Raw genomic sequence first — 57,671 nt, forward strand, 5'->3', positions numbered from 1 at the left:
GAGCTGCACCCGCAGCGACCGCAGACCGCGGATGACGAAGTACGGCTGGTACTGCGGCTCCTCGACCCAGTGCAGATCGGGGCCGGCCGCCGCCAGCTGGGTGAGCGCGATGTCGAGTTCCAGCCGGGCCAGTGGCGCCCCGATGCAGAAATGGGTGCCGCCGCCGAAACCGATGTGCCCGGCGTCGCCGCGGCCGATGTCGAAGCGGTCCGGGTCGGGGAAGCGCTCCGGGTCCCGGTTCGCGACCCCGAACATCATCCCGATGCGTTCACCGGCCCGGAACGTCCGGCCGGCCAGCTCCACGCCGTCCTCCAGCACCCATCGCTCGAACAGCTGCAGTGGCGCGTCCCAGCGGATGAGCTCCTCCACGGCGGTCGCCGGGCTGACCTCGCCGCCGACCACGCGGCGCCATTCGTCGGGAAACAGGCAGGCGGCCCGCAGGCCGTTGCCCAGGGTGTTGACCGTCGCCTCGTGGCCCGCGTTGAGCAGCACGATGACGGTGCTGACGATCTCGTCCTCGGACAGCCGGTCACCCTCGTCGGCCACCTGGACGAGCTCGGTGATGAGGTCGTCCCGCGGGTCCGTCCGGCGGTCGCCGATCAGCGCGCGGACGTAGGCGATGAAGTCCGCGGCGGCGCGCTCCGCCCCGTCCCGCTCGGCGTCGGTGGTCTGGAACTCGTACATCTTCACGATCGCGTGCGACCACGCGAGCAGCGTCGGGCCGGCCTCCGCGGGAACGCCCAGCAGTGCGCAGATCACCGCGATCGAGTAGGGCTGCGCGAAATCGGCGAGCACGTCGAACGACTCCCGCGTCGCCAACGGGCCGAGCTGCTCCCGGCAGATCCGCTCGATGGTCGGACGCATCGCGGCCACCGAGCGGGCGGTGAAGACCTTGGTCACCAGCCGACGCAGCCGGGTGTGGTCGGGCGGCTCCAGGTTGAGCAGCGACCACTGCTCGCTGGCCTGCCACCGGGGATAGGCGGCTTCGGGCTCGGGCAGGCCGAGGTCGGCGGCGGAGTGCCGGTGGGTGTAGATCCGGCCCAGCCCGCGGTGGCGCAGCGCGGCGTGCACGTCGGTGAAGCGTGTCAGCAGCCAGAGGTCGCGCTCGGGGTAGTACAACGCGGGCCCGGCGTCGGCGAGGGCGCGGAACACCGGGTACGGGTCGGCGAGGAACGCCGGATCACCGGGCCGGAAGCCCAGTTCGGTGGGAGACGGCGACGCCGACGGGGCGGCGCCGCCGCCCGGGTCAGCGGCCGGCACGGTCGGCCGTCCGGTGGACGAGGGCGGGAGCCGGGGCGGGGCGGCGGTCGGTGCGACGTGCGGAAGCCATGCCGACCATCGTCGCCGATGACCACCGTCGCCTCCGCATCGGCTCCCGTGGACGGCCGGGCCGGCGTCAGAGCAGCGACAGCGGGTCCATCCTGGCGCGCGCCGGGTCCGGGTCCTTGCGGGCACTGCGGGCGGCCCGGGCGGCGTGCAGGGCGGCCGCGAGCTCGCGGCCGCGGCCCAGCTCGAGGCGCACCAGCGCCCGCTCGGCCTCCTTGTCGGTGTGCGCCGGGCCGCTGTGCTCGACCGGGACCGGGCCGAGCACCTCGGCGCCCGCCGGCAGGTGCAGATCCTCCAGGAAGGACGCCACCCCGTCGGCGCCGCCGTCCACCGCGGCCATCGCCACCGCGGGCGGGAACCCGAACTCGCGGCGGGCGGCGAGCTCGGCGGCGGCGTGCCCCGCCGGGTCCCAGCGGATGAGCGCCTGTACGGTCGCCAGCGAGCTGTCGGCCCCGACCACCACCCGGCCGCCGGACGCGGCGGGCCGGACGAGGGTCGCCGCGGCCATCCACCGGCGCAGCGTCTCCTCGGCGGCCCGCAGGTCCGGGCGGGCCAGCAGCGCCGACCCGTCCAGCAGCAGTGCGGCGCCGTACCCGTCAGGGGTCGACGGCTCCATCCCGGGGGTGGCCACGACCAGGACGGGCTCGGCCGGGACCGACGACACCGCGGCGTCGCCGGCACTGGTGAGGATGCGCACGCCGGCGAAGGCCCGGCCGAGCTCCTCCGACGTCCGGCCGGCCCCGACCACGGTGGCGCGGAAGGCGGTCGCCGCACAGACCGAACAGGTCCACCCGGTGGCCAGGGCACCGCACCACCGGCAGGACGCGACCTGCTGAGCGCGGCTCAGTTGCAGGGGGCCGGAGCAGACCCGGCAGTGTGCGGGCCGTCGGCAGGACACACAGGCGAGCGCGGGCTGGTAACCCCGGCGCGGGACCTGCACCAGGACCGGCAGTCCCGCGGACAGCGCGGCCCGGGCGGCCTGGAACGCCGCCGGGCTGAGCCGGGCGAACGCCGCCGCCGACTCGGCCCCGGTGGCGCGGTCGTCGCCCGCCGCCTCGATGCGCGGCGCCGCCGCCCGCACGGTGCCGCGATCGGCGGTGATCGGCTTGGCCCACCCCGACTCGATCAGCAGCTGGGCCTCCGCCGTCCGCGCGAAACCGCCGATGAGCAACGGGATCTGAGCCGCGGCCGAGCGCAGCATCAGCACCTCGCGGGAGTGCGGATACGGAGCGCGGGGTTCGGCCAGCGAGTCGTCACCGTCGTCGAACAGGGCGACCAGCCCGAGGTCGTGGACCGGCGCGAACGCCGCCGCCCGGGTGCCGATGGCGATGCGGACGTGCCCCCGGCGGACCGCCAGGAACCGCTTGTACCGCTCGGCCGGACCGAGATCGGCCGACAGGGCGACATGGCGGTCGGGCCCGAGCACCGACCGGAGCGCGGCGTCGAGCCGGCTGACGTCGGACGCGTCGGGGACGACCAGGACGGCGCCGCGGCCGGCGGCCAGCGCGGTGTGCGCCAGCTCGGCCAGGCGGGCGGCCCAGTCCTCCCCCGGCAGCGCCTGCCAGACGGCGCGCGCCGGCCGACGGTCGGTGATGGCCTGCCGGAAGGCCGGACCGGCCTGGTACCGGTCCCAGCCCGGGCCGGCCGCATCCGGCAACGGGCTGTCCACCGGCGCCGCCGGCTTGGCCTCGGTGGCGGCGTGCCGCGGCGGGACCGCCAGTCGCAGCACGTCCTCGAGCGATCCGGCGTAGCGGTCGGCCACCGCCCGGCACAGTTCGGCGATCTCGGGAGCCAGCACGGGCTCGACGGAGACCACGCGGTCCAGAAAGCTGAGTTTCTTGCCGCTCTCGGACTCGGCGACCCGCTCCAGCAGGTAGCCGTCCACCAGCCGGCCGGCGAACCGCACCCGCACCCGCACGCCCGGTACGGCCTGTCCGTCGAACTGCTCGGGGACGAGGTAGTCGAAGGGCCGGTCCAGGTGCGCCAGGCCGGTGTCGACGGCGACCCGGGCGACCGGGACGGTGGCGGCCGGGACCGGCACGCCGGCGGGAGCCCGCCGCCGCCGCGCTGTCGTCCCCCCCGCCGTGGCCACGCTCAAGACTTACCAGGTCGCACCGACGAGCCCGCTCCGCTGTGCACAGCGGCCCGCACCCCGGCGCCCCGCCCCCGACCCGCCCGCCACCGGACCGGTCGCCGGCCGGCAGCGTGCCCGGCACGGCCGGTGCGCCGGGAACGGGCTGCCGACCGCAGCGGATCGGGGGTCGGACGCGCGGTCCGCCCGTCGGATCCGGACCTGCCGAGCCTGCAGCGTGGGCCATGTCGCACCCGTGCGGCAGACCCGGCCGGCGGCAGGGCGCGCCGGGGCGCGGCCCGGTGTCGCTACAGGCCGAGCGCCGACTTGAGGTCCTGCGCCCGGTCGGTGTGCTCCCAGGGCAGATCGACGTCGGTGCGGCCGAAGTGGCCGTAGGCGGCGGTCGGTGCGTAGATCGGCCGCAGCAGGTCGAGGTCACGGATGATCGCGCCGGGCCGCAGGTCGAAGACCTGCAGGATGGCGTCGCCGATCTTGGTCGGGTCGACCTGCTCGGTGCCGAAGGTCTCGACGAACAGGCCGACCGGGTCGACCTTGCCGATGGCGTAGGCGACCTGCACCTCGATGCGCTCGGCCAGGCCCGCGGCGACCGCGTTCTTGGCCACCCAGCGCATCGCGTAGGCCGCCGAGCGGTCCACCTTGGACGGGTCCTTGCCGGAGAACGCGCCGCCGCCGTGCCGGGCCATCCCGCCGTAGGTGTCGACGATGATCTTGCGGCCGGTCAGTCCGGCGTCGCCCATCGGACCGCCGATGACGAAGCGCCCCGTCGGGTTGACGAACAGCCGGTAGCCCTCGGTGTCGATGCCCAGCGCCGCCAGCTCGGGCTCGACGACCTGCTCGCGGATGTCGGTGGCCAGCATGGTGTCCAGGTCGATGTCGGCGGCGTGCTGGGTGGACAGCACCACCGTGTCCACCCGCACGGCCTTGTCACCGACATACTCGATGGTGACCTGGGTCTTGCCGTCGGGACGCAGGTACGGCACCGCACCGGACTTGCGGACCGAGGTCAGCCGCCGGGACAGCCGGTGCGCCAGCGCGATCGGCAGCGGCATCAACTCGGGGGTGTCGGTGCAGGCGTAGCCGAACATCAGGCCCTGGTCGCCGGCGCCCTGCCGGGAGACGGCGTCGTCCGCGCCGCCGCCGACCCGGGCCTCGTACCCCTCGTCGACGCCCTGGGCGATGTCGGGCGACTGGGATCCGATGGCCACGTTGACGCCACAGGACAACCCGTCGAAACCCTTGGCCGACGAGTCGTAGCCGATGGCCAGCACGGTGTCGCGGACGATGGTCGGGATGTCGACGTAGGCGTCGGTGGTGACCTCACCGGCGACGTGCACCTGACCGGTGGTCACCATCGTCTCCACCGCCACCCGGCTGGTCGGGTCGAGGGCGAGCAGACCGTCGAGGATCGAATCGCTGATCGCGTCGCAGATCTTGTCCGGGTGCCCCTCGGTGACGGACTCCGAGGTGAACAGGCGGGAGGTCATGGCGTTACTCCTGGTGGATCGGACGCCCGGGAGGGCTCGAGTGGAAGCACGGATGCGGCACGACGGAAATGATCGGAGCAGCGGACGACCGGACCGGAGGGTCCACGATACGGCCCGCGGCCTATCGGGCGGTGGATCACCCGGCCCCGCTCCGGGCGGCGATCCGCTGCGCCACCACGTCCCACACCGCCGACGCGACCACCGTCTTGGGCCCGAACGGCACCTCGGTCACAGCGTCCCCGGACCCCTCGCCGGCGCCGGTGGTGCCGCGGCCGGCGCTGAGCACCGTCACCGCGTTGTCGGTGGTGTCGAAACCCCGGCCACCGTCGACCCGGTTGACCACCAGCAGGTCACAACCCTTGCGCGCCAACTTCTCCCGGGCGTAGGTGAGGACATCGGCGCCGGCGTCACCGGTCTCGGCGGCGAAACCGACGATCAGCTGGTCCGGACGGCGGGCCGCCACCAGGTCGACGAGGACGTCGGGGTTGCGTACGAGCTCCAGCGTCGGCGCGCCGTCGTCGCCGGTCTTCTTGATCTTGGCCGCGGCCCGGGTGGCGGGGCGGAAGTCGGCCACCGCGGCGGCCATCACGACCACGTCGGCGGCGCCGGTGCGGTCGAGCATCGCCGTGTGCAGCTCGCGGGCGTCGGTGACCGGCACCACGTGGACGCCGGGCGGGGTGAGCAGTGCGGTGTTGGCAGCGACCAGCGTGACGTCGGCACCGCGGGACGCGGCCACCTGCGCGAGCGCGAAGCCCTGCCGGCCCGAGCTGCGGTTGGTCAGGTAGCGCACCGGGTCGAGGTCCTCGCGGGTGCCGCCGGCGGAGATCAGCACCCGGACGCCCTCGAGGTCGCGGGGCAGGGCGTCGCGGCGGTGCAGCAGCAGTTCGGCCACGGCGGCGATCTGTTCGGGCTCGGGCATCCGCCCGGGGCCGGAGTCCGGTCCGGTCAACCGGCCGACGGCGGGATCGAGGACCACGACGCCGCGGGCACGCAGGGTGGCCACGTTGGCGACCGTGGCCGGGTGGGCCCACATCTCGGTGTGCATGGCCGGCACCATCAGCACCGGCGCGCGGGTCACCAGCAGCGTGGCGGTGAGCATGTCGTCGGCGAAGCCGTGGGCGGCGCGGGCCATCAGGTCGGCGGTGGCCGGGGCCACGACGATCAGGTCGGCGTCCTGACCCGTGTGCACATGGGCCACGGACGGGACGTCGGTGAAGACATCGGTGAGGACCGGTCGCCCGGACAACGCCTCGAACGTGGCGGCGCCGACGAACCGCAGGGCGGCCGCGGTCGGTGTCACGGTGACCTGTGCACCGAGGGCCGCCAACCGGCGGACCACCTCGGCCGACTTGTAGGCGGCGATCCCGCCACCGACCCCGAGGACGACCCGGGGTGCGGCGGCGGACGCGCCGGACGTCACTCGCCTTCGGTGTGCTCGAGCAGGCCGCCGTTGATCTCGCGCAGCGCGATGGACAGCGGCTTCTCGCGGGGCATCGGCTCGACCAGCGGACCGACGTAGTCCATCAGGCCCTCGCCGAGCTGGGAGTAGTAGTCGTTGATCTGCCGGGCGCGCTTGGCCGCGTAGATCGACAGCGCGTACTTGGAGCTGGCGTGCGTCAGCAGCTCGTCGATCGGCGGGAAGGTGATGCCCGCCGCCGCGATCTGGGCGGCCGACGGCGCGGTGGCGGGCGTGCTGGACGGTGATGTCACGTGAACTCCGGTTCGTCTGTGGTGCAGTGCTGCACGATGCCGAGGTCCCTCGGTACCGCTCGGTGCGACTCAGGTGCGAGCATGCGGCAGTGCTCGTCCGGACGAGGACGAGCGCGTACCAGGCTCAAGTCATCAAGCGTACCAAGGCCGCGGCCGCGGCATCGACGTCGGTGTTGACGACGGTGTGGTCGAACTCCGACTCGGCGGCCAGCTCGGCGCGGGCCGCGTCGAGCCGGGCGGCCCGGACCTCGGCGCTCTCGGTGCCCCGGCCGACCAGCCGGCGGGCCAGTTCGTCGAACGACGGTGGCGCCAGGAAGAGCAGCACCGCCTCCGGGCCGACCGACCCGGCGGCGCGGACCTGGCGTGCCCCCTGGACCTCGATCTCCAGCAGCACGTCCTGACCGGCGGCGAGCCGGCGCTCCACGTCGGCCGCCGGGGTCCCGTAGTGGTTACCGGCGAAGTAGGCGTGCTCCAGCAGCGCGCCGTCGGCGATCATCCGTTCGAACTCGTCGTGGTCGACGAAGAAGTAGTGCCGGCCGTGTTCCTCGCCGGCCCGCGGCTTCCGGGTGGTCGCCGAGATGGAGTAGTGCAGGTCCGGCAGGTCCCGGCGGAGCCGCTGGACCAGGGTGCTCTTGCCCACGCCGGACGGGCCGGAGAGGACGAACAGCCGGCCCCGGCGGGGCCGGGCGGTGGGGCCCGGGTCCGGTGCCGGGCCGGCTGTCGGGGCGTTCGCGGACGCCCGGTCCGTCGGGACCGCACCCTCGGGGGTCGCGGTCACCGGGGATCCCGCGACGCTGCCGTCGCCGTGCTGCCCCACGGGCGGGCGGTCAGCGGGGCGATCAGTCGCCGAATTCGGTCAGCAGCGCCTGGCGCTGCCGTTCGCCGAGCCCGCGCACCCGTCGGCTCGGGGCGATCTCGAACTGCTCCATGAGCTGCTGGGCGCGGACCTTGCCGACCCCCGGCATGGATTCGAGCAGCGCCGAGACCCGGAGCTTGGCCAGCGCCTCGTTGGACTCGGCGTCGTCGAGGACCTGCTTCAGCGAGGTCCCACCACGCTTGAGGCGCTCCTTGAGCTCCGCCCGAGCCTTGCGGGCGACCGCGGCCTTCTCCAGGGCGGCAGCGCGCTGCTCATCGGTCAACTGGGGCAATGCCACTTCGGCCTCACTTCTCGTCTGTCGAATGGTCGTGCACGCGCGTCCCTCGGCCGATCTCGGCCCCGACGGGGCGGGAGGACGGCCGCCGCAGCAGGCGGCCCGGGAGCGAACATCACGAACGTACCCAGGCCATACCCCGGCGGCAAACCAGTGCACCATCGTGTCGGGACGGACCCCCTGGTCGGGCACGGTGTCCGTCGAACGGCCCAGTCGCGGCGCTCACCACGAGCGACGGACGGGGCCGGGGTCGCTCAGGACGACCCCGCGCCGGCGGCGACCACCGGACCGACCGCGACCGACGACGTCGCGAACCGAGGCGTGAGCACGTTGCGCACCAGGGTCAGGGCGGAGCCGATCGCCATGTGCATGTCCAGGTACTGGTAGGTCCCGAGCCGGCCGCCGAAGAAGACGTCGTCCTCCCCCGCCGCCAGTGCGCGGTACGACCGCAGCAGTTCCCGGTCGGCCGGGCTGTTCACCGGGTAGTACGGCTCGTCGCCGACCCCGGCGAAACGGGAGAACTCGCGCACGATGACGGTGCGGTCGGTCGGGTAGTCGCGCTCGGGGTGCAGGTGGCGGAACTCGAGGATGCGGGTGAAGGGCACGTCCTCGTCGGCGTAGTTCATCACCGAGGTCCCCTGGAAGTCCCCGACCGGCAGCACCTCCTGGTCGAAGTCCAGCGTGCGCCAGGTGAGCGCACCGGCGCAGTGGCCGAACCAGCGGTCCAACGGCCCGGTGTAGACGATCGGGACGTTGCCCAGCGCCGCCTGCCGGCCGTACGGGCCGCCGGCGAGGAAGTCGGTCGCCAGCCGCACCTCGATCCGCGGGTGGTCGGCCATCCGGCTCCACCAGGCGGTGTAGCCGTCGACCGGCAGACCCTCCCAGGTGTCGTTGAAGTACCGGTTGTCGTAGGTGTAGCGCACCGGCAGCCGGCTGATGATGTCGCCGTCGAGCTGGGTCGGGTCGGTCTGCCACTGCTTGGCCGTGTAGCCCCGGACGAACGCCTCGTACAGCGGCCGCCCGACCAGCGAGATGGCCTTCGCCTCCAGGTCACGCGCCTCCCGCCCGGCCAGCTCGGCGGCCTGCTCCCGGACCAGCGCCCGCGCCTCGTCCGGTCCCAGGGCACTGCGGAAGAACTGGTTGATGGTCCCCAGGTTGATGGGCATCGGGAACACCTCGCCGCGGTGCCGGGTGTACACCCGGTGCTGGTAGGCGGTGAAGGCGGTGAAGCGGTTGACGTAGTCCCAGACGGCCTGGTTGGAGGTGTGGAACAGGTGCGCACCGTAGCGGTGCACCTCGATCCCCGTCCCGGGCTCGGCCTCGCTGTAGGCGTTCCCACCGACGTGGTCGCGCACGTCGAGGACCAGCACGTTCAACCCCAGCTCGGACGCGCAGCGCTCGGCGACCGTGAGCCCGAAGGCGCCGGCTCCGACCACGATCAGATCGGTGTTCATCGTGACCCCCTCACACCACTGCCAGCAGGGTCGCACACGGCGAGACCTCGGCACACGACGGGCAGACACCCGACGCCGGCTGCGGCGGGTGCAGTGCGATCACCCGGCCGATGCGGCTCAGCAGCGGAGCGCGCAGGAACGGGGTCGCCGAGCTGACCGCGGCCTCGGCGAGCAGCCCGACGCCGCTGCCGGTGAGCCGGACGGGGCCCAGAGCCGCGTCCTGCAGTCCCGCCCGCGCCGCCCCCACCCCCCGCCGGTGCGCGGTCTCCAGCTCCTCGGCGATCGCGGTGTCCACGGCGGTCGTCGGCGCGGTCACGCCGTCGCCGCCGTTCCGGACGCCGACAGCGCGGACCCGAGGCCGGGCCGCTCCCGCCAGACCGTCGACCACATCGCCTCCGCGATCGCGTCCCACTCGTGCCGGGCCAGCACCCCGCCCACGTCGGCGACCGGCTCGTCCAGCGCCTGCCGGCAGGCGGCGGCGAGTTCGGCCGGCCCGTCGACCAGCCGTACACAGTCGGCGAAGTCGGCGACCACGTCCGGGACCCGGGTGGACACCACCGGCAGCCCGGCGGCCAGGTACTCCAGGGTCTTGGTGGGGCTGATGGACCGGGTGGCCTCGTTGAGGGCGAACGGCATCAGCGCGACGTCGAAGCCGGCCATCACGGCGGGCAGCTCCGGGTAGGCCACCATCCCGGGGTAGGTGAGGTTCGGCGACTGCGGCAGTGCGGCCGCGTCGATCTTGGCGATCGGGCCCACGACCCGGATCTCCCAGTCGGGCAGCAGCGCCGCCGCACCCGCGATCAGGTCGAGGTCGAGCCGCTCGTCGATGACGCCGACGTACCCGGCGACCGGCCGGTCGTGCCGGGTGCGCAGGGCCCGTGACCGCGCGTAGTGGGCGGTCTCGACGCCGCTGGGGTGCAGGTGCACCCGCTGCCGGCGCTGGGTCAGCACCCCGCGGTGCAGCGACCGGCCGCCGGTGAAGACGATGTCGGCCTCGGCCAGCGCCCGCCGCTGCCGCAGCACCAGTCCCGACGGCGCCTCGGCGAACGACGCGAGGTCGTCCATCACGTCGTAGACCAGGTTGCGCGGTGCCAGCCGCTGGGCGAGGTCGAACGCCATCGGGCTGTACAACCAGACGTCGGGTGCGGTGGTGGACCGCCCGGCGAAGTAGGCCGCGAGCAGCTCAGGGTAGGCCTGCGCTTCCGGGGCGCTGAAGCCCAGGTGGCGCCCGGGATCGTCGGACGGCACCTCGAGCCAGACCCGGGTGACCGGGCCGGCCTCCTCGACGGCGATCCGCGGCTCGGTGACGTCGGCGCCGAGCGGTTCCTCGACGAACCAGGTGCGGGCCCCGCGGTCGGCGGCGATGCGGTCGGCGATGCGCGAGACGAGGTGCTGCGGGCGTTGCCAGACCCAGGTCCAGCGGAGGTGCGACAGGACGATGAGATCGGTGGTCATGGGCTCACTCTCGATTCCGGGCGGCGGACCGGGAAGGTCCACCGGGATGGGGGCGACGGTGTGCACGGCCGGGTCCTGCCAGGACCAGTCCACGGACGCGGCGAAGCCGGCCAGCTCCACGTCGTTGGGGGGTTGCCAGCGGTAGGCGGGCAGGTCCGCGGCGGCGGCGCCGGCCGCGACGGATTCCCAGGCCTCGGTCAGCACGGTGCGCCGGCGCCGGCGGTCCTCGTCGACCGTCAGCACGCCCACCGGGTCCCGGCGGCCGCCGGCCCGGGCGAGCAGGGAGTCCCAGTCGCAGGAGTCGACGTGCGGGAACCAGCAGAAACCCCGCAGCGGCACACCGGCGCGCAGCGCCTGCTCGTACTGCTCGACCATGTACTTCAGCCAGGTCACCCGGTCCGACGGGAGCCCGCGGATGTTGGTCTCGGTGAGCATCATGGGCAGTCCGTACCGGTCGCCGTACCGACCGGCCACCGCCGCGAATCCGAGCGGCGACGGCGACGGTGCGTGACCACCGGCGTCGTCGTAGAACCACTCCGAGTGCGGGTAGTAGTCCAGGCCGAGGACGTCGACCTGCAGCGGCGCCAGCGTGCCCACCATCGCCCGCATCGCCGGGTCGTCGAGCAGCACGTCCAGGAAGGGCCGGCCCGCCCGGAGGTCGTGTCCGGTAATCAGGTCCAGGACGACGTGACGGCGGTCGTTGGCCAACGCCGCGTACTCCGCGTGCCGGCCGGCCCCCCGGTGGTGCTCGGCGGTGTCGATCCACACGTGGGCCGCGTGCGGCAGCCGCTGCCGCCAGTGCGCCGCCACCTGCGACACCGACGGAAGGACGTTGAGCAACAGTTCCCGGAAACCGGCCAGCCCACTGCGGTAGGGCGGCCAGAGTGCTTCGTGGCCGGCCAGGAACAGCGTCGCGAACGGCTCGTTGACGAGGGTGTACGCCGGCAGCCACGGATGGCGGTCGGCGACGCCGACGGCGAAAGCGCGGTAGGCGGAACCGAAGTCGGGGTCGGCGAAGCCCTGCCGGAGCCAGCGCGGATACGACGTGTGGTGCAGCAGATCGACCACCGGCACCATACCGCTGTCGCGCAGGGCGGCCAGTTCGAGATCGGTTCGTTCCCAGTCGTACTCGCCGGGTGACCGCTCGATGTCGTTCCAGCGCAACGCGTACCGCAGGTGCCGGACACCGGCCCCGCGGACGGCCTCGAGATCGGCGGCCCAGTGGTCGAGATGACCGGTCAGCTCGGCGGAGTCGACGCCGTACCGCGGGACGAAGGTGGTCTCGAACCCGGCCAGCGGATGGAGCCCCACGCCGGGAAGTCCGTCCGCACGCGGGAATTCGGGAAAGCGCACGCGTACCTCGATCGCCGGGGATCCGGCACCGGCCGGACCCTGTCGATGTGTCCGCGGTCAGGTGGTCCCGACCGTGGGCAGTCGCCAGTGTTTTCGGCTCGACCCGGGTTCTACCCCGTCGACGGCGCTCTCACGCACCCGCCACCCGTCCGGTCGTCCCGGCGGCCGGGTTCAGGCGCGCATCCGGCCGACGATGCCGGTGTCGTAGGAACCGGACACGAACTCAGGATGTTCCAGCAGCTCGGCGTGGAAGGCGAGATTGTTCTTCGGTCCGGCCACGGTGAACGCGGCGACCGCGGCGCGGGCGCGCTCGAGCACGGTCGCCCGGTCGGGGCCGTGCACGATCAGCTTGGCCAGCAGCGAGTCGTAGTGCGGGGTGACGGTGTTGCCGGTCACGTAGCCCGCGTCGACGCGGATCCCCTCACCGGTGGGCTCGACCCACGCCGAGATGACGCCGGGTCCGGGCAGGAACCGGCGCGGGTCCTCGGCGTTGATCCGGAGCTCCAGCGCATGACCGGACGGCACCGCGGAGGTCTCGTCGAACCCGACGTCCTCGCCGGCGGCGATCCGGAACTGGGCCCGGACGAGATCGACGCCCAGCACCGCCTCGGTGATCGGGTGCTCCACCTGCAGCCGCGTGTTCATCTCCAGGAAGTGGAAGCTCGCCTGCGGCCCGTGACCGGCCAGCAGGAACTCCACCGTTCCGGCGCCCCGGTAGTCGACCGCCCGGCCGGCGTCGCGGGCGGCCGCGAGCAGCGCGTGGCGGACCGGGTCGTCCGGACCCGCGAACGCCGGTGACGGCGTCTCCTCCGCGAGCTTCTGGTGGCGTCGCTGGACGGAGCAGTCCCGCTCCCCCAGTGCCAGCACCCGGCCGTCGGGCAACCCGAGGATCTGCACCTCGACGTGCCGGGACCGGGCGAACCAGCGCTCGACGAACACCGCGGGGTCGCCGAACAGGCGGGCGGCCACGCCCGACACCCGGTCGACCGCGCCGGGCAGTCCTTCCGGGCCGTCGACGACGGCCATGCCCATCCCGCCGCCGCCGGCCGCGGCCTTCACGATCACCGGGTACCCGACCGCTTCGGCCACCGCCGCTGCGTCGGCCACCGAGCTCACCGCGGCAGCCGAACCGGGCACCACCGGAACCCCGGCGGCCGACATCAGCGCCCGGGCGGCGATCTTGTCGCCCATGGCGGCGATCGCCGCGGGTGGCGGGCCGACCCACACCAGCCCGGCGTCCAGCACGGCGCGGGCGAAGCCGGCGTCCTCGGAGAGGAAGCCGTAGCCCGGGTGCACGGCCGCCGCCCCGGTGGACCGGGCGGCGGCCAGCACGGCGTCGGCGTCGCGGTAGGACGCCGCCGGGGCCGCCGGGCCCAGCAGCACCGCCTCGTCGGCCTCGGCGACGAAGGGCAGGTCGGCGTCGGCCTCGCTGTACACCGCGATCGAGCGGATGCCCATCGCCGCGGCGGTGCGGATCACCCGGCGGGCGATCTCCCCCCGGTTGGCGACCAGCACCGATGCGAACACCGGGTCAGGAGGGACTGTCGGTGGGATCGACGGGCTCAGCGGAACCGACGGTCGCCCGGTACACGGTGCCGTCGCCCCACACCCCGATACCGGTGTCGCTCGCGGGGATCCACGCGGACTGCCCGCGCTGCAGGACCAGCCGGTCCCCCGCCGCGTCGGCGAGTTCGACCGAGCCCTCGGTGCACAGCACGACCTGGGGCAGCCCCGCCGGCAGCGGCACGATGTCGCCCGCGTCGGGACCGGCCAGCTCGATCCGCGACAACTCGAACTCCGCGGCCCCGGTGCGGTAGACCACCTCGTGCGGGCCGTCCGCGTCACCCTCCAGCACCTCCCGGTCGCCGGCGGTGAAGTCCAGCACCCGCATCAGCTCGGGGACGTCGACGTGCTTGGGGGTCAGACCTCCGCGCAGCACGTTGTCGGAGTTGGCCATCAGCTCCACCCCCACCCCCTGCAGGTAGGCGTGCAGGTTGCCGGCCGGCAGGTACAGCGCCTGACCCGGGTCGAGGACGACGCGGTTGAGCATCAGCGCCGCGATCACACCGGAGTCACCTTCGTAGCGCTCACCGAGCTCCAGCAGCAGGCGGTAGTCGCCGGCGTGTTCCGAGCCCTCCCCCAGGCGGGCCGCGGCGGCCGCGAGCACCGCCTCCAGCAGGGTGTTCAACGCCGTCTGCGGCAGCGTCATCAGTGTCGAGAACAGTGCCCGCACGCCGTGCGCGTCCGGTTGACCGGACAGCAGCGCGAGGTAGTGGTCCAGCTCCGGAGCCTTCAGTCCCGCGAGCACGTCCACCGTCCGCTGCGGGTCGCGGAACCCGCACAGGGCGTGGAACTCGGTGAGCGCGCAGATCAGCTCGGGCTTGTGGAAGCGGTCCTTGTAGTTGCGGTTGGGGTGGTTGACCGGGATCCCGGCGGCGTCCTCGGCGTCGAAGCCCTTGTCGGCCTGGTCGAGCGACGGGTGCGCCTGCAGGGACAGCGGCTGGTCGGCGGCGAGCACCTTGAGCAGGAATGGCAGCCGGCCGCCGTAGCGGGCGGTCACGTCGGGTCCGAGCTGAGCGTCGGGGTCGGCCGCGATCCGTTCGTCGAGCCGCTCGGGCACGCCGTGGACCACCACCTCGGACGGATCCCCCGGATGGGCCCCCAGCCACAGCTCCGCCTGGGGGTGCGGTGACGGGACCGGCTCCCCCAGCAGCTCGGCGATGGCGGTCCGGGACCCCCATGCGTAGGGACGAATCCGGTTGCGCATCAACTCCACCGGTCGAGATCCTCCTCATCGCGATACGTGGTCACGACGGTCTCGGGCTCGAGCAGATGTCTGGCCCCGTCGTGCACCCCCAGGCCCGCTGGACCGTCCAGCGGCGGTACCTGTCCTTCGGCGATGCCCACATACACCGCCGTGAAATCCATCCGTGTCATCATCAGCGCGACCGACGCCCAGTCCCGTGACCAGCCCGTGAGCTCCGCGCGCGGTGGGCGGTCGGGCAGCCCGGTGTCGACCGGCGCGAGGCTGAGTTCCGGCCCGTCCAGCAGCACCGCGGTGGGCAACGCCCGTTGCAGCGAGCCCAGGAACGCCGAGCCCGCCCGCGCGAGCGCCTCGTCGGCCGGGCGGACCACCCGCAGCAGCAGCGGCAGCACCGGCAGCCGGTCGGCCGCCGGTTCATCGTAGGGGTCGGCGAAGATGTCGCGGCGACGACCGAGCCGCGACATCAGGGCGGCCGACCTGCTCAGGTCCAGGGCGCCGACCGCCGCGGCGGTGGCCCCGCCGAGTTCGGCCAGCGCGACGGCGGCGTGCGCGGCGAGCCGGTGACCGACCTGATCGAGACCGACCAGCACCGGGTCGCCGGTGAGGACCTGCTGGGCCAGCGACACGGCCGGGTTGACGAAGGCGTCGGTCAGCGGTCCGCAGGCGATGGCCTCGGTGTCCAGCAGCTCGGCGACGCTCTCGACCACCTCGGCGGTAAGGGCCGGCCGCACCATGCCCAGCACCGAGGCGACCATCAGCAGGAACGCCACCCGGCCGGGCCCGGCCAGCACCTCGGGCACTCCGACCGGCGGCGGGTACAGCCGACCGGGCACCGCCTCGGCCAGCGACCCGCGGGCCGAACCGCGCACCAGCACGGCGGCGCCGCGACGGTGCGCGAGCCCGGCGGCCGGCCCCTCGGTCGGGGTGCCGCTCTCCAGCACCACGACCACGTCGAGCGCGTTGATCCACAACGGCAGATCGGGCCGGACGACCACCGGCACCGGGCACTGCGGACCGAGCAGCGCGGCGACGAGCTCGGCGTCGTGGGCGGCGCGCCCGTCGGCGATCACCACCAGCGCCCGCGGCCGGACGTCGGCGAGCTGTTCGGCGATCTGCGGGAGCACCGCGCAGGTGGCGCGGACCTGGGCGCCCGCGGTGGCCGCGGCCGGCAGCAGGGCGGCGTGGTCGGCCGCCCGCAGCGCCGCCGGGGCACCGAGGAGATCAACGGGATCGGACATCGGCCGGTCCGTTCAGCGACCGGCCGCGGCCGGGCGGTCGGGACCGACCGGGCCGTGACGGGCGTCGTCGAGCAGCAGCACCGGGATGCCGTCACGCACGTCGAAGATCCGGCCGCACTCCGGGCACGACAGAGCCATCGCCAGCGGATCGCCGGGCTCGCCCGGGACGAGCGGCGTGTGGTGCTCCGCCGGGCAGGCGAGCACGTCGAGCAGCAGCGGGTCCAGGACCGACGTCAGCGGATGCCGGGACGCGGCCGAGCCCGGGAGCGGAGGAGGAACCATCCGCCCAGTGTGGACCACCGACCCGGGTCGTGGCGCCCCCGCGCGGTGCGCGGGCGGCGTCGAGCCGGTCACGCCGGCGTCGACCCGGGTCGCCGGGGACCACGTCAGGCGCGGATCAGCGCCAGCACCTCGTCGCGCAGGGCGGCCATCCCGGCCTCCGTGGCCGCCTCGACGTTGAGCCGCAGCAGCGGTTCGGTGTTGGAGGCGCGCACGTTGAACCAGTTGCCGTCGGGCAGCTCGACGGTCACGCCGTCGAGCTCGTCGACGGTCGCCCCGTGCTCGGAGGCGTAGGCCCGGATCTCGTCCAGCTTGGCGGGTACGTCGGCGACCCGCGAGTTGATCTCGCCGGACGCGGTGTAGCGGTCGTAGCTCGCGACCAGGTCCGACAGCGAGCCGTCCTGGGTGCCGAGGGCGGCCATCACGTGCAGCGCGGCGAGCATGCCGGTGTCGGCCTTGTAGAAGTCGGCGAAGTAGTAGTGCGCGGAATGCTCACCACCGAAGATGGCGCCGGTGCGGGCCATCTCCGCCTTGATGAACGAGTGCCCGACCCGGGTGCGGACGGCGGTGCCACCGTTCTCGGCGATCACCTCGGGCACCGCGTGCGAGCTGATCAGGTTGTAGAGGATGGTCGAGCCCGGCTGCTTGGCCAGCTCCCGCTGGGCGACGAGGGCGGTGATGGTGCTGGGCGACACCGGTTCACCGCGCTCGTCGACGACGAAGCAGCGGTCGGCGTCACCGTCGAAGGCCAGACCCAGGTCCGCCTGGCCGTCGGTGCCGTACAGACCCTTCAGCGTGTCCTGCAGGTCGACCAGGTTCTTCGGGTCCAGCGGGTTGGCCTCGTGGTTGGGGAAGCTGCCGTCGAGCTCGAAGTACATCGGCACGATGTCCAGCGGCAGCCCGCCCAGGACCTCGGGCACGGTGTAACCGGCCATCCCGTTGCCCGCGTCGACGACGACCTTCAGCGGACGGATGCCGGACAGGTCGACGAGGTTGCGCAGGAACGCCGCGTAACCGTCGACCATGCTGCGCTGAGTGATGGTGCCGCGGGTGGCGGCGGGCTCGACGGTCAGGCCGCCGTCGAGGATCTCGGCGGCCTCGTCGCGGACCGTGGACAGCCCCGTCTCCGAGCTGACCGGGACCGCCCCGGCACGGCAGAACTTGATGCCGTTGTAGATGGCCGGGTTGTGCGAGGCGGTGAACATCGCACCCGGCAGGTCCAGCGCACCGCTGGCGTAGTACAGCAGGTCGGTGGACCCGAGGCCGGCGTCGAGGACGTCCATGCCCTGGCTCGCGAGGCCGTCGGCGAACGCCGCGGCCAGACCCGGCGACGACTCCCGCATGTCGTAGGCGATGACCACCTGGGTGGCCTCGCCGGCCAGCAGCCGCGCGTAGGCGACGCCCAGGGCGCGGGCGGTGTCGGTGGTGAACTCGTCGCCGACCAGTCCACGGACGTCGTACGCCTTCGCGATGGCCCGCAGTTTCGTGCCTGGTGACGTCACAGTTCTCCTCGGTTCAAGGGGCGGTTCACGGACGCGGTGGCGCGCCCGGGGGCAGGTGGCGCGACGCGACGGCGGCGATCGCACGCAATGTGCTGCCGTGCTGTCCTACCACGCCGGGCGGACCCGCGTCGGGTCGGCCGACGAACACCACAGGACCGCCGGCGTGCGATCGCCCACCCCGGCACGGCGCGCGTCGGCGCCCGGCCGTCAGCGGCGCGGACCCTCGGGGCTCTGGTCGGTGGGGAACCGCAGCACCCGCAGGTGCCCGCGGCGTCCGGTCGAGGACGGCGCGGCGGGCGCCGGTTCCGTACGGTCGCCGCGGCCGGCCTCGCGCACGGCGTCGGCCAGGGCCTCGAGGTCGTCGGTGTGCGGCGCGTTGAGGTCGAACTCGGCCTCGGGCCGGACGACCTCCCAGCCGCGTGGCGCCTTCAGGCCGAGCGCGTGGTCGGCGCACAGGTCGTAGGAGTGCGGTTCGGCGGCGGTCGCCAGCGGTCCCACCACGGCGGTGGAATCGGCGTAGGCGAAGGTCAGCGTCGCCACCGCGGGCTGACCGCATCCGGTCCTCGAGCACTGCCGCAGTCTGGCCACCACGGCAGAGTAGGCCTGCTCACGGCCCCGACCACCGCGACACGCGGGAGCGACCGGTTCGCGCGACACGCGGCGGCAGCCCCGGCGGTCGTACCCGTCGCCGTACCGAGAGGGTCGCCACAGCCCCGCGCCGAGCCCGGTTCCGGGACCCCCACGGACCTATAGTGACCTCCGATGACTCTCGACGATTTCCCCGATTCCGGCGAGCGGATCACCCCACCCGCCGGCATGACGGGTGACGCGGGACCCCTGCTGCGGCTCATCCGTGACCAGCGCGTCGCGTTCCTGCTGGTCGGCGGGGCCAACACGGCCATCGGGTTCGCCTGGTTCGTGCTGTTCGAGCACCTCGTCGGCGACACGCTCGGCTACATGGTCGCGTTGTTGTTCGCCCACATCGCCGCGGTGCTGTGTGCGTTCGTGCTGTACCGGACCTTCGTCTTCCGGGTGCGCGGGCACGTGCTGCGCGACCTCGCCCGGTTCGAGGTCGTGCAGCTCACCGCGCTGGGCATCAACGTGGTCTTCCTGCCGCTCCTCAAGGAGGTCGTCGGCCTCCCGGTGCTGCTGGCGCAGCTGATCGTCACGGCCGGCACCGTGCTGATGAGCTTCTTCGCCCACCGCGGCTTCTCGTTCCGCCGGTCGGCCGCCGACCGGGAGGCCCCGGTCACCGCCACGGACGACGACGCACCCGCACCCGCCGCCGACGACCGGAGCCCCCGATGAACAGCGCACCCCGGATCTCGGTGGTCGTCCCCGCCTACGACAGCGTCGCCTTCATCGGCGCGACGATGGACTCGATCCTGGCCCAGACGTTCACCGACTTCGAGCTCGTCGTCTCCGACCACTCGTCCACCGACGGCACCTGGGACGTGCTGCAGTCCTACACCGCCGACCCGCGCGTCCGGCTGCACCGGCTGCCGACGGGCGGCGGCGCCCCGGCGAACTGGAACGCGGTGTCCGAGCGGGCGACCGGCGAGCTGGTCAAGCTGGTCTGCAGCGACGACCTGATCTACCCGACGTGCCTGGCCGAGCAGGTCGCGGCGATGGACGCGCACCCGGGGGCGGTGATGGTGGCCTGTTCGCGCGACATCGTCGACGCCGCCGGCCGACCGCTGATCCGCGGCCGCGGGCTGGGGAAGCTGACCGGCCGGGTGGACGGCCGCGCCGCGATCCGGGCCACCGTCCGGGCCGGTACCAACCTCTTCGGCGAGCCGGCGTCGGTGCTGCTGCGCCGGGAGGCGCTGGCCGCGGCGGGGTACTGGGACGGCGAATACTCCTACCTCATCGACGAGGCCAGCTACATCCGGGTGCTGCTGCAGGGCGACCTCGTCGCCCTGCCGACCCCGCTGGCCGGTTTCCGGGTCAGCGACCAGCAGTGGAGCGTGCACCTCATGCGCACCCAGGCCTCCGAGGCCAAGGGTTACCACCGCACGCTGGCCGCCGCCGAACCCGGGCTGCTGTCGTCCGCGGACCTGCGGATCGGCAACGCGATGGCCGACCTGACCATGCTGTTGCGCCGCGCCGCCTACGTGTACCTCGGCCGCCGGATGAAGAGCGCCCAGACCTGACCGCTCGGCGGCCGTTCTCCCGGACGGCGGCGACGCCGTCGGCGTCGACGCGGAATCGGGACCCGGCGCCCGCAGTCCTCCCGGCAGGTGCCGGTCGGGCGGGCGCCCCGCCGCAGGGCCGACAACCGGCCGTCCGGTGCGGACACCGGGACGGCAGGGCGATGTCGCGGTCGGCCGTCACCGACAGACCGTCGACACCGGCCACCGCCCACCTCCCCCGGCACCCGGGGGGACCGGTCGGTCCGTCGATCACCAGGTCGTGGCAGCCGGGACCGTCACGCCCGGAGCCGTCCGGAAGCCGGGGACGTCCGGCAGGGCGATGCCGTCCATCACCTGCACCCGCACGCCGTCCCCGGTAAGCGGGCGGTGGCAGCGGCTCGCCGCCGCAGCCGGTCACCGTGCCCACCAGGACGATCCCCACCGCCGCCCACCGCCGTGCCGACCGGTGTCCCATCGGTGGCTCCCGCCGCATCCCGACCTGGGACAGCACGGGATCGGTGCAGGCCACGCCGCCGCAGGGCCGGGCCGGACGGGGCCGGGCGACTATAGTTCCGACGGTGGAGCAGGCACACCCGGACGTCGCAACGCACACCATCTCCGTCGTCATCCCGGTGTACCAGGGTGAGAAGACGCTTCCCGGGGTGGTGGCCGAGATCCTCCCGATGACCACCGAATTCCGCACCCCGGACGGGCACACCGCGGTGATCACCGAGGTGCTCGGCGTCCATGACAACGGTCCCGACGACTCGGCGCGGGTGCTGCGGGAACTCGGCGCCGCCCACGACTTCTTCCGTCCGGTGTGGCTCAGCCGCAACTTCGGCCAGCATCCCGCCACCCTGGCCGGGATGGCGTCGTCCGGCGGCGACTGGATCGTCACCCTCGACGAGGACGGCCAGCACGATCCGGCGCAGATCGGCCGCCTGCTGGACACCGCCCTGCGCGAGCGCGCGTCGGTCGTCTACGCCAAGCCCACCAACTCCGCCCCGCACGGGATGCTGCGCAACGCCGCCTCCAAGGGCGCCAAGAAGTTCCTCGGCGGCTCGGCCGGCCAGGACGCCAGCGACTACCAGTCGTTCCGGCTGATCCTGGGCGAGGTGGGCCGCAGCGTCGCCGCCTACGCCGGGTCCGGGGTCTACCTCGACGTCGCCATGGGATGGGTGGCGGGGAAGATCGCCACCTGCCCGGTGGCGTTGCGCGAGGAGGGCGACCGGCCCTCGGGTTACTCGCTGCGCACGCTCGTGTCGCACTTCTGGCGGATGGTGCTGTCCAGCGGCACCAAGGGCCTGCGGGCGGTCAGCGTGCTCGGGGTGGTCGCGGCCGTCGGCGGGGTGCTGCTCGCGCTGGTGCTGCTCATCCTCAAGCTCGCCACCACCACCCAGATCGCGGCCGGCTGGCCGTCGTTGATGGTGGTGTTCCTGCTGGGCACCGGCGCCATCCTGTTCTCCCTCGGGGTGATCGCCGAGTACATCGGCGTGTCGGTGAACATGGCGATGGGCAAGCCGCCGTACCTCATCGTCAGTGACCCCGCCGACGGGCCCTTCGGCCGCGTCCCGTCGCCCGCACCGGGCATCCGGCCACCGGCGGCGCCGGTGACCACCGGCGGCGGCCCCGCGGTCGCTGCGGTCCCCCCGTCCCCCGGCGTCCCCACCGGGGCGCCGCGCCGGTGACCGCGACCTGGGTCGTCGGCGCCGGCGGCCTGCTGGGCCGCGGTCTGGTCCGCGAACTCGGCGCGCGGCGCGTCCCCGTCGTCACCCAGCAGGTCCCCTGGTCGGACGCGACCGCGTCCCGGCAGGCGCTGGAGCGCGGGTTCGCCCGGCTCCGGGAGGCGGCCGGCGACGGCCCGTGGCGGATCGCCTGGTGTTCCGGGGCCGGCGTCACCGGCACCCCGGCGGCGGTGCTCAACCAGGAGGTGCAGACCTTCCGTGACTTCCTCGACCACGTCGCGAGGGCACCCGCGGCGGCCGGCAGCGCCCTGTTCCTGGCGTCCTCGGCCGGCGGGGTCTACGCGGGCGCCGGCCGGGCCCCGTTCACCGAGGCCGCCGTCGCGTCCTCGATCTCCCCGTACGGCACCGCCAAGCTCGCGACCGAGCAGGTCGCCCGCGACTTCGCCGCCCGGACCGGGGTCGGCGTACTCGTCGGACGGATCGCGAACCTGTACGGGCCGGGGCAGAACCTGGCCAAGCCGCAGGGGCTGGTGTCGCACATCTGCCGCTCGCACCTCAGTGGCCAGCCGATCTCGGTGTACGTGTCCCTGGACACCACCCGGGACTACCTCTACGTCGACGACTGCGCGGCGATGATCTGCGACGGACTGGAGCGGCTGGGCCGGGAGCGGCCCGGCGACCCGGTCACCAAGATCCTGGCCAGCCAGCAGGGCGTCACCATCGGCGCGTTGCTCGCCGAGACCCGCCGGCTGTTCAAGCGGGCGCCACGGGTCGTCCTGGGTTCGTCGCCGTTCGCCAAGTTCCAGGTGCGCGACCTGCGGTTGAGGTCGGTGGTGTGGCCCGAGCTCGACCGGCGCAGCCTCACCCCGCTCGGGGTCGGCATCAAGGCCACCGCCGACGACCTGCTGCGCGCCACCCAGCTCGGCGACCGTGCGGCGCGGCGCTGATCCGCGATGACCCGCGCGTACGGGGCGGCGCTAGGGTGGCCGCTGTGACTCCCCGCCGGCCCCCGACGATCCGTCGCGACCGCCACGGCCGCGGCCTGCGGTCCCCCCTGCTGCCCGCCGAGCTGCCCGCCGCCCGGTCCCGCGCCGAACAGTTCGACCAGGTCGTGCTGGCCGCCGTCGCCGCGGTCGAGCTGCGCTGGGCCGACAGGCTCGCCGACGTCGAGTTCGCCGTGGACGAGGTGCCGTCGGTCGACCCCGACGAGCTGACCCCCGGTCCGGAGGTCATCCTGGACGGCGGCGTCCCGCTGGCGCGGTTCCTCACCGCCGGCGTCGACCGCAGCGGCCGGCCCACCAAGGCCCGGGTCGTCGTGTACCGCCGGCCGCTGGAGATCCGGGCCGCCGACAGCGGTGACCTCGAGGACCTGGTCGAGGAGGTCCTCGTCGAGCAGGTCACCGCCGTCCTCGGCGAACAGGACGAGGACTCCTCCGAGGGCCCCGACCGCGGCTGAGCGCTGACCCGCCGCCCCGGCGGTGACCGGAATCCTCAGCTCCGGCCGATACCCTCGGGATCGGGCCCAGCGCCCTGAAGGACCGTGCGGTCCGGACGTCGGCAGAACACGAGGGGTACCGGGCTTGGCACGTCGAGGCGACACCGCGCCCGGAGCCGCGTACCCCGCACCAGGGGCCGCGTCGGCGACCGCGACGCCGCTAGACGAGCCGCTGGTCGACCTCGACGGCGCGGATCCCGACCTGCCCGGCGGTGACGCACCCCCGTCCACCCCACCGGCCCCCGTGGTGTGGTGGGTGCGCTCGGAGGTGCCGCTGTACCTGCTCAGCGTGGTGCTCACCTGCATCGCCACCGTGCACGCGATGGGACTGCTGTCGGCGGACCTGCGGGCGCCGTTCGTCTACAGCAACGACGCCACCGCGGTGCTCGCGCACTTCCAGACCGTGATCAACACCGGCTGGTACGAGTTCACCCCGCAACTCGGCGCCCCGATCGGCCAGACCTACCACGACTTCCCGCAGGCCGACAACCTGCACATGATGTTGGCGCTGGTCATGAGCCTGTTCACGGACAACGCGGCCCTCGCCGTCAACGTCTGGTACCTGCTCGGTTTCCCGTTGGCCGCGGTGGCGTCGGTGTGGCTGTTCCGCCGGATCGGGGTCGGCAAGCTGCTGAGCCTGGTGCTGTCGGTGCTCTACGCCATCACCCCGTTCCACTGGGAGAAGGGCGAGAACCACCTCTTCCTGGCCGCCTACTTCCCGGTCCCGCTGGCCCTGGTGCTGGTGTTCTGGATCATCCGCGGCGAGTCGGTGTGGGGGTCGGACCACCGCCCGGCGGACCGGCGTCCGCGGTGGCTGTCCCGGCTGCCGCGGCCGCTCACCGGCCGCGGCGCGGTCACCGTGCTGGTGCTGGCGCTGCTGGGCACGGCGTCGTCGTACTTCTCGGTGTTCCTGCTGCTGATGATCGGCACCGCCGGTCTCATCGCGCTGCTGCGGACCCGCGACCGGCGGCGTTTCCTCGGCGCCGTCCTGGCCGGCGGCACCCTGGTCGCCGTGATGCTGGCCAACATGCTGCCCGACATCCTGTACTCGGCGGTCAACGGCAACAACGTCGGTGCCCTGGTCCGCTACGACAACGAGTCCGAGCGCTTCGCCCTCAAGATCGCCCAGCTGATCCTGCCCGCCCCCGACCACGCCCTCGCGCCGCTGCGTGATCTGCGTCAGTGGTACGACGCCACCTATCCGTACGTCTCCGAGCGTCCGGCACTGGGTCTCGTCGGCGCGGTGGGCTTCCTCGGACTGCTCGGCCACATCCTCGTCCGGCTCGGGACCACCGGGGCGCTGCGGGCTCCCGTCCGGAACAGCGTCCGCGCCGCCCGCCACCGGCGCAACCGGGAGACCCTGGGCTACCTGGCGCTGCTGACCCTGGTGGCGCTGCTGTTCTCGACCATCGGTGGCCTCGAGACCATCGTGAGCTTCCTGACCCAGAGCCTGCGCTCCTGGAACCGGCTGGCCATTCTGATCTCCGCGTTCGCACTCGCCGCGGTCGGGCTGGCCGTCGACGCGCTGCTGCGCCGGGTGGCCCGCCGGCACCCGCGCCGGGTCGGTCACCACCGGCTCACCGCCGGCGTCGTCGCAGCCGCGCTGCTGCTGGTCGGGGTGTACGACCAGTCGACCCACCGCGCCGAACCCGACTACGCCACCGTGGCGGCGCAGTGGAACGCCGACCAGCTGTGGATCGACCGGCTGGAGGCGGCCCTGCCGGACGGGGCGATGGTGTTCCAACTGGCCTACCAGGCGTTCCCGGAGGCCAACTCGATCAACGGCGTGGTCTACACCGACCAGCTCAAGCCGTTCCTGCACTCCTCGACGCTGCGCTGGTCCGGAGGCGCCATCCGGGGTCGCGCCGAGAACGACTGGCCGCTGCTGGTCGCCGCCGAGAAGGCACCCCAGCTGGTGGCCGACGTGGCGGTCGCCGGCTTCGAGGGCATCATGGTCGACCGGCGCACCTACGCCGACGGTGGTGCGACGCTGGAAGCCGCACTGGAGGCGGCGCTGGGCGTCACCGGCCCCGACATGGTCAGCGCCAGCACCCGCTACGCCTACTACGGCCTGACCGGCGAGCGGGAGCGTCTGGTGGCCACCTACTCGCCCGCAGAGCTCAGCTACGCCCGCGACACCGTGCTGGAGCCGGTCTTCCTCTACGCCGGCGCCGACTACGACCTCGGTCAGAACGCGTCCAAACAGACCCTGTGGACCAGCAAGGACCCGACCGCGGCGCTCATCCTGGACAACGCCCGGGGCGCTGCGGTACCCGTCTCGCTCAGCATGGTCCTCACGTCACCGTCGAACGCGACCCAGGTGATGCTGACGTCGGGCAGCCAGAGCTGGGTGGTCAACCTGTCGTCCGCCGCCGCGAGCGCCATCACCCTGGACTTCGACGCGATGCCCGGGCGCACCGACTTCACGCTCTCGCCCGGTCCCGACGCCCGCAACGTCGACGGCAACACGAGCTTCGCGGTGGCCAAGGTGTCGGTGGTGGACAAGGGCCGACCGGACCTGGCCGCGGCCTGCTCCGGACTGCCCGGGAGCGGCTGCTGACGGCTCGCCGGACCGGGCCGTGCGAGCGCTCACGGGTCACCCGACCGGGCCGCGCGGGCACCCACGGCTGGCCCGACCGGGCCGGGGCGGCCACCCGACCGCACCCGGCACCGTGGCGCACAACGCATGACAGCCGGCCCCGGGGACCGGGACCGGCTGCGTCTGTACGGGCGGGGACGGCCGGGGTTCAGCCGGCGAGGCGCTTGAGGCGGCGGCGCTCCCGCTCGGACAGGCCACCCCAGATCCCGAAGCGTTCGTCGTTGGCCAGCGCGTAGCTCAGGCACTCCGAGCGCACCTCGCAGCCGGTGCAGATCTTCTTGGCGTCCCGGGTCGAGCCACCCTTCTCCGGGAAGAAGGCCTCCGGATCGGTCTGGGCGCACAGCGCCCGTCCGTGCCAGTCCTGGTCCTCGATGGGCCCGGCGAACGACGCACCGCCGTCGAGGGCCGCGACCGCGGCCAGCACGACCGTGTCGGTGCCGAACGCGGTGGCGCGCTCGACGTCGACGGCGTCGGGGGCGACCTCAGCCGAACGCGGGGACGGAAGGATCGACAGGGACAGATCGATCTGGTTCGGCACGAGCAGATCCTTCCGTTGGTAAGGCTGTGAACAGCAACGACGTGATGACGGGAACACGGGTGTGACGGTCGTACCGGGGCCACGCGGGGAGCGGTCGTGCGCTGCCCCGGAGACGATGAACGGCCCCCGTACCGGACCTACGCGCCGGTCGTCGTCGACCGGTGTGTGAATCACAGTGGTGGAATTACACCCGTGTGTCATGCCGCCCGTCAAGCCTCGAGTGCTGATATAGACCGGCCGCCCCGCGCGTCGCTCCGGCGTGTCGGACCCTCCCCGTCGGTGTTTACGCAGGTCACGCAGCGAGTGACCACTGATCTACGCGTTGTGACCAGAGTTACCCGGGAGCCGCTGTGCCGGACCACCGGTGGCCGCCCCCGCCCGGACGGAGCACGGTCTGCTCGCACAGCGTCGCCGTCGCGGCGCCGGATGGGAAGCGCCTGCGGGTCCGGCCGAACGGGCACCTCGACGCGCCGGCGTCGGCACAATGGACCGATGACCTCCACCGCCTGCCGATGACCGCACCCTTCGGCCGGACCGCCCGGCCCCGCCGCGGCGGGACCGGCACCGGAGCATGGATCTTCCCCGCCGTCGTGCTGGTCACCGTCGCCGCCGCCTGGGCGACCGCCGCCGGTACCGCACCGCTCGGGGTCTGGGTGTTCGTCACCGTCCTCGGCGGGTGGCTGATCACCCTGTGCCTGCACGAGTTCGGTCATGCCGTGGTCGCACTGCGCGGCGGCGACACCTCGGTGCGCGGCCGGGGCTACCTCACCCTCAACCCGCTGCGCTACGCCAACGGCGCGATGACGTTCGTCATCCCGCTGGTCATCCTGGCCATCGGTGGGCTGCCGTTGCCCGGCGGGGCGGTGCTCATCGAGCACGGACGGCTGCGGTCGCGGGTGTGGCGGTCGGCCGTGTCGCTGGCCGGGCCGCTGGTGAACCTGGTCGCCGGGGTCCTGCTCACCGTGCTGGCCGCGCAGTTCGACTCACCACTGGCCTTCGCGCTGTCGTTCCTGGCGCTGCTGCAGTTCATCGCCGCGATCCTGAACCTGCTGCCGGTCCCCGGTCTGGACGGCTGGGGGGTGATCGCGCCGTTCCTGTCGGCGCGCACCCAGGAGGCCGTGCGGCCGTTCACCCCGTGGGCGCCGTTCGTGCTCATCCTGCTGCTGTTCTCCAGCCCGCAGATCGTGCAGCCGCTCTGGGACGCCAGCTACTGGTTGTTCTCCACCGCCGGCGGCGACGCCCGGTGGGCCACCTTCGGACGCGTACTGTTCCAGTTCTGGCGCTGACGCCACCGGCGGACCCTCCGGGCCCCGGCCCGACGGTGCGCGACCCCCGCACCCCGGCTCCGCCGCACCGAACCTCCGGCGGAGCCCGCCGGCTGAACTGGCAGGATTCCCCCACGTGAAGATGACCGTCCTGGTCGGCGGGATCGGCGGCGCCCGGTTCCTGCTCGGTTGCAAGCAACTCCTGGGCATCGACCCCTTCGGCGCCGCCCCCGACGACCACCCGCACCGGATCACGGCGGTGGTCAACACCGCCGACGACATCCGGCTGCACGGGCTGCAGGTCTGTCCCGACCTGGACTCGTGCATGTACACCCTCGGCGGCGGTGCCGATCTCGCCCGCGGCTGGGGCCGGCAGGACGAGACCTTCGCCACCGCCGCGGAGTTGCGCGCCTACGACGCCGAGGCACCCTGGTTCGGGCTCGGCGACCGCGACATCGCCACCCACCTCGTCCGCACCCGGATGCTCGACGCCGGGTATCCGCTGTCGCAGGTCACCGCCGCGCTGTGCGCCCGCTGGACGCCCGGGGTCGACCTGCTCCCGATGACCGACGACCGGGTCGAGACGCACGTCGTCGTCGACGATCCCGAGCCCGCCCCCGGCAGCACCCCCGGGCTGGTGGCCCTGCACTTCCAGGAGTGGTGGATCCGGTACCAGGCGGCACTGCCGGCCTCCGCGATCACCCCGATCGGGGCCGACACGGCGACCCCCGGGCCCGGTGTGCTGGCCGCCATCGCCGAGGCCGACGTCGTCCTCGTCGCGCCGTCGAACCCGGTGGTGAGCGTCGGCACGGTGCTGGCCGTGCCCGGCATCCGGGAGGCGCTCGCCGCGACCCCGGCCAAGGTCGTCGGCGTCTCCCCCATCATCGGCGGCGCGCCCGTCCGCGGCCACGCCGACGCCTGCCTCGCCGCGATCGGCGTCGACACCACCGCCGAGGCCGTCGGTCGGCACTACGGCAGCCGCGGCGACGGCGGGCTGCTGGACGGCTGGCTGGTCGCGTCCGACGACCCCGCCGACGTGCCGGGGGTCGCCGTCCGGCGGGTGCCGCTGCTGATGAGCGACCCGAAGGCCACCGCCACCATGGTGCAGGCGGCGCTGGACCTGGCCGGTGTGCGTGTCTGAGCCGCTTCCCGCCGGGCCGTCGGCGCCGGTCGGGGTGTCGATCCATCCGGTCCCGGGGTTGCCCGACTTTCGTCCCGGTGACGATCTGGCCGCGGCCGTCCTGACGGCCGCCCCGTGGCTGGCCGACGGCGACGTGGTCGTCGTGACCTCCAAGGCCGTCTCCAAGGTCGAGGGCCGGCTGGTGCCGACCCCGACCGACCCCGAGCAGCGCGAGGCCGTCCGCCGGGAGCTGGTGGACGCCGAGACGGTCCGGATCGTCGCCGTGCACGGCCGCACCCGCATCGTGGAGAACCGGCTGGGCATCGTCGCCGCCGCCGCCGGAGTCGATGCGTCCAACGTCCGCACCGACGAGATCGCCCTGCTGCCGCTCGACCCGGACGCCTCCGCCCGCGGGCTGCGGGACCGGTTCGGTGCCGCCGGCCTGGACGTCGGGGTGCTGATCACCGACACCCAGGGCCGGGCGTGGCGCAACGGCGTCGTGGACGTGGCCATCGGTGCGTCCGGCGTCGAGGTGCTGGCCGACCATCGGGAGAAGGTCGACGCCTTCGGCAACCAGCTGGTCGTCACCCAGGTCGCCGTCGGGGACGAGATCGCCGCCGCCGCCGAACTGGTCAAGGGCAAGCTCGCGGCGGTCCCCGTGGCGGTGCTGCGCGGGTGGCGCGCGGGGCCCGACCAGGCCGCCCGGACGCTGCTGCGGCCGGCCGCGGAGGACCTGTTCCGGCTGGGCACCGACCTCGCGATCGCCCGCGGCCGCGCCGAGGCGGTGCTGGTGCGGCGCACCGTGCGGACCTTCACCGACGAGCCGGTCGACCCGGACGTGCTCGCCCGGGCGGTCGGTGCCGCGCTCACCGCGCCCGCCCCGCACCACACGAAGCCGGTGCGGTTCGTCCGGGTCCACGAGCGCCGCCACGCCCTGCTGGACGCGATGCAACAGGCCTGGGAGGCCGACCTGGCCGCCGACGGCTGGGCGCCGGACCGCGTCGCGCGGCGGGTGGCCCGCGGTGCGGTGCTCCGCGACGCCCCGGAGATCGTCGTCCCGTTCGTCACCGGCGAGGGCCGCCACGGCTACCCGGACGGTCGCCGCTCGGCCGCCGAGGAGCGGATGTTCACCGTGGCCGGCGGCGCCGCCGTGCAGGGTCTGCTGGTCGCCCTGGCCGCGGAGGGACTGGGCTCGGCGTGGATCTCGTCGACGATGTTCGCACCCGACGTCGTCCGGCGGGTGCTCGACGTCCCCGACGACTGGGCCCCGCTCGGCGCGGTCGGGCTCGGGTACCCGGTGGAGCCGCTCACCCCGCGTCCTCCGGTCGCCGACGGTCTGGTCCAGCGGTGACCCACGCCGACCTGCACGACGACGCCACCCGGCTGCTCATGGACTGGCGACCGGCCGCGGCCGGTCAGGACGCGCTGCGGGAGGCGTTCCTGGGGTTCCTGGCCGCCCGGGACGACGCGACCGCCCGCAGCTGCGTACCCGGCCACCTGACCGCCAGTGCGGTCGTCCTGGACGCCGACCGGACGTCGGTGCTGCTCACCCTGCATCCCCGGGTCGGCCGCTGGCTGCAGCTGGGCGGGCACTGCGAGGACGCCGACACGACGGTCGCCGGCGCGGCGCTGCGGGAGGCGACCGAGGAATCCGGGATCGACGGGCTCGTCCTCGACCCCGGGCCGCTGCACCTGGACGTGCACCCGATCACCTGCAGCCTGGGCGTGCCCACCCGGCACTTCGACCTGCGTCACCGGGTCGTCGCGCCGCCGGGGGCGGTCGCCCGGATCTCCGCGGAGTCCGACGACCTGCGGTTCTGGCCGTTGGACGCACTGCCCGAGGGCATCGACGACAGCCTGCGGACGGCGCTGGCCACCCTGTCCGGCTGACCGGCGGTGGCCGCCCGCCGCCCGTGGCCGGCCCCGGAACGACGGAAACGCCGGGCCGGCGGACCGGCCCGGCGTCCCGGGAATGCTCGGATCGAGGATTCAGGTGGTGCGGGTCAGGCGTCGGCGCTGAACCGCACCCCGGCCGCCGGCAGCTGCACGTCCGGCCACACCCGCACACCCTGGATCAGCTCGCAGTGCGCGCCGATCACCGCGCGGTCACCGATCACCGCGTCGGCGAGCACCGAGCCGTCACCGATGACCGCGTCACGGCCGATGATGCACCGCTCGATGTGCACGCCCTCGCCGATCGTCGCACCGTCGAACACCACGGTGCTGTCGACCCGGGACGAGGCTCCGACACGCGCGCCGGCCCCCAGGACGGTGCCGCCGGCGAGCGTCGCGGTCGGGTCGACGGTGGCCCCGTCGAGCACCAGTCGGTCGGCGGGCTCGGCACCCAGCGCGAAGGTCGGGGCGATGCCGCGGACCAGGTCGGCGCTGCCCTGGACGAAGGCGGCGGGTGTGCCGAGGTCCAGCCAGTACGAGCTGTCGACGTAACCGGCGACCTTGGCGCCCCCGGCGAGCAGGCCCGGGAACGTGTCGCGCTCCACCGAGACCGGCCGGCCAGCCGGGATGGCCTCCAGCACCGAGCGCTTGAAGACGTAGCAGCCGGCGTTGATCTGGTTCGTCGGCGGGTTCTCCGTCTTCTCCAGGAAGTCGGTCACCCAGCCGTCGGCGTCGGTCGGCACGCAGCCGAACGCGCGCGGGTCGGCGACCTGCATGAGATGCAGGGTGACGTCGGCCTCGCGGCTGAAGTGGGTGTCCATCAGGGCGTTGAGGTCCATGCCCGAGAGCACGTCACCGTTGAACACGACCTGGGTGTCGTGGCGCAGCTTGTCGGCCACGTTGCGGATGCCGCCACCGGTGCCCAGCGGCTCGGTCTCCACGACGTACTCGATGTCCAGCCCGAACGCCGAGCCGTCGCCGAAGTACTCGCTGAACACCTCGGCCTTGTACGAGGTGCCCAGCACCACGTGCTCGATGCCGGCCTCGCGGATCCGCGACAGCAGGTGCTCCAGGAACGGCACCCCGGCGGTGGGCAGCATCGGCTTGGGCGCGGACAGCGTCAGCGGCCGCAGCCGGGTGCCCTTGCCCCCGACCAGGACGACCGCGTCGACCGCGGGCTTGCCGGGGGCGGTCACGCGGTCGCCCCGGCGGCCAGCGCGACCTGCATGACGTACTGGCCGTACGGCGACTTACCGAGCGAGGAACCCAGGGCGTAACAGGCCTGGGCGTCGATGAATCCCTTGCGCAATGCGATCTCCTCCAAGCACGAGATGCGGATCCCCTGGCGGTGTTCCAGCACCTTGACGAACTCCCCCGCCTCGAGCAGGGAGTCGTGGGTGCCGGTGTCCAGCCAGGCGAAGCCGCGGCCGAGGTCGACCAGGGAGGCCGTCCCGGCGTTCAGGTAGATGTTGTTCAGGTCGGTGATCTCGAGCTCGCCGCGCGGCGACGGCTTCAGGTCGCGGGCGTACTCCACCACCTTGTTGTCGTACAGGTACAGCCCGGTGATGGCGAGGTTGGACTTCGGCTTCGCCGGCTTCTCCTCGATGGACACCAGCTTCCCGGCGGCGTCCTTCTCGCCGACGCCGTACCGCTCCGGGTCGCGCACCGGGTAGCCGAACAGCACACAGCCGTCGATGTCGGCGGCGGCCTCCACGAGGCGGTGCGAGAAGTTCTGGCCGTAGAAGATGTTGTCGCCCAGCACGAGGGCGACCGAGTCGTCGCCGATGTGGTCGGCGCCGATGTGGAACGCCTGGGCCAGCCCCTCCGGACGCGGCTGCTCGGCGTAGGTCAGGGTCAGGCCCCATTCGCTGCCGTCCCCCAGCAGCCGCCGGAAGCCCGCGTTGTCCTCCGGGGTGGTGATGATCAGGATGTCCCGGATGCCGGCCAGCATCAGCACCGACAGCGGGTAGTAGATCATCGGCTTGTCGAACACCGGGAGCAGCTGTTTGGAGACGGCGCGGGTGACCGGGTGGAGCCGGGTTCCTGCGCCGCCGGCGAGCACGATGCCCTTCATCAGAGGTCCGTCCTGTCGGTGCGGGTGTACGGGTGGAGCCGTGGACACGGGCGGACGCGCGGGGGCGCGGGTGCCGGACGGCCACGCGGGCACCGCCGCCGCGGCCACCCGGGGGTGTCGGCCGGGGCGGTCCACGCCCCCGGCGGTCGACGCGAACCGGCCCTCGGACCTTACCGGACGTGGTCGTCGATACCGGGTCGGTGACCGTTCGAACACTGTGGTGCGTGCCGCTCACCGATGGCTGCGCGCCGGCCGGGACCACGCATCCCGACCGGCGTGTGATCCCCGGGTCGTCGCGACCGGTCCCCTAGCGTGGGCTCCCATCGGCGGGTGACCTGCACCCGGGAACGTCCGGCCCGCCGACGGATGGATGACATGGATGCACTCCGGCACGCCGATGAGATCCTGGCCGCACTCTGGCGTCAGCACCCCGAGTTCGCGGTTCCCGGACACGTCGGGTCACCGATGGACGACCGCGCGACGGTGAGCATCCCGCGTGCGGTGATCGAGGCGTGTGAGCCCGGCGGGGTGGCCGGCCCGCCGCTGGACGCCGAACTCGGCCGGGTGGCGCGCGGTGTGCTGCCGCCGCCGCGGGAGATGCGCGACACCGCCTGAGGGGTCCGGCGACCGGGGGTGTCCCGCGTGCGGCCGGGCCGTCCGGGCACGTGACGGCCGCGCCGCGCTCCGCGTCGCCGCCTGGGAGGTCATGGAACGCACGAAGCCGGTGTGACAGCCGGTGGGCGGGTCCGGGCTGCGGCGATCGTGCCGGACTCCGCCTTCGCCGGTGGGCGGGTCCGGGCCGGCGACCGGGTCGACGGGGCCCGGTCTCAACCGGTGGGCGTGTCCGGGACGGCCGCACCCTCGGCGACCGCGGCCGACCGCCGGGCCAGCAGCTGCCGGGCCCGCAGCCCCAGCTTCAGCACCCCGCGCAACGGCGCCTGCCAGCGGGCCGGGTACCGGCCGGCCAGGTAGCGGTAGGCGCTGGCGTGGTGGGCCGCGGTCATCGCGTCGGCGTGACCGCTCGTGGAATGACCACCGATGTGGGTCACCACCGCCGACGGGACGTAGACGTTCTGCCACCCCGCCCGGGACAGGCGCTCCCCCAGGTCGACGTCCTCGAAGTACATGAAGTAACGCTCGTCGAACCCGCCGACCGCGGTGAACGCCTCCCGGCGCACCAGCAGGCATGCGCCCGACAGCCAGCCCGCGGGCCGCTCGGTCGGCGCCTCGTGGTCGCGCCGGTAGGCCTTCGTCCACGGGTTCGTCGGCCACCACCAGCCGAACACCGCGTGCCCGGCACCGCGGACGACGCTGGGCAGCTCCCGTGCCGACGGATACAGCCGGCCGTCGACGGTCCGGATCTGCGGACCGAACGCGCCGGCGTGCGGCCACCGCCCCGCCGCCGTCAGCAACTCGTCGATCGCGCCGGGCGCGAAGACCAGGTCGGGGTTGCACACGACCACCCACGCGACCTCCGGCGGCAGCGTCGCCACCCCGGCGTTCGCGCCACCGCCGAACCCCAGGTTGCCGCCGGTGTGCACCACCGCGACCCCGGCCGCGCCGGCCACGGCGGCGACACTGCCGTCGGTGGAGCCGTTGTCGGCCAGCACGATCCGCGGATCCGCCGGCCAGCGCGCCGCCGCGGTCACCGACGCCAGGAACGGCGGCAGCGTCTCACCGGGCGAGAACGTCACCGCGACGACCGCCACGTCGGCGGCGGTGGGGAGGTGCTGCCGTGGTACGTCGGGGGTGGGACTCACCGCTGCACTCCGGCAGCGCGGTCGTAGGCGAGTTGGTGGGCCTCCGCGGCGGCCTTCCAGGTGAACCCGGTCGCGCGTGTGCGAGCCTGCCGCCCCAGCTCGCCGCGCCGGTCCGGATCCGCCATCAGCTGCTCCAGCGTCTCGGCGATGTCGCCCGCACCGACGCCGCTGTACGCCACCGCGTCGCCACCGACCTCGGGCAGCGACAGCCGCCGGGTGGTCAGCACCGCGGCCCCGCACGCCATCGCCTCCAGCACCGGCAGCCCGAACCCCTCCCCGAGGCTCGGGTACACCACCAGCGCCGCACCGCCCAGGAAGCCGGCGAGCTGCTCGACCGGCAGATGCCCCGTCTGCACCACCCGGACCCCGTCCGGGACCGCGGCCAGCGCCGGTTCCACCGCCTGGTCCCAGCCGGGACTGCCCGCCAGCACCAGCGGCGGAGCCGGCGCGTCGGCCGGCCGCCCCCTGGCGTAGCGGACGTAGGCGCGGATCAGCGCCGGGACGTTCTTGCGCGGCTCCAACGTGCCCAGGAAGCCGATCCACCCCAGTGCCGGGTCGAGTCCCAGCGCCGCCGCGACGGCGTCCTTCTCGGCCGCGGACGGGACGTGGAACCGGTCGGTGTCGACCCCGTGCGGGGCGACGATCAGCCGGTCGGAGTCGGCCATCGCGGTGCGCACGAGTTCCTGCGCGGTCGCCCGGCTGGGGACCACGCAGCACGCGGCCAGCTTCAGCGAGGTGCGGGTCCAGCCGCGGAAGAACCGGCCCTTCACCCCCGAGTGCAGCCGACGGTCGGTGAAGAAGGTGGCGTCGTGCAGCGTCACGACGACGGGCATCCCGGCGGTCATCGGCATCGTGTAGTGCGGGGAGTGGATGACGTCCACCGGCAGTCGGCGGGCCAGCCGCGGCAGCGTGGTCTGCTCCCAGGTCAGCCGGGCCGGCCGGCTGGTCAGTTCCCCGGCGACCGGGACGACACGGCTGCGTGGGGCGAGTGCGGCGAACACGTCGGCGTCACGGTGCTGACAGACCACCGACAGCGCGGCGCCGTTGGCGTCCAGCGCCGCCGCCAGGTTGTCGACGTACCGGCCGACCCCGCCGCGTTCGGCGGGAATGGCGGTGGCGTCGAGCAGAACCCGAGGCTCGGTCCGCATCGCACCACCCTTCCGCCGCGTGCCACGACCGCGGCACCACCCCGTCGGGGTCCGATCAGGATACGGCGGTCGGCCCGGACCGCCCGGTGGAACACACGCCCGGCGCCGGCCCGCCGTGACCGGGTTCACCGCCGCGGACAGGGGACAATGACCCGATGCCGCTGCAGATCGTCGTGCCGTTCTACGGTGACCCAGGGCTGCTGCGGCGCACCGTGGCCAGCGTCCGGGCGCAGACCGACCCGGAGTGGACGCTCACCGTCGTCGACGACGGCTACCCGGATCCGTCGGTCGCCGCGTTCTTCGCCGACCTGGACGACCCGCGGGTGCGCTATCTGCGCAACCCGGTGAACCTGGGCGCCAACGGCAACTACCGGCACTGCCTGGCGCTGGCCGACCAGGACTGGCTGGTGATGCTCGGCGCCGACGACGAGCTGCTGCCGCACTACGTCGCGACCGTGCGCGCAGCGGCCGCCGCGCACCCCACCGCCGCCGTCATCCAGCCGGGCGTGCAGGTCATCGACGGCGACGGGGCCGTGGTGCTGCCGCTGCTGGACCGGGTGAAACTGCGCCTGCTGCGCCCCGCGGGCACCACGGTGCTGTCCGGCGGCGCGCTCACCGCGAGCCTGCTGCGCGGCAACTGGCTGTACTTCCCGGCGTTGGCGTTCCGCCGCGAACCGGCGCAACGGATCGGGTTCCGCACCGGCCTGGACGTCGTGCAGGACCTCGCCCTGGTGCTCGACCTGATCGCCGACGGCGGCAGCCTGGTCGTCCTGGACACCGTCTGCTTCTCCTACCGGCGGCACCTGGCCAGCGACTCGTCGGGCCGGGCGCTGGACGGCACCCGTTTCGACGAGCAGCGCCGGTTCTTCCGGGAGGCCGCCGACCGGGCGGAGGCCCTCGGGTGGCGGCCCGCCGCCCGGGCCGGTCGCCGGCACCTGCTGTCGCGGCTGCACGCCCTGACCCTGCTGCCCGTCGCCGTGCGGGCCCGTCGTTGGCAGGGAGCGGCCACCCTGGCCCGTCACGTCGTCGGCCGGCCCGCCGCATGACGACCGAGCGCCTCCCGGCCCCCCGGGACTCCCACCCGCCGCGCAGTCTCGTCACCGGCGGTGCCGGTTTCGTCGGTTCCACGCTGGTCGACCGGCTGCTCGCCGCCGGCCACCGGGTGACGGTGGTCGACGACATGAGCCGCGGACACCTGCGCAACCTGCCGTCGGACCATCCCTCGCTGACCGTGCACGAAATCGACGTCCGCGACCCGTCGCTCCCCCGGCTGGTCGCCGCCGCCCGCCCCGAGGTCGTCTTCCACCTCGCCGCCCGCATCGACGTCCGGGCCAGCGTCGCCGATCCCCGTGGCGACGCCGACGTCAACGTCCTCGGCACCCTCGCGGTCGCCGAGGCCGCCCGGCACGCCGGCGCCCGCAAGATCGTCTTCGCCTCGTCCGGCGGTGCGATCTACGGCGACACCGCACCGCTGCCGGTGGCGGAGTCGACCCCGGTCGAGCCGCTGTCCCCGTACGGCGTGGCCAAGGTGAGCGGCGAGCTCTACCTCAACGCGTTGTCCCGGCTGCACGGCCTGACCTGCACGCACCTGGCGATGGCCAACATCTACGGCCCCCGGCAGGACCCGCACGGCGAGGCCGGCGTGGTGGCCGTGTTCATCGACGCCCTGCTCGCGGGCCGTCCGACCCGGGTGTTCGGGGACGGCGGGAACACCCGGGACTACGTCTACGTCGGCGACGTCGCCGCCGCGTTCGTCGCGGCCGCCCGCCCGGTCGGCGACCGCCGCCGGTTCCACGTGGGCACCGGCGTCCAGACCTCGGACCGGCAGCTGCACGGCCTGATCGCCGCCGCCGTCGGCGCCCCGGATACGCCCGGGTTCGCGCCGGCCCGGCTCGGGGACCTGCGCGCCTCCGCGCTGGATGCCACCGCCGCCCGCCGCGACCTGGGTTGGTCACCCCGCACCCCCCTGGCCGAAGGGCTGGCGCGCACCGTCGCCGCCCGCCGTGCGGACCTGGCCGGGGTGCCCGGCGGTCCGGACGGGGCCCGCTGACCACCGCTCCCGGCACCCGCCGGGGCGACGCGGGGTGGATGACCGCGGCCACCGCGGCCGTCGGGCTGTCGGGTTTCGTGTTCCTGTCGGTCGTCGGGCACGGCCCACCGGACCCGGCGGTCGCGGCGGCGCTGTCGTCGGTGTACCTGCTGAGCAACATCCTCGGCCCCGGCGTGTTCGTGGCGGTCGAGCAGGAGACGTCCCGCCGCGTCAGCGGCGCGGCCGGTGCCTCCGCCGCCGGCACCGGGCGGGCCGCGGCGGCGGTGGCGGCCCTGACGACCGCGGTGCTCGTCGCGGCCGGACTGCCCCTGACCGGTCCCGTCCTGGGTGGCGACCGGGGCCTACTGTTCGCCCTGCTGTGCTGCGTCGCGGGATCCGCGGCGGTGTTCCACACCCGCGGGGTCCTCGGCGGGCAGCGGCGCTTCCGCCGCTACGCCACGGGTCTGCTGGTCGACGCCGCGGTGCGGATCGTGGGCGTGCTGCTGCTGGCGGGCCTCGGCGTCACCTCCGGCGTGGCCTACGCGCTGGCCCTGTGCGCGGCGCCGGGCGTGGCCGCCCTGCTCACCCGGCCGCGGGCGGCGCCCGCCCGTGGTCCCGGCGACGGCTCCACGGTCGGCGGCGGGATCGGCCGGGCGGTGGCGTTGCTGCTGGTCGCGGCCCTGCTGGCGATGACGGTGGCCAACCTGGCGCCGGTGCTGGTCACCGCGGCGCTGCCCGCCGATCCCGCCCGGGCCTTCGGTTTCGCCTGCGCGCTGGTCCTCACCCGTGCGCCGCTGCTGCTCGTCGGCCCGCTGCAGGCGATGCTGCTGCCGGGGCTGGCGGCGGCCGCGGCCCGCGGCGAAACGGCGGTGGTCCGCCGCCGGTTGCACCGCGGGCTTCGGTGGACGGCCGGGCTCGGCGTGCTCGCGGTGGCCGGCGCGGCGGTCCTGGGCCGGCCGGTGCTCGGGCTGCTGTTCGGCCCTGACGCGGACGTGATGCCGGCGGCGACGGTGGCGCTGCTGACGGCGTCGGCGGTGCTGATGACGGCGGTCGCGCTGGTCCAGCCGGTGCTGGTCGCCCTCGGCGGGCACCGGGCGCTCGTCCTGGGGTGGGTGTGCGGCGCGCTGGTCTTCGCGGCGGCGTTCGGGGTGTCCGGAGCCGTCGGCGGGGACCCGGTCACGGCGGCGGTGACGGCCACCCTGGCGGCTCCGGTGGTCACGCTGACGGTCCAGCTCGCCGCCGTCCGGCGGCTCCACTGAGTCGGGGTCGACGGCCGAGCTCGACGCCGTCCGATGGCTACTGAGGTCTGGTCACCGACGGCTCGTCGGTCGCGGAGCCGGCCGGCGGTTCCGCGCGGTCCAGCGCGATCGTGCGGGCCAACCGGGCGAACCGCAGCTCCAGCGCCCGGAACCGCAGGTAGGTGCTGACCGCGAAGAAGCCGAACCCGACCACCAGCAAGTACAGCACCAGGTCGGTGCCGCGGCCGACCCCGAGCCGCTCGGCCAGCCAGGTCACGTCCTCCGGGCGGAGCACCGCGTACCCGGCGAACAGCAGCAGTGCCGCCAGCCCGAGCTTGGCCAGCGCGCCGCCGCGGTGCGTTCCGTGCAGTCGGAGTCCGTAGACGCCCAGCGCCAGCACCGCGAGCACGAGCAGGACGCTGATGACCTTCATGGGCGGACCTGCGGGACGCGGCGCCGGAAGGCGGTCTCGGTGACGATGTTGACCCCGTTGACCAGCGACTGGCCCTTCGACAGGGAGTACTCGGTGTAGACGATGTGCACCGGCTCCTCGACGACCCGCCAGCCGTGCGCACCGATCAGCCCGACGAACTCCGCGGCGTGGGCCATCCCGCCGCAGGTGAGGTCGAGGGCGTCGGCGACCCGGCGGTTGAACACCCGCAGCCCGTTGTGCGCGTCGGTGAGGTGCAGCCGGCGGCTCTGCGGACTGAGCGACGCCGCCGCCCGCAGCACCAGGCCCCGCAGCCACGGCACCTCGACGGGTTCCGCACCCAGGAACCGGCTGCCCAGGACGATGTCGGCCTCGTCGGTGCGCAGCCGCGCCAGCATCGCGACGACGTCGCAGATGCGATGCTGGCCGTCGGCGTCGAAGGTGACGAACCAGCGTGCCCCGGGCTGCGACCGCGCGTACTCGACGCCGGTCTGCAGCGCCGCCCCCTGACCCAGGTTGACCGGATGACGCACCAGGTGGGCGCCGGTCGTGCGGATGCGGTCGACGCTGTCGTCGGTGCTGCCGTCGTCGACGCAGACCACGTGCGGGAACACCTGCAGGGCGGCGGTGACCACGTCGGCGACGACCGTCGCCTCGTTGTGCACGGGGACGACGAGCCAGACGTCGGCGTTGCCGGCCGGTGCCGGTGCGCTCATGGTGTTCCTCCCTGCGGTCGGCTCGCCCGCGCGACCACGCAGCCGGTCCAGCTTAGGGCGGCTGCGGGGACGGACCCGGGAGGACGCCGCCGGGCCCCCTGCCGGCCGCCCACCGCCGGCCGTCCCGCCGCGACCCGACGGTCGTCCCCGGAGCTCCCCGTCGCCGCGTCGTCGCCGCCCGGGCCGGGACCGGATGCGACGATCGACCGATGCACCCGGACGCGACGGACCCCGCCGAGGTCGCGCCGCTGCCGTTGACCCCGGAGGCGGTGCGACGGGCCGAACGTGCCCGCCCGGTCTACCGGAACCTGTCGGCCCGGGCCGCCTTCTGGGCGGCCACCGCCCTGTTCGCACTGATCGGCACCATCTGGTCGCTGGCCTCACCGGTGCTGTCGGCGCCGGACGAGGCCGCGCACGCGATCAAGGCCGCCGCGGTCGTCCGCGGCCAGTTCCTGGGCGACGAGACCGGCCTGCCCGCCGGCCGCGGCACGGTCGAGGTACCGGCGCTGTTCGTCCGGGCCGCGGAGCTGCCCCTGTGCTATGCCCCCACCGGGCTCGGCGCGCTGCAGCCGGACGGCAGCCTGGCGCCGTCGGCCATCCCCGCGGCGTGTCAGCCGGAGTTGACCGGCGACCTCGACACGGTGGTCCCGGCGGTCACCTCGGCGGTGCGCTACAACCCGCTGTACTACCTGGTGGCGGGAGTGCCGAGCCTGTTCGGCAGTTCGATGGCGACGCTGTACTGGATGCGCATCGCCGGTGCGGTGGCGGCCGCGGTGCTGCTCGGGATGGCCGTGCGGACCGCCGCGGAGCTGGGCCGGTCGTTCTGGCCGATGGCGGCGCTGCTGGTGGCGGTCACGCCGACGGTGGTGTTCCTGACCGGCTCGATCAACCCGCAGGCGGTCGAGATCCCGGCGGCGGTCCTGGCCTGGACGGCGCTGCTGGCGTTGGTGCTCACGCCCCACCCGGCGTACGAGCACCGCCGGCTCGCCCGGCTGACCGTGGGGGTGGCGGTGGTGGCGAACGTGCGGGGTCTGGGCCCGCAGTTCGTCCTGGTCATCGTGGCGGCGGTGCTGCTGACGGCCCGCTGGGCGGTGCTGCGGAACCTGCTGCGACGGCGGCGCACCCAGGTCTACCTCGCGCTCACCGGGTTCAGCGTGCTGGTGGCGGTGGCCTGGAACCAGCTCAACGTCACGCTGGCCACCAACCCCGAGGTGCTGTTCCCGATGAACACCGGCGCCTTCATCCTCGACTTCGCCGTCGGCAAGACCGACGAGTTCATCCGGCAGAGCCTGGGCACGTTCGGCTGGCTGACCGCCCAGTTGCCGATGTGGTCCTACCTGTGCCTGGGCGCGGCACTGCTGCTGGTGATCCTGGTCGGGTTCGCGGCCGCCGGCGCCCGGGAGCGGCTGGCCATGGCCGGCGTCGGCCTGCTGGTGCTGGTGCTGCCGACCTGGGCCGAGTACACCCAGGCCCGCTACATCAACACGTTCTGGCAGGGGCGCTACGCCCTGCCGCTGGCGGTCGGGGTGCCGCTCATCGCAGGATTCGTGATGCGCCGCGCCGGCCGGTCGGCCGTCCCGGACGGGTTGAGCCGTCGGTTGCTGGTGGTGCTCGGGCTGGTGGTCGCCGCCCTGCAGACCGTCGCGGTGATCGTGGACCTGAGGCGCTACGTCACCGGGATCGGCCGGGACGCGACCTGGTTCAGCTGGCCCGACGACGCCTGGCTGCCGCCGGTGCACCCGTACCTGCTGGTGGCGGTGGACCTGGCCGTCGGTAGCGCGCTGGTCGCGGTGCTGGTCCGGGCCGCGAACCGGCCACCCACCCCGGTCGTCGCCGCTCCCACGCCGCCACCGGGGCCGCCGGCCGCCCCGGCGGCGCCACCGGCCCGCCGCGTCCCGGCCGGGAGCTGAGGTGCCCGGACCCACCTCCCGGGGTGTCACGCCGTCCGGGGCCGGACCGGTCGACGCACAGGACGCGCCCCCCGGCGTCCGTGGCACCTCGGAACGGTCGACGGCGCACAGCCCCGACTGGCCGCCGCTGACGCTGCGCGTCGCGCTGCAGGCCGTCGTCACCGTGCTGCCCTGGTGGATCGGGTCGCGCCTCGTCGCGGGCCTCGCCCTCCTGGCCGCCGAGCACGGCTGGACCGCGCCCGGGATGTCCGGCGAACCGCGGTACGGCGTGTGGGACGTCGGCTGGTTCCTGCACATCGCGCAGTACGGCTACGGCTTCGTGGACGCCGAGACCGCGTACGGGGCGCCCGCGTTCATGCCGTTGATGCCGTTCGTGATGCGCTGGGGGGGCGTGCTCACCGGCAGTCCACTGCTGGCCGGCGGGATCGCGGCCAACGTCGGGGCGTTGATCGGCGCGGCGGCGCTGTACCACCTGACCCGGATGGGGCTGGTCCGGGGCCGTCCCGGCAGTCACCTCGCCGGGGTGTTCGCGGCGGCGTTCCTGCTGATGTCGCCGTTCGGGCTGCCGCTGTTCCTGGCCTACACCGAGCCGTTGCTGCTCGCGGTGGCGGTCCCGGCCTGGATCGCCGCCCGCCGGCAGGTGTGGTGGCTGGCCGGGGTGCTGGCGTCGGTCGGAGTGCTGGCCCGGGTCACCGGGGTCTCGGTCGGCTTCGGGATCGGCGTGATGTGGTTGATCGCCTGCTGGCCGCGGGACGGCGCCCGGGGCCGGGCCGCGGTCGCCCGGTGGCTGCGGCGGCTGCTGAGCGTGCAGCTGCTCTGGGTGGTCCTGCCACTGCTGACCTACCTCGCCTGGACGGTGCGGCTGTACCAGCTCACCGGCCGCTGGGACGCCGTGGCCTACGCCCAGCGCACCATGTGGTTCCGGGAGGTCGTGCCGCCCTGGGAGGGGTTGCGCAACACCGTCGACGCCTTCGACGCACCCCTGGGCTACATCATGAAGCGCGAGTTCGCGGCCACCCTGGTCGTGGTGGTGCTGGTCGTGGTGCTGCTCTGGCGGCGGATGTGGCCGGAGTCGGCCTTCGTCGGATCGGCCTGCCTGGTGTTGTTGTGCAGCTCACTGTGGGGGTCCAGCATCCGCGGCCTCACGGTGATGTTCCCGTTCTGGATGCTGGTCGGCGGCGCCGCCGCCTGGCTCGCCGGGCGCGGCCGCAACGGGTCCGGATGGGTGTGGATGGTGCTGGCCCTGCTCACGCTGGGGCTGTTCTGGGTGGAGCTGCTGATCGCCAACGGCGCCTTCGTGGTGTGACCGCAGGGCCCGGCGGGGGCCCGCGGAGCGCGTCCGTCCCGCCGTGCACCGTCCGGAGCGCCTAGGGTTTGCGACCATGAGCACGGTGTCCGAATCCCCCGTCGTCACCCCCGCGGGACTCGCCGTCCCCGAACGCAACAGCTTCGGCGGCCGGTTCGAGTTCCTCGACGCCATCCGTGGGATCGCCGCGATGCTGGTGGTGGTCGAGCACATCTTCGAGCAGTACTTCCCGGCCTTCGGCGAGTGGAGTCTGACCCACTTCCGCTTCGGCGAATTCGGCGTGACGGTGTTCTTCCTGGTCAGCGGCTACATCATCCCGGCCTCCCTGGAACGGCGCGGGTCGCTCAAGGAGTTCTGGGTCGGCCGGTTCTTCCGGCTGTTCCCGCTGTACTGGGCGTGCCTGGTGGCGATGCTGGTGCTGCACAAGCTGGACCTGTACCGCGGTTTCAGCGCCGCCTACCTCGACGGCTGGGTGGGCTTCACCGCGATCAACGCGACCATGCTGCAGAACTTCGCCAGCACCCCGCTGGCCATGGGTCAGTCGTGGACGCTGGCCTACGAGATGGTGTTCTACATCGTCGTGTGCGTGCTGTTCGCGGCCGGCTGGCACAAGCGCTCCGTGGTCTTCGCCACCATCGGCCTCACCGTGTCGATGCTCATCGGCAACCGCCTGGCCCCCAGCCCGCTCGGTGACATGAGCCAGAACCGCTGGTTGCTGCTGATCGCGATGGTCGCGCTCGCGGTCGGCGTCGGCGCCTTCCTGGCCCGCGGCCGCGGGATGCGCATCGCGCTGATCTGCGGCGTCATCCTCGGTGTGGTCGCCCTGGGCCTGTTCAACCGGCCGGAGCCGACGTTCACCGCCGCGTTCTTCCTCGGCACCATGTTCTTCGGCAACTGCGTGTTCCGCTGGACCACCGGCATCCTGTCGACCCGGGCGCTGCTGATGCTGACGATGCTCGCCTTCATCGCCATCGTCGTCGCCCAGGAGCACGACTGGAGCCCGTGGCTGGCCCCGGTGCCGGAGATCAACGGCGCCTTCCACCTCGCCGAGGTGCTCACCTACGGCGGCGCCTACGTCACCTTCTTCGCGGCGTTCCTGTACCGCGACAAGGGCTACCCCGGGATCCTGCTGTGGCTCGGCCGGATCAGCTACTCGCTGTACCTGGTGCACTCGGTGGTGCTCTACACCGTCCCGGAGATCCCCGGGCAGCCGCTGGCCACCGCGCTCGTCACGATCGCCGCGACGGTGGTCGTGTCCTGGCTGACCTACCGCTTCATCGAGCAGCCCGCCATCGACCTGGGCCGGGCGGTGACCCGGCGGATGCGCGGCCGGGAGCAGCCCGCCACCCCCGAGCAGGCCGGCATGGTGCCGGGCGGCCGCTGACCCCGGTGCGGCCCGGCACGGACCCGGTGACGGCGCCCTGCCCGCCGGGTGCCGACCCCGTCCGCCGACACCCCCGGGTGTGCGGTGGTGGGGTCAGGGCAGGGAGATCCGGGTGACCGCCACGTTCGGGTCGGTCAGCATCAGCTGCACGAAGGCGTCCCGCTCCTGCGGTGTCGTGCGCGCCTGCACCTCCGCGGCGACGGCGGACAACGGGAAGTAGCGCCACCGGCCGTCCGGTGAGACGACGGTCGGCTCGCCGACCTCGGCGGCCAGACCGGCCTGCAACGCGCCACCCCCGTCGGGGGTGGCGCCGGAGTCCAGCACGACGCCGGTGAACCCCATCTCGGCGGCGGCGGCGGTCAGCTGGTCGGGCGGCAGCTGGTTGACCGCCAGCGGCCAATCGGTCCGCGGCCGGCCCTTGACACCGCCGCCGCTCCACCGCAGCGACTCCGACAGCAGCGACAGCTTCACGACATCGGAGTCCAGCGCGTTGAACAGCTGCGGCGACTCGGGATAGGCCATGAACGGCACCTGGAACAGCATCGCGTCCGCCCCGGCGGTGGCCGTCACGTCCGCGACGAACGCGTTGTCGGACTCCCAGGCGCTGCGCGTCTCGGCGTACCGCGGGATGGCCCAGCTGGTCGACTGGTCGAAGACCCCGATCACCGCGACGAGCCCCGCGACGGCCCAGCGCAGCGGGAGCAGCACCGGACGGCGCCGGCGGGCCAGCACCCGGACCCCGGCGTCCACGGCCAGGCCGGTGAGGGCCAGGCAGGCGATGGCGATCAGGATGGACATCCGGTTCCATCCGCGCAGCCCTGCCGACAGCGTCGACAGAATCGTGCCGAGCCCGCCGACGGTGGACAGCAGCACCATCAGCAGCACCAGCACCGACAATGCGGTGGTCATCGACCGACGGGCGGTCGTCGGCCGGGCGGTGCCACCCAGCCCGCGGGTCGCGGCCGCGAAGACCACCGCCAGCGCCATCAGCAGGCCCACCGCAGCCACGAATCCCAGCGTCGGCTGCTCGGAGGGCAACGGGTACAGGGCGTCGTAGTCGGCGCGCAGCCGTTCCAGCGCCGGGATGCGGTGGCCGGGGGCGGGCAGCAGCAGCGACACGATTTTGAGCGCGTACACCTCGGGATCGCCCGGCGGCCGTTCGAAGCCGACCGGGTTGTCGCCCTGGGCCCGCGCGTACAGCAGGTCCGGCAGGATGTTGAGCACCACCGCCACCATCAGGACCGACCCGGCCACGGCGGCGCCCACGAAGCGCCCGAACGCCCGGGTGCGGATCAGCGCCATCAGGCCGGCGACGCCGATCAGCACCGCGGTGAACACCGCGTAGTACGCCGCGGACGTGGCCAGCGCGACGAGCCCGACGAGGAGCAGCAGGTTGCGCACGTCCAGCAGCCCGCGCGCCCGTCGTCGCAGCGGGCCGTGACCGGCGCCCGCCCACAGCCCGCGCCCGCGCAGCACGGTCAGCGCGGTCCACACCCCGACGGGCACCAGCCAGTAGCCGGACAGGTAGTAGTGGGTCTCGCCGCGGATCCAGTGGTAGGGCGCGACGGCGAAGAGGATGCCCATCGCCACCCCCACCGGCCGGGACACCCCGCACCGACGGACGAACCACAGCCCGGTGACCGCGGCCAGCGGGAAGCCCAGCAGGAAGTACAGGTTGAACACCACCGGCCAGCTGTCGGTGAACCAGCCGGCGACCTTGGCGAAGACCAACGGGAGGTTGTCGCCGAACGGATAGTCGTGATAGCTCTGCCCGAACGGTGCGCCCAGGTCCGGCTGGTTCTCGTACCAGCCCCACTGCATGGTCGCCTTCACGTGCGCGGCGGACGACACCGCGTCGCCGCCCCAGTTGAACGGCACCGCGAGGTCGGCGTCCCACAGGTGCATGGCTGCGGCGGTCGCGGCGAGGCTCCCGACCACCGCGGCGAGGTAGGCCGCCGCGGACCGTCGCGCGTAGCTGCCGGACGTGCGGCGCGGCCGGCCGGCGGCGGGCGAGCTGCCCGGCCCGCCGGTTCCGGAGGTTCCGTCGTCGGCGGAGCCCGGCAGGTCGCGGAGGGTCGCGGTCACGGAGGCCTTTCCTGGTCGCATGGGCACGGCGGTCGACGGTCCGGGTGCGGGCGGCACGTCGCGGGCCGTCCACCGCCCGGCGACAGGCCCCGGACCGCCCGCCGGTCGGGCGCTGTCCAGTCTGGCCTGCTCACCGTCCCGGCGCACCCTGCCTCGCCGGGGAGCCCGTCACCGGGCGGCCAGCGCCGCCCGGTAGGCGGCGACGGTCGCGGCGGCGGTACCGGCCCAGGTGAAGCCCGCGGCGCGGTCCCGCCCGTGCTCGCGCTGTTCGGGCGTCCGCGGCGGCGGGTCGGCGAGCGCGGCGGCCAACGCGTCGACGTCGTCCAGGGTGACGAAGGTCGCCGTCGTCCCGAGCACCTCGCGGTGCACCGCGATGTCGCTGGCGATGACCGGCGTGCCGGCGGCGAGCGCCTCCAGCGGGGTCAGTCCGAAGCCCTCGTAGCAGGCCGGGCAGACCATCGCCCGCGCCCCGGCGACCAGGGCGCGCAGCTCGGCACCGCCGCGGTAGCCGAGCAGCACCGGTGGCCGGTCCCCGGCGGCCGGGAGCTCGTCGGGGCCCCAGCCCTGCGGGCCGACCAGCGCCAGCTGCGGCACGTCGTGCCCGGCGGCCGCCGCCTGCCGGTACGCGGCGAGCAGCCAGGACAGGTTCTTCCGGGGCTCCCGCGAGCCGACGAACAACAGGTAGTCGTCGGCGAGCTCCGGCGGCCGCGCGGGCCGTGGATCGGGCGCGTCGAACCAGTCCGCCCCGACGCCGAGCAGGGTCGGGCGCACCCGCTCGACCGGCAGGCCGTAGGCGTCGCGGACCTCGCCGGCGACGGTCTCCGACGGCGTCACCACCAGTGCCCCCCGGGACAGCGCGGCGGGGACCAGCTCCCGGTAGCGCAGCGACGCGGCGGTCACCAGCTCCGGGAAGCGCAGGTAGGTCAGGTCGTGCACGGTGATCACCGTCGCCGCCCGCCGACCGGCCGGCGGGGCCACGAAGTTGGGTCCGTGGACGACGTCGACCCTGCCGGTCAGCAGGGTCACCGGCGGCTGCGCGGTGTGCGACCACAGCGCGTGCAGGGCCATCGCCGGCACCGGCACCCGCCGGACCGCCACCCCGGGCAGGCGCAGGGTGCGTGCCCGCAGCGACAGCTGCAGACCGATCAGCTCGGGCGGGTCCGGCACCCGGGGGATCTCGTCCAGCAGCTGGGCGAGGTAGGTGCCGATGCCCGTCCGCGGGCCGGCCAACGGGTTGACGTCGACCGCGACCCTCACCCGCGCGGCTCGCCCGTCCCGGCCCCGGCGCCCGCGTCGACGTCGGCTCCCGCGCCGGTGTCGGTGTCGGTGTCGGTGCCCGCGTGGACCTCCGACTCCAGTTCACGCACCCGGGCCTGCAGGGTCGCGACCTGGTCGGTGAGCACGCCGACCATCTTGTCGGTGCCGATCTTCTGCAGGTTGAGCTGGTGGGCGACCTCGCGGCTCTCCCACACGGTCAACCGACGGACCACCTTCTTCAGGTACGACCGGGCGCCGGTGCCCGCGGTCGACGGCAGCAGGAACGCCGGCACCGGCGTCAACCTGGCGACCAGGGCACGCGCATCCGGCTCTCCCGCGGGGCCGACGCCGGGCGCGGCCGCGTCGACGGCCCCCAGCGGGCCACCGCGCACGATGGACGCCCGCGCGGTCAGTTCGGCCTGCAGCCGCTCCCGGAACCGCTCGCCGGGCGCCGGCCACGGCCGGCCGAGGTCGGAGGTGTCGACCACCCGGGCCGGGACGACGCCGTTCGGCGCGTCCAGACCGGTGCGCCCGGCGAGCCGGGCGGCCATCGCGGCGGCCAGCTCCGCGTCGTCGCGGACGATCATCACGTCGGTGCTCCTGGCCGCCTGGTCCTTCAGACCGCCGACGTCGGTGGCGATGACGGGGGTGTCGTACAGCCGGGCCCGCTCGATGACGCCCGACGACCAGATGGCCCGGTACGGCAGCACCAGGCAGTCGGCGGCCACGATCCAGCGGTCGAACAGCTCGTCGCTGACGTAGCCCTCCCGCAGTTCGGTGCCGGGGGTGTGCTCGATCTGCTCGCGCAGCGTCTCGAGGTAGGCCTTGAAGCCGGGCTCGTCCACCCTCAGCGACCCGACCACGTACAGCCGGGCGTCGGCGGTGGCGAGCTCGCCGAACGCGGTCACCGCCCGGTCGAAGCCCTTGTGCGGCTGGATGAAGCCGATCGACAGGAACACCTTCGCGTCGGCCGGCACCCGCAGCGTCCGCCGGGCGGCCGCCTTGTCCACCGAGGTGTAGCGCTGGAAGTCCTCGCCGTGGTCGGTCAGCACGACCCGCTCGGGCTTGACCCGGAAGGCGGCGATGAAGTCGTCCCGCTCGCCCTCGCTGTGCACGACGATCTCGTCGACCTGCGACCACATCAGCCGGGTGGCCACCGCGGCCGGCGAGAGGCCACGGCCGGTGCGGTAGTCGATCTCGTGGAGCCGGACCTCGACGTACGTCGCCACCCGGAACGCCGCGGTCAGCGCGGCGCTGATCATCGCGCGCTCCTTGGCGGGCGCGCCGATCGGATAGAAGAAGTCGGGGTGGAACTGCACGATCACCCGGTCGTAGCCGCCGACCCGCTTGGCCAGCGCGGCCGCGCCGCGGGCGCCGACCAGGTTCAGGTGCATGTGCGCCGCCGACGGCCCGGGCGACAACACGGTCACCTCGTGGCCCTGGGCCCGCAACGACATCACCGTCTGCACCGCGTAGGACGCGATGCCGTCGCGCAGCGGCGGATACGGCGTCACCATCAGGATCTTCACGGCTCAGACCCCCGCGGTCTCGGTCACGGCGGCCGGATCGGCCGGGTCGACGACGGCCGGATGGCCACCGACCGGTGTCGGCTCGGGTACGTCCGCCGGGGCGGGCAGCCACTCGACGAGCTTGGCCTCGACGGCGTCGAGCACCGTCTCCCAGCGGTAGTGCGCCAGGACGTAGTCGCGACCGCGGGCGCCCAGCGCCGCGGCACCGGCCGGGTCGTCGGCGAGGAAGCGCAGGCACTGCTCGAACTCGGCGGCGTCGCGGTAGGTCAGGCCGGCGTCGGAGCGCTCGCAGTGCCACGACACCACGTCGGAACCGGCGTTGGCGATGACCGGGGTGCCGGCCAGCCAGGCTTCCATGATCGTGCGGCTGAACGCCTCGTAGATGCTGGACTGCACGTAGCCGGCGGCCGCGGCGAAGGCGTTGTCGCGCTCGTGGTCGGGCAGGAAGCCGACGTCGATCACCAGGTGCCGGATCGACTCCGGCGGGTTGACGTCGCCGCTGCCCATCGTCACCAGCTTCAGGTCGAACGGCGCCCGCTCGTAGGCGGCGGCGAACCACTCGAGCATCTGCTCCCAGTTCTTGCCGCCCTCGCGGCGGCCGGCGTAGAGCAGGAACGGGCTGTCGATGTCGTAGCGGGCGCGGAAGCCGTGCGGGTCGTAGACCTCGGGCACCTCGACGCCGCAGCCGACGATGGCGTTGGGCGCCAGGTTGCTGCAGATCCGCCGGGCCAGGTCGTACTCCGGGTCGGTCTGGAAGAACAGCCCGGCCGAACCGGTGAACACCGGCTGGAACAGGTCCAGGTAGGCGTAGGGCTCGTCGTGCAGGCAGGTCCACAGCACGCTGCGCTCGGGCGCGATCTGGGAGCAGGCGAACGTCACCCAGAACGGGTACGGGGTGAAGACCAGGCCGCGGTAGGCGTACTTGTTGTCCAGGATGTAGTCGTACAGCTCCGGGACCCGCATGCCGGCGTTCATCCAGCGCTGCTGCTCCGACAGGGTCACCGGCTCACCGCGCATGATGCGCCCCTCGAGCTCGCCGCGTTCGGCGATCGGCTCGTTGACGGTCGGGAACCGGCGGACGGTGAGCCCGCCCTCCTCCGACGTCCCGGTCGGGAAGACGTTCTCCCAGTGGTGGTGGTCCAGCGCCGCGGTGGTCAGGATCTCGACCGTCCAGCCGCGGGCCTGCAGGCCCAGCGCCATCTGCTTGAGCACGATCTCCGCGCCGCCGATCACCTCGTCCCCGAACCGGGCGGGGACGAAGGCCAGCGTCCCCCTGCGATCGATCTCGCCCGACATCAGCTCTCCCTCGTGTTGCGCGTGCAGCGAGTTGCCACCGCGGTCCTGCTGCTCTGCCGCCCGGCCGGGACGCGTGGCCCGACCGGCCGGTCCACGACCCCGGTCACCGACCGGACACCACCGAGATCTGCGGGCGCAGGTAGACGACCCCGTCCTCGCGGGTGGGGCTGTAGACCTTGAAGTAGGCGGCCCGGTCGATCCGGTGCCACTCCGCGCCCTTGGGCGGGTGCACGGCGGCGGTGACGAAGTACTGCCCCTCGACCAGCGGCACCTCGGGGATGGCGAACCGGACCGTCCGGGTACCCGAGAGCCCCCCGAGGTCCACGTCGGCGAGGTGGGTGTTGGTGCCGTAGACGTGGTTCTCGTTGGCGTTGTTGATGGCGATGCCCACCGTCCACTCGGGCAGCGGGTGCGGTGCGGTCACGGTGACGTCGATGGTGATCGCGTCGCCCGGGTCGATGCGCCGGGTCGGGCTGCCGTCCGGCGCGGTGATCTGCACCGAGACGATCTCCGCCGGCCGCGCGTGCGCGGCGTCCACCGGTTCGCCGGCGTTGGAGACGTAGTCCTGTTCGTACTTCTCGCGGAACATCCGGATGGTGTCGACCGGGTCGCCGTCGATCAGCATCTTGCCGTGCTCCAGCAGGATGGCGCGGTCGCACAGCTGCCGGACCTGGTCCAGGCCGTGGGTGACCATCACGATGGTCCGGCCCTCGCGCTGGAAGTCGCGGATCTTCTCCAGGCACTTGCGCTGGAACGGCTCGTCACCGACGGCCAGCACCTCGTCGACGAGCAGCACCTCCGGGTCGACGTGGATGGCGACGGCGAACGCGAGCCGGACATACATGCCCGACGAGTAGAACTTCACCTGGGTGTCGATGAACTCCTCGATGCCGGAGAAGTCCACGATCGCGTCGAAGTACTTGTCGGTCTGCGCCCGGGTCAGCCCCAGGATCGAGGCGTTGAGGTAGACGTTCTCGCGACCGGACAGGTCGCCGTGGAAGCCGGCGCCCAGCTCGAGCAGCGCGGCCAACCGGCCGCGGCGCTCGGTGTACCCGGTGCTCGGCGCCAGGATGCCACCGATGATCTTGAGCAGCGTGGACTTGCCGGAGCCGTTGTGCCCGACCAGCGCCAGCGTGGTGGCCGGCTGCACCTCGAAGTTGATGTCCTTCAGGGCCCAGAACTCGTCGAGGTGGGCCTTCTGCTGCCCGCGGTTGACCAGCCGCTCCTTGAGCGACTTGTGCTTGTTGAGCGCGAAGAACTTGCTCACGTCGTGGACGCGGATCACGGGTTCGGCCATGTCAGAGCTCCTGCGCGAAATTGCCCTGGGCGCGGGCGAAGACCCGCTGGGCGAGGAAGAGGAGCACCGCCGACACCGCGAACGTCACGCCGAGACGCAGGTAGAGGTTGCCGTCGTAGTAGAAGGGTTCCCCGCCGGGGAGCCGGCCGCCCGGCCACAGCGCCCGCTGGAAGGCCAGCACCACGTTGGTCATCGGGTTGGCCATGTAGACGTCGAACAGCCAGGTGGTGTCGGGCTTGGGTTCGGCGACCGTGCCGGCCAGCTGGGTCTTGACCTTGGTCCAGTCGTAGACGATCGGGGTCATCCAGAACCACAGCAGCAGGCCGATCTCGACCAGGTGCTGCACGTCGCGGAGGAAGACGTTGGCCGCGGCGAGCAGCAGCCCGACCGCGGTGGCGAAGGTGATCAGCGCCAGCAGGGCCAGCGGCACCAGCAGCAGATCGCCCACCCGCGGCCACTCGCCGGTGACCACGTAGGCACCCAGCAGCACCACCAGTTGCAGCAGGAAGTTGACGATCGCGGCGCCCACCACCGACAGCGGGAACAGCTCGCGGGGGAAGTAGACCTTCTTCACCAGGCCGGCATTGCCGACGATGGATCCGGTGCAGCCACCGACGATGTCGGTGAACAGACCCCAGGCGAGCAGGCCGGTGAACAGGTAGATGCCGAACTCGGGGATGACCTTGCCGCTGCCGAGGAAGATGCCGATGGCGACGGAGTAGACCAGCAACTGCATCAGCGGCCGGACCAGCGTCCACAGGAACCCGAGGACGGACTCCTTGTAGCGGACCTTCAGTTCCTTGCTGACCAGGTTGCCGAGCAGTTCGCGGAAGGCCCAGATGTCCTTGATGGACTTGCCGAACCCACGGAAGAAGGTCGGCCGGGCGCTGATCTTCTCCAGGTGCCCGTGGCTGCGGCCGTCGGTCTCGGGGACGGCGTCGAAGCGGTTCGTCCGGGTCTGCTCGGGAGCCGCCATCAGCGGGCCCCGGCGGTGCGGCGGACGGTGGTGCGGCGGACGGTGGTGCAGCGGTGGTGCAGGACCGGTGTCCGGTCAGCTCGCCGACGGCGGAAGCTCACGTCCGGGCCTTTCGTTCGGGTGTGGAGGCGGCGCGACCACGGCGATCAGGGATCCGATCGACGGCGGGGCACGACGGTGGGACGCGGGGCGGGCCCCACGATCACCGCTCAGGTTAGACCACGCAGCGACGGCGGACCGGGAGCCGAGCGGGGGCGCGGCCGATGCCGCATCCCCCGTCACGGGTGCGCCGGAAGCGCCGCGAACGGCCGGTCCGGACGGGTGCCGCGCCGCTCCGCGCGGGACCCGGGCTCGGGACGGGAGCGTGCATATACTTCGCGGACGGTTCACGGCCGGGCCCTTCGGGGCCGCCGAAAGGTCCGTGTGGGCGTCCTCACCGACGCCGAACAGGCGCCACCGGACCGGGGACGTACCCATCCCCGACGACCGCCGGAGCTGTGGCGGGACGTCGGGACCGATCGCGAGACCACCGGTGCCGGCACGTCCGGCGCGGTGGCTGAACAGGGAGAGTGCGTGGACATCCTGGTCTGCGGGGCCCAGAAGCCCTTCATGCACGGCGGTGCGGAGATGCACATGGACAATCTCACCGCGGCGCTGATCCAGGCGGGACACAACGCCGAGCTGGTCCGGCTGCCGGTGGCCTGGGAGAAGGACCGCATCTTCGACTCGCCGCTGGCCTGGCGCACCGTCCCGGTGGACGCCGAGCTGGTCATCGCGCTGAACTTCCCGTCCTACTTCGTCTCCCACCCCAACAAGGTCGTCTGGCTGCTGCACCAGCACCGTGGAGCCTACGACGCGGCCGAGGCCGAGTGGTCGGACTTCGGTCTGGACGACCACGCCATCGAGATGCAGCGCCAGCTCACCGAATGGGACTGCCGGGCGCTGGCCGAGGCGACGAAGCTGTTCACCACCTCCGGGGTGGTCGCCGACCGGCTGGCCCGCTACAACGGCCTCACCGGCCGGCCGCTGTACCACCCGGCTCCGCTGACCGACCGGCTCACGCCCGGTCCGTTCGGCGACTACGTGCTCTCCCCCACCCGGCTCGAGCACAACAAGCGCCCCGACCGCATCGTCGACGGGCTCGCCCACTCCGGTGTGCGGGCGGTCATCACCGGCCGCGGCAGCCTCGCGGAGCAGCTGCACGACAGCGCCGAGCGCCAGCACGTCGCCGACCGGCTCGACATGCCCGGCTTCGTCTCCGACGAGGAGCTGGTCCGGCTCTACGCGAACGCCCTCGCCGTGGCGTACGCACCGCTGGACGAGGACTACGGCTACGTCACCCTGCAGGCGTTCCAGGCGGGCAAGCCGGTGGTGACCTCGTCGGACTCCGGCGGGGTGCTCGAGTGGGTCGAGGACGGCGTGACCGGCCTCATCACCGACGGCTCCCCCGAGCAGATGGGCGCCGCCTTCGACCGGCTGGCCGCCGACAAGGACTGGGCCGCCCGCCTCGGCGAGGCCGGCCGGCGCCGGGTGAAGGACCTGAACTGGACGACCGTCGTGGAGACTCTCACCTCGTGAACGCACCCCGTGTCGTCGGTCTCTCGGTGGGCGGACCCCGCCCGGCCGCGCTGGACCGGCTGATCTACGCCATCGGCCGCGACGCCGCGGTCGTCAACATGGGCGGCCACCCCGGTCCGGTGGACTGGATGCTGGTCTACCGCAGCCCGGTCGCCGTCCCCGGGCACGTCCCGGCGGTGTGGTTCGTCGGTGACGAGACCGACGCCGACCAGCTGCGCCACCCCGACGTGGTGCTGGCCGCCGAGCAGAAGCTGCTGGACCGGTGCGCGACGTCGGCCCCGAAGGTTCTGATGGGGCCGGCGCTCGTCGATCACGACGACGCGAAGCCGTACGCGCCCTACCCACGCGACCGCATCCGCCGGGCCCGTGGCCTGCCGGCGACCGTGGTCGGCGAGGTCGGTGCGGACGGCCTGGTCTGGGACGGCACCGTCGTGGACCCGAAATTCCGCGCCACCGTCCTGGTCAGCGCCTCGGCGGTCATCGCCGACCGCTCGGCGGTGCTGGAGTCGCTGGCCTGGGGCGCTCCGACCGTGACGGACCCGGCCACCGCCGCCGCCGTCGGCGCCGTTCCCGGCGAACACCTGCTGATCGGTTCCGACGTCGCACAGCGGCGCGCGCTGGCCGCGGGTCTCGCGCTGGACATGGCGACCGCGGCGCGGCTCAGCTGGGCCGGTCGCCGGCTGTTCGAGGAGGCGTTCAGCGTGACGCACCTGATCCGCCGCGTGGAGCGGGCGGCGGTGCGGCCCACGGGGCCGGCCGACCGGATCGCCGCGGTGCTGGACGACCTCGGCACCCCGGCCCGGGCGCCGATCCGAGGCCGGGCGGCCGCCCGCCAGAACCTCCCGCAGCAGCGGACCGGGTCCCTGATGCTCCCGTCGACGATTGGAGAGCAATGACGCTCCCGGACGCGCTCGACCGCCGGTTGACCGACGAGCTGGCCGCGCTGCCGCGGTCGGCTCCGCTGGTGGCCGTCCCCGACCTGCCGGAGGCACCGGAACCCGAGCCCGCCGCACCCGCCGCCCCGGCACCGCCCCGTCGCCGGGCGCTGCCCCGTCCCGCGGCGGTCAAGCGACGCGCGCGGGAGACCGCACTGCGGCAGCTGGACCGGGCCATCCACCGGATCGGGCGGACCGCGGCGGCGCGTGACGTCGTCGAGGGTCTGCTCGCCGAACGGACCGGCGAGGTGCGCGCCGCGGTCGACCGGCTGGAGGAGCGCCTGGCCGTGTTGTCCGGCCAGCTCGCCACGGTGACCGCCGACCAGGGCCAGTCCGTCGCCGACCGGATCAACTTCTCGCTGATGCAGAACGACGTGACCGCGATCAGCGGCCGCGTCGACGAGGTGCTCGCCGAGATGCGCGAGCAGGAGCGCCGGCTGCTGGAGCTCGGCATGGCGTTCGCACCCGGTGCCGGGCTCGGTGGGGCCGCCGTCCGGTTCGCCGAGCTGCGGGAGCAGATCAACAGCGTCGAGCGGCGGCTGCGGCACGCTCCGGCCGCCGCCGCGATCGAGGGACCGGGCGCCGTCGAGGTCCCGACGGCGGCGGGAACGCCCGCGTCGGTGCCGACCGGTGGTCCGGGGGTGGCGTCCGAGCTGTTCAACTACGTCGCCTTCGAGCGCCGCTTCCGGGGCGACCCGGAGACCATCATCGGCATGCAGGCCGACCGCTACCACGCGCTTCTCGCCGCCCACCCGCCGGTGGTGGACGTCGGTTGCGGGCGTGCGGAGCTGCTCGAGGCGTTGCAGGGCGACGGCATCGAGTGCATCGGGGTGGACACCGACTCGGGCATGGTCGCCGAGGCCCGGGCGCGCGGGTTGGACGTCCGGCACACCGACGTCGTCGCCTTCCTGGAGGCCGCCGACGACCACAGCCTCGGGTCGGTGTTCTCCGCGCACCTGGCCGAGCACCTCGAACTGGACGTGCTGATCCGGTTCCTGGAGCTGTCGGCGCGCAAGCTCAAGCCGGGCGGGGTGTTCATCGCCGAGACGCCCAACCCCGCGTCGCTGATCGTGCTGGGGAACTCCTACATCCTGGATCCGACCCACGTCCGGCCGCTGCACCCGTCGCTGCTGGCGTTCCTGTGCGAGACGGCCGGGTTCCGGCAGGTCCGGCTGGAGTTCTACTCGCCGGCGACGTCCTACCAGTTGGAGACGATCCGCGACGCCGACGGCCCCGCGTGGCTGCGCACCGTCAACGAGAACTCCGAGCGGCTCAACGAGGTGCTCTTCGGGCCGCAGGAGTACGCGGTCATCGCCACCACCCCGGAGTGACCCCGCGGGACCCGTGCCGGTCCCGTACCCCGGACGCGACTGCGCCCCACCGCTCGTCGAGCGGTGGGGCGCAGCTGTCCTGCGGGTCGGACGACCGGTCGTCAGCGGACGGTCGGAGCCATGAAGTTGGTCGCGGCCCACTCGGCGTAGGTGAGGGCGTGCTGCAGACCGTCCGGATCGGTGATGTAGATCTCGGCGGCGTTGCGGTACTTCCAGATGGTCGAGCCCTCGATCCAGCCGGCGGTGCGCGGCGTCGGGTAGCCGGCCCTGGACCACTCGGCGAAGTCCATCTTGTCCCACTCCCAGGTCCCCGGCCAGAACGTCACCGCGTAGACGGCGTCGGCCCACGGGTACTTGACGTACTCGGTGTTCGTGCCGCCGGGCGACGGGAAGCCGGCGGTGGCCCACTCGTCGTAGCTCACACCGTGGCGGGAGGTGCCGTTGACCGCGTAGATGGTGTTGCTGTAACGGTTCTTGGCCCAGCTGGTGCCGGCGTTGTCGGCCTTGTCGGTGAAGGTCATCGTGTTGTAGCTGACGCCCTTGGCGTTGCTGACGCTGGCGATGCCGACGAAGCGGTAGGAGGCGCCCATGATGTTGGCCTTGTGGCCGGGCGAGGCCCAGTAGGCGTTGAAGATCTGATCGGCCGAGGTGGAGGTCGGCGTCCACTTGGCGACGTTCTCCGCCCACGAGGTGCGGTTGGAGGCGCCGTAGGTCAGCGTCTGCTTGAACGCGTCGGGGTTGTGCTTCAGCTCGCCGTTGGTGACGCCGTTGGCCATCTGGTCGGACCAGAACAGCGAGAGGTTGACCAGGCCGGCGGCCGGCTTGAGCGCGGGCAGCCCGGCCGCGGTGCGCGCGTT

Annotated in this window: 50 protein-coding genes (2 of these 50 cut by a window edge); 20 read left to right on the forward strand and 30 right to left on the reverse strand. The window is 73.5% G+C overall.

Features of this window, described 5'->3' with window-relative positions; genetic code table 11:
- The 16 genes from DB033_RS08635 to DB033_RS08710 all read right to left on the reverse strand — a co-directional run.
- Window positions 1-1,260, reverse strand: partial view of a cytochrome P450 gene (locus tag DB033_RS08635; RefSeq protein ID WP_111766316.1) — the 5' portion only. 6 nt of this gene lie to the left of the window's left edge; 1,260 of the gene's 1,266 nt are visible here — the first part of the coding sequence; it begins with the start codon at window positions 1,258-1,260; the stop codon falls past the left edge of the window.
- A gap of 136 nt (window positions 1,261-1,396) precedes the next feature.
- Window positions 1,397-3,367, reverse strand: a complete 1,971-nt coding sequence (locus DB033_RS08640; protein ID WP_205843730.1) for a primosomal protein N' — start codon at window positions 3,365-3,367, stop codon at window positions 1,397-1,399.
- Window positions 3,368-3,705: 338 nt separating this feature from the next.
- Window positions 3,706-4,902, reverse strand: coding sequence for a methionine adenosyltransferase (metK, locus tag DB033_RS08645; RefSeq protein ID WP_111766318.1), 1,197 nt, complete (start codon window positions 4,900-4,902; stop codon window positions 3,706-3,708).
- A 136-nt stretch (window positions 4,903-5,038) separates the two neighbouring features.
- Complete coding sequence (coaBC, locus tag DB033_RS08650) at window positions 5,039-6,322, reverse strand: bifunctional phosphopantothenoylcysteine decarboxylase/phosphopantothenate--cysteine ligase CoaBC (RefSeq protein WP_111766319.1); 1,284 nt, start codon at window positions 6,320-6,322, stop codon at window positions 5,039-5,041.
- The gene (rpoZ, locus tag DB033_RS08655; RefSeq protein ID WP_170315501.1) at window positions 6,319-6,612 is read right to left on the reverse strand and encodes a DNA-directed RNA polymerase subunit omega; all 294 of its coding nucleotides are present in this window, start codon (window positions 6,610-6,612) and stop codon (window positions 6,319-6,321) included. The genes coaBC and rpoZ overlap by 4 nt, the downstream gene beginning before the upstream one ends.
- Before the next feature lie 124 nt (window positions 6,613-6,736).
- Window positions 6,737-7,279 carry a guanylate kinase gene (gene gmk / locus DB033_RS08660; RefSeq protein WP_420814053.1) on the reverse strand — a complete coding sequence of 181 codons (543 nt, stop codon included), beginning with the start codon at window positions 7,277-7,279 and terminating at the stop codon, window positions 6,737-6,739.
- A 172-nt stretch (window positions 7,280-7,451) separates the two neighbouring features.
- Window positions 7,452-7,766, reverse strand: coding sequence for an integration host factor, actinobacterial type (gene mihF, locus DB033_RS08665; protein WP_111766320.1), 315 nt, complete (start codon window positions 7,764-7,766; stop codon window positions 7,452-7,454).
- Window positions 7,767-8,017: 251 nt separating this feature from the next.
- Window positions 8,018-9,217: a UDP-galactopyranose mutase gene (glf, locus tag DB033_RS08670; RefSeq protein WP_111766321.1), complete on the reverse strand. Its 1,200-nt coding sequence runs from the start codon at window positions 9,215-9,217 to the stop codon at window positions 8,018-8,020.
- Between the two features lie 10 nt (window positions 9,218-9,227).
- Window positions 9,228-9,533 (reverse strand): hypothetical protein, encoded by a 306-nt coding sequence (locus DB033_RS08675; protein WP_157970589.1) that lies wholly within the window; start codon window positions 9,531-9,533, stop codon window positions 9,228-9,230.
- Entirely contained in the window at window positions 9,530-12,025 is a 2,496-nt protein-coding gene (locus DB033_RS08680; protein ID WP_157970590.1) for a glycosyltransferase, read from the reverse strand. Before DB033_RS08680 ends, DB033_RS08675 begins: the two co-directional genes overlap by 4 nt.
- Before the next feature lie 171 nt (window positions 12,026-12,196).
- The gene (locus DB033_RS08685; protein ID WP_111766324.1) at window positions 12,197-13,552 is read right to left on the reverse strand and encodes an acetyl-CoA carboxylase biotin carboxylase subunit; all 1,356 of its coding nucleotides are present in this window, start codon (window positions 13,550-13,552) and stop codon (window positions 12,197-12,199) included.
- Window positions 13,553-13,556: 4 nt separating this feature from the next.
- A complete protein-coding gene (gene manA, locus DB033_RS08690; RefSeq protein ID WP_420814027.1) occupies window positions 13,557-14,801 on the reverse strand; it encodes a mannose-6-phosphate isomerase, class I in 1,245 nt (414 codons plus the stop codon).
- Entirely contained in the window at window positions 14,792-16,027 is a 1,236-nt protein-coding gene (locus DB033_RS08695) for a hypothetical protein (protein WP_111766326.1), read from the reverse strand. The genes manA and DB033_RS08695 overlap by 10 nt, the downstream gene beginning before the upstream one ends.
- Window positions 16,028-16,039: 12 nt before the next feature.
- Complete coding sequence (locus tag DB033_RS08700) at window positions 16,040-16,309, reverse strand: Trm112 family protein (RefSeq protein WP_205843731.1); 270 nt, start codon at window positions 16,307-16,309, stop codon at window positions 16,040-16,042.
- A gap of 104 nt (window positions 16,310-16,413) precedes the next feature.
- The gene (locus DB033_RS08705) at window positions 16,414-17,808 is read right to left on the reverse strand and encodes a phosphomannomutase/phosphoglucomutase (protein ID WP_205843732.1); all 1,395 of its coding nucleotides are present in this window, start codon (window positions 17,806-17,808) and stop codon (window positions 16,414-16,416) included.
- A 207-nt stretch (window positions 17,809-18,015) separates the two neighbouring features.
- The gene (locus tag DB033_RS08710) at window positions 18,016-18,387 is read right to left on the reverse strand and encodes a DUF3499 domain-containing protein (RefSeq protein ID WP_420814054.1); all 372 of its coding nucleotides are present in this window, start codon (window positions 18,385-18,387) and stop codon (window positions 18,016-18,018) included.
- 183 nt (window positions 18,388-18,570) lie between these two features.
- Here DB033_RS08710 and DB033_RS08715 point away from each other — a divergent pair, with 183 nt between their 5' ends.
- The 6 genes from DB033_RS08715 (at window position 18,571) to DB033_RS08740 (ending at window position 25,680) form a co-directional block, all read left to right on the forward strand.
- Window positions 18,571-19,116, forward strand: coding sequence for a GtrA family protein (locus DB033_RS08715; protein WP_111766327.1), 546 nt, complete (start codon window positions 18,571-18,573; stop codon window positions 19,114-19,116).
- The gene (locus DB033_RS08720) at window positions 19,113-19,961 is read left to right on the forward strand and encodes a glycosyltransferase family 2 protein (protein ID WP_111766328.1); all 849 of its coding nucleotides are present in this window, start codon (window positions 19,113-19,115) and stop codon (window positions 19,959-19,961) included. Before DB033_RS08715 ends, DB033_RS08720 begins: the two co-directional genes overlap by 4 nt.
- A gap of 557 nt (window positions 19,962-20,518) precedes the next feature.
- Complete coding sequence (locus DB033_RS08725; RefSeq protein WP_205843733.1) at window positions 20,519-21,628, forward strand: glycosyltransferase; 1,110 nt, start codon at window positions 20,519-20,521, stop codon at window positions 21,626-21,628.
- On the forward strand, window positions 21,625-22,572 hold the full coding sequence (locus DB033_RS08730) for an NAD-dependent epimerase/dehydratase family protein (protein WP_111766329.1): 948 nt from the start codon (window positions 21,625-21,627) through the stop codon (window positions 22,570-22,572). The genes DB033_RS08725 and DB033_RS08730 overlap by 4 nt, the downstream gene beginning before the upstream one ends.
- Before the next feature lie 44 nt (window positions 22,573-22,616).
- Window positions 22,617-23,081 carry a metallopeptidase family protein gene (locus DB033_RS08735; RefSeq protein ID WP_240615800.1) on the forward strand — a complete coding sequence of 155 codons (465 nt, stop codon included), beginning with the start codon at window positions 22,617-22,619 and terminating at the stop codon, window positions 23,079-23,081.
- 124 nt (window positions 23,082-23,205) lie between these two features.
- Window positions 23,206-25,680 (forward strand): hypothetical protein, encoded by a 2,475-nt coding sequence (locus tag DB033_RS08740; protein WP_157970591.1) that lies wholly within the window; start codon window positions 23,206-23,208, stop codon window positions 25,678-25,680.
- Window positions 25,681-25,867: 187 nt separating this feature from the next.
- Here DB033_RS08740 and DB033_RS08745 read toward each other — a convergent pair whose 3' ends face one another.
- Complete coding sequence (locus tag DB033_RS08745) at window positions 25,868-26,092, reverse strand: WhiB family transcriptional regulator (protein ID WP_111767360.1); 225 nt, start codon at window positions 26,090-26,092, stop codon at window positions 25,868-25,870.
- Window positions 26,093-26,769: 677 nt separating this feature from the next.
- Between DB033_RS08745 and DB033_RS08750 the strand changes: the two genes are divergently transcribed.
- From DB033_RS08750 to DB033_RS08765, 4 genes are all read left to right on the forward strand, one after another.
- A complete protein-coding gene (locus DB033_RS08750) occupies window positions 26,770-27,543 on the forward strand; it encodes a site-2 protease family protein (RefSeq protein ID WP_157970592.1) in 774 nt (257 codons plus the stop codon).
- Window positions 27,544-27,658: 115 nt separating this feature from the next.
- Complete coding sequence (cofD, locus tag DB033_RS08755) at window positions 27,659-28,663, forward strand: 2-phospho-L-lactate transferase (protein WP_111766331.1); 1,005 nt, start codon at window positions 27,659-27,661, stop codon at window positions 28,661-28,663.
- Window positions 28,656-29,993 carry a coenzyme F420-0:L-glutamate ligase gene (locus tag DB033_RS08760; protein ID WP_276309200.1) on the forward strand — a complete coding sequence of 446 codons (1,338 nt, stop codon included), beginning with the start codon at window positions 28,656-28,658 and terminating at the stop codon, window positions 29,991-29,993. The genes cofD and DB033_RS08760 overlap by 8 nt, the downstream gene beginning before the upstream one ends.
- 38 nt (window positions 29,994-30,031) lie before the next feature.
- Window positions 30,032-30,532 carry an NUDIX hydrolase gene (locus tag DB033_RS08765; RefSeq protein ID WP_111767362.1) on the forward strand — a complete coding sequence of 167 codons (501 nt, stop codon included), beginning with the start codon at window positions 30,032-30,034 and terminating at the stop codon, window positions 30,530-30,532.
- Window positions 30,533-30,645: 113 nt separating this feature from the next.
- Here the strand turns inward: DB033_RS08765 and manB are convergent, their stop codons facing one another.
- The gene (gene manB, locus DB033_RS08770; protein ID WP_240615803.1) at window positions 30,646-31,731 is read right to left on the reverse strand and encodes a mannose-1-phosphate guanylyltransferase; all 1,086 of its coding nucleotides are present in this window, start codon (window positions 31,729-31,731) and stop codon (window positions 30,646-30,648) included.
- The gene (gene rfbA, locus DB033_RS08775; RefSeq protein WP_111766333.1) at window positions 31,728-32,609 is read right to left on the reverse strand and encodes a glucose-1-phosphate thymidylyltransferase RfbA; all 882 of its coding nucleotides are present in this window, start codon (window positions 32,607-32,609) and stop codon (window positions 31,728-31,730) included. Before rfbA ends, manB begins: the two co-directional genes overlap by 4 nt.
- Before the next feature lie 375 nt (window positions 32,610-32,984).
- On the opposite strand from rfbA, the gene DB033_RS08780 reads away from it, so the two are divergent.
- Window positions 32,985-33,224 carry a hypothetical protein gene (locus DB033_RS08780; RefSeq protein WP_111766334.1) on the forward strand — a complete coding sequence of 80 codons (240 nt, stop codon included), beginning with the start codon at window positions 32,985-32,987 and terminating at the stop codon, window positions 33,222-33,224.
- Window positions 33,225-33,436: 212 nt separating this feature from the next.
- Here the strand turns inward: DB033_RS08780 and DB033_RS08785 are convergent, their stop codons facing one another.
- Window positions 33,437-34,369, reverse strand: coding sequence for a glycosyltransferase (locus DB033_RS08785; protein WP_111766335.1), 933 nt, complete (start codon window positions 34,367-34,369; stop codon window positions 33,437-33,439).
- Entirely contained in the window at window positions 34,366-35,517 is a 1,152-nt protein-coding gene (locus DB033_RS08790; RefSeq protein ID WP_111766336.1) for a glycosyltransferase family 4 protein, read from the reverse strand. The genes DB033_RS08785 and DB033_RS08790 overlap by 4 nt, the downstream gene beginning before the upstream one ends.
- Window positions 35,518-35,672: 155 nt before the next feature.
- Between DB033_RS08790 and DB033_RS08795 the strand changes: the two genes are divergently transcribed.
- Genes DB033_RS08795 through DB033_RS08805 form a run of 3 tightly spaced genes read left to right on the forward strand, consistent with a single transcriptional unit; the run spans window position 35,673 to window position 38,805 of the window.
- Window positions 35,673-36,563, forward strand: coding sequence for a glycosyltransferase family 2 protein (locus DB033_RS08795; protein WP_111766337.1), 891 nt, complete (start codon window positions 35,673-35,675; stop codon window positions 36,561-36,563).
- Window positions 36,560-37,567, forward strand: a complete 1,008-nt coding sequence (locus DB033_RS08800; protein WP_111766338.1) for an NAD-dependent epimerase/dehydratase family protein — start codon at window positions 36,560-36,562, stop codon at window positions 37,565-37,567. The genes DB033_RS08795 and DB033_RS08800 overlap by 4 nt, the downstream gene beginning before the upstream one ends.
- A 38-nt stretch (window positions 37,568-37,605) precedes the next feature.
- Entirely contained in the window at window positions 37,606-38,805 is a 1,200-nt protein-coding gene (locus DB033_RS08805; protein WP_111766339.1) for a polysaccharide biosynthesis protein, read from the forward strand.
- A 37-nt stretch (window positions 38,806-38,842) separates the two neighbouring features.
- Here DB033_RS08805 and DB033_RS08810 read toward each other — a convergent pair whose 3' ends face one another.
- Together DB033_RS08810 and DB033_RS08815 are read right to left on the reverse strand one after the other, a co-directional pair.
- Window positions 38,843-39,217, reverse strand: coding sequence for a DUF2304 domain-containing protein (locus tag DB033_RS08810; RefSeq protein ID WP_111766340.1), 375 nt, complete (start codon window positions 39,215-39,217; stop codon window positions 38,843-38,845).
- Window positions 39,214-39,930, reverse strand: a complete 717-nt coding sequence (locus DB033_RS08815) for a glycosyltransferase family 2 protein (RefSeq protein ID WP_111766341.1) — start codon at window positions 39,928-39,930, stop codon at window positions 39,214-39,216. The genes DB033_RS08810 and DB033_RS08815 overlap by 4 nt, the downstream gene beginning before the upstream one ends.
- Window positions 39,931-40,139: 209 nt before the next feature.
- Between DB033_RS08815 and DB033_RS08820 the strand changes: the two genes are divergently transcribed.
- The 3 genes from DB033_RS08820 to DB033_RS08830 all read left to right on the forward strand — a co-directional run bounded on the left by DB033_RS08820 (window position 40,140) and on the right by DB033_RS08830 (window position 44,530).
- Entirely contained in the window at window positions 40,140-41,840 is a 1,701-nt protein-coding gene (locus DB033_RS08820; RefSeq protein ID WP_111766342.1) for a DUF2142 domain-containing protein, read from the forward strand.
- A 1-nt stretch (window position 41,841) separates the two neighbouring features.
- The gene (locus tag DB033_RS08825) at window positions 41,842-43,146 is read left to right on the forward strand and encodes a hypothetical protein (protein ID WP_111766343.1); all 1,305 of its coding nucleotides are present in this window, start codon (window positions 41,842-41,844) and stop codon (window positions 43,144-43,146) included.
- A gap of 76 nt (window positions 43,147-43,222) precedes the next feature.
- On the forward strand, window positions 43,223-44,530 hold the full coding sequence (locus DB033_RS08830; protein WP_111766344.1) for an acyltransferase family protein: 1,308 nt from the start codon (window positions 43,223-43,225) through the stop codon (window positions 44,528-44,530).
- 93 nt (window positions 44,531-44,623) lie between these two features.
- Here DB033_RS08830 and DB033_RS08835 read toward each other — a convergent pair whose 3' ends face one another.
- The 6 genes from DB033_RS08835 to DB033_RS08860 form a co-directional block, all read right to left on the reverse strand.
- Entirely contained in the window at window positions 44,624-46,615 is a 1,992-nt protein-coding gene (locus DB033_RS08835) for a hypothetical protein (protein ID WP_111766345.1), read from the reverse strand.
- 168 nt (window positions 46,616-46,783) lie between these two features.
- The gene (locus DB033_RS08840) at window positions 46,784-47,872 is read right to left on the reverse strand and encodes a glycosyltransferase family 4 protein (protein ID WP_111766346.1); all 1,089 of its coding nucleotides are present in this window, start codon (window positions 47,870-47,872) and stop codon (window positions 46,784-46,786) included.
- Window positions 47,869-49,401: a glycosyltransferase family 4 protein gene (locus DB033_RS08845; protein ID WP_111766347.1), complete on the reverse strand. Its 1,533-nt coding sequence runs from the start codon at window positions 49,399-49,401 to the stop codon at window positions 47,869-47,871. Before DB033_RS08845 ends, DB033_RS08840 begins: the two co-directional genes overlap by 4 nt.
- Window positions 49,402-49,404: 3 nt before the next feature.
- Window positions 49,405-50,697 carry a glycosyltransferase family 4 protein gene (locus DB033_RS08850; protein ID WP_111766348.1) on the reverse strand — a complete coding sequence of 431 codons (1,293 nt, stop codon included), beginning with the start codon at window positions 50,695-50,697 and terminating at the stop codon, window positions 49,405-49,407.
- Between the two features lie 103 nt (window positions 50,698-50,800).
- On the reverse strand, window positions 50,801-51,994 hold the full coding sequence (locus tag DB033_RS08855) for an ABC transporter ATP-binding protein (protein ID WP_111766349.1): 1,194 nt from the start codon (window positions 51,992-51,994) through the stop codon (window positions 50,801-50,803).
- 1 nt (window position 51,995) lies between these two features.
- Window positions 51,996-52,970: an ABC transporter permease gene (locus DB033_RS08860; RefSeq protein WP_111766350.1), complete on the reverse strand. Its 975-nt coding sequence runs from the start codon at window positions 52,968-52,970 to the stop codon at window positions 51,996-51,998.
- A gap of 573 nt (window positions 52,971-53,543) precedes the next feature.
- Here DB033_RS08860 and DB033_RS08865 point away from each other — a divergent pair.
- Genes DB033_RS08865 through DB033_RS08880 form a run of 3 tightly spaced genes read left to right on the forward strand, consistent with a single transcriptional unit; the run spans window position 53,544 to window position 56,814 of the window.
- Complete coding sequence (locus DB033_RS08865) at window positions 53,544-54,548, forward strand: glycosyltransferase family 4 protein (protein ID WP_157970593.1); 1,005 nt, start codon at window positions 53,544-53,546, stop codon at window positions 54,546-54,548.
- Window positions 54,545-55,444, forward strand: a complete 900-nt coding sequence (locus tag DB033_RS08870) for a hypothetical protein (RefSeq protein ID WP_111766352.1) — start codon at window positions 54,545-54,547, stop codon at window positions 55,442-55,444. Before DB033_RS08865 ends, DB033_RS08870 begins: the two co-directional genes overlap by 4 nt.
- A complete protein-coding gene (locus tag DB033_RS08880; RefSeq protein ID WP_157970594.1) occupies window positions 55,441-56,814 on the forward strand; it encodes a class I SAM-dependent methyltransferase in 1,374 nt (457 codons plus the stop codon). Before DB033_RS08870 ends, DB033_RS08880 begins: the two co-directional genes overlap by 4 nt.
- 101 nt (window positions 56,815-56,915) lie before the next feature.
- Here DB033_RS08880 and DB033_RS08885 read toward each other — a convergent pair whose 3' ends face one another.
- Window positions 56,916-57,671 carry the 3' portion of a CAP domain-containing protein gene (locus DB033_RS08885; RefSeq protein ID WP_111766355.1) on the reverse strand. It continues 195 nt past the right edge of the window, so the window shows 756 of its 951 coding nt (coding positions 196-951); its start codon lies off the right edge, out of view; the stop codon is at window positions 56,916-56,918.

It is taken from the genome of Nakamurella deserti (assembly GCF_003260015.1).
Taxonomy (GTDB): Bacteria; Actinomycetota; Actinomycetes; order Mycobacteriales; family Nakamurellaceae; genus Nakamurella; species Nakamurella deserti.

What these genes read in the sequence shown, in the direction of transcription:
- metK (WP_111766318.1), bottom strand. Translation starts at nt 4,902, where the DNA reads ATGACCTCCCGCCTGTTCACCTCGGAGTCCGTCACCGAGGGGCACCCG.
- glf (WP_111766321.1), bottom strand. Translation starts at nt 9,217, where the DNA reads ATGAACACCGATCTGATCGTGGTCGGAGCCGGCGCCTTCGGGCTCACG.
- DB033_RS08695 (WP_111766326.1), bottom strand. Translation starts at nt 16,027, where the DNA reads ATGTCCGATCCCGTTGATCTCCTCGGTGCCCCGGCGGCGCTGCGGGCG.
- DB033_RS08700 (WP_205843731.1), bottom strand. Translation starts at nt 16,309, where the DNA reads ATGGTTCCTCCTCCGCTCCCGGGCTCGGCCGCGTCCCGGCATCCGCTG.
- DB033_RS08715 (WP_111766327.1), top strand. Translation starts at nt 18,571, where the DNA reads ATGACTCTCGACGATTTCCCCGATTCCGGCGAGCGGATCACCCCACCC.
- DB033_RS08720 (WP_111766328.1), top strand. Translation starts at nt 19,113, where the DNA reads ATGAACAGCGCACCCCGGATCTCGGTGGTCGTCCCCGCCTACGACAGC.
- DB033_RS08750 (WP_157970592.1), top strand. Translation starts at nt 26,770, where the DNA reads ATGACCGCACCCTTCGGCCGGACCGCCCGGCCCCGCCGCGGCGGGACC.
- DB033_RS08765 (WP_111767362.1), top strand. Translation starts at nt 30,032, where the DNA reads ATGGACTGGCGACCGGCCGCGGCCGGTCAGGACGCGCTGCGGGAGGCG.
- rfbA (WP_111766333.1), bottom strand. Translation starts at nt 32,609, where the DNA reads ATGAAGGGCATCGTGCTCGCCGGCGGCGCAGGAACCCGGCTCCACCCG.
- DB033_RS08780 (WP_111766334.1), top strand. Translation starts at nt 32,985, where the DNA reads ATGGATGCACTCCGGCACGCCGATGAGATCCTGGCCGCACTCTGGCGT.
- DB033_RS08790 (WP_111766336.1), bottom strand. Translation starts at nt 35,517, where the DNA reads ATGCGGACCGAGCCTCGGGTTCTGCTCGACGCCACCGCCATTCCCGCC.
- DB033_RS08795 (WP_111766337.1), top strand. Translation starts at nt 35,673, where the DNA reads ATGCCGCTGCAGATCGTCGTGCCGTTCTACGGTGACCCAGGGCTGCTG.
- DB033_RS08800 (WP_111766338.1), top strand. Translation starts at nt 36,560, where the DNA reads ATGACGACCGAGCGCCTCCCGGCCCCCCGGGACTCCCACCCGCCGCGC.
- DB033_RS08805 (WP_111766339.1), top strand. Translation starts at nt 37,606, where the DNA reads ATGACCGCGGCCACCGCGGCCGTCGGGCTGTCGGGTTTCGTGTTCCTG.
- DB033_RS08810 (WP_111766340.1), bottom strand. Translation starts at nt 39,217, where the DNA reads ATGAAGGTCATCAGCGTCCTGCTCGTGCTCGCGGTGCTGGCGCTGGGC.
- DB033_RS08815 (WP_111766341.1), bottom strand. Translation starts at nt 39,930, where the DNA reads ATGAGCGCACCGGCACCGGCCGGCAACGCCGACGTCTGGCTCGTCGTC.
- DB033_RS08820 (WP_111766342.1), top strand. Translation starts at nt 40,140, where the DNA reads ATGCACCCGGACGCGACGGACCCCGCCGAGGTCGCGCCGCTGCCGTTG.
- DB033_RS08830 (WP_111766344.1), top strand. Translation starts at nt 43,223, where the DNA reads ATGAGCACGGTGTCCGAATCCCCCGTCGTCACCCCCGCGGGACTCGCC.
- DB033_RS08850 (WP_111766348.1), bottom strand. Translation starts at nt 50,697, where the DNA reads ATGTCGGGCGAGATCGATCGCAGGGGGACGCTGGCCTTCGTCCCCGCC.
- DB033_RS08855 (WP_111766349.1), bottom strand. Translation starts at nt 51,994, where the DNA reads ATGGCCGAACCCGTGATCCGCGTCCACGACGTGAGCAAGTTCTTCGCG.
- DB033_RS08860 (WP_111766350.1), bottom strand. Translation starts at nt 52,970, where the DNA reads ATGGCGGCTCCCGAGCAGACCCGGACGAACCGCTTCGACGCCGTCCCC.
- DB033_RS08880 (WP_157970594.1), top strand. Translation starts at nt 55,441, where the DNA reads ATGACGCTCCCGGACGCGCTCGACCGCCGGTTGACCGACGAGCTGGCC.